The 57,671-nt window shown below is 33.3% G+C and carries 47 protein-coding genes (1 of these 47 running past the window's edge); 12 read left to right on the top strand and 35 right to left on the bottom strand.

Features of this window, described 5'->3' with window-relative positions:
* The 6 genes from ribB to tpx form a co-directional block, all read right to left on the bottom strand.
* Positions 1-288 carry the 5' portion of a 3,4-dihydroxy-2-butanone-4-phosphate synthase gene (gene ribB / locus R6X41_RS13825; RefSeq protein ID WP_412176269.1) on the bottom strand. It extends 870 nt beyond the left edge of the window, so the window shows 288 of its 1,158 coding nt (coding positions 1-288); its start codon is at positions 286-288; its stop codon lies off the left edge, out of view.
* 18 nt (positions 289-306) lie between these two features.
* Positions 307-2,292, bottom strand: a complete 1,986-nt coding sequence (locus R6X41_RS13820) for an LptF/LptG family permease (RefSeq protein WP_318500932.1) — start codon at positions 2,290-2,292, stop codon at positions 307-309.
* 7 nt (positions 2,293-2,299) lie between these two features.
* Positions 2,300-2,941, bottom strand: a complete 642-nt coding sequence (lolA1, locus tag R6X41_RS13815) for an outer membrane lipoprotein periplasmic chaperone LolA1 (RefSeq protein WP_318500931.1) — start codon at positions 2,939-2,941, stop codon at positions 2,300-2,302.
* A 1-nt stretch (position 2,942) separates the two neighbouring features.
* Positions 2,943-5,405 (bottom strand): DNA translocase FtsK, encoded by a 2,463-nt coding sequence (locus R6X41_RS13810; protein ID WP_318500930.1) that lies wholly within the window; start codon positions 5,403-5,405, stop codon positions 2,943-2,945.
* 65 nt (positions 5,406-5,470) lie between these two features.
* Complete coding sequence (locus R6X41_RS13805; protein ID WP_318500929.1) at positions 5,471-5,839, bottom strand: diacylglycerol kinase family protein; 369 nt, start codon at positions 5,837-5,839, stop codon at positions 5,471-5,473.
* Complete coding sequence (tpx, locus tag R6X41_RS13800) at positions 5,832-6,338, bottom strand: thiol peroxidase (RefSeq protein ID WP_318500928.1); 507 nt, start codon at positions 6,336-6,338, stop codon at positions 5,832-5,834. The genes R6X41_RS13805 and tpx overlap by 8 nt, the downstream gene beginning before the upstream one ends.
* 230 nt (positions 6,339-6,568) lie before the next feature.
* Here tpx and R6X41_RS13795 point away from each other — a divergent pair, with 230 nt between their 5' ends.
* On the top strand, positions 6,569-7,147 hold the full coding sequence (locus R6X41_RS13795; protein ID WP_318500927.1) for a fasciclin domain-containing protein: 579 nt from the start codon (positions 6,569-6,571) through the stop codon (positions 7,145-7,147).
* Positions 7,148-7,340: 193 nt separating this feature from the next.
* Here R6X41_RS13795 and katG read toward each other — a convergent pair whose 3' ends face one another.
* From katG to R6X41_RS13765, 6 genes are all read right to left on the bottom strand, one after another.
* Positions 7,341-9,641 (bottom strand): catalase/peroxidase HPI, encoded by a 2,301-nt coding sequence (gene katG / locus R6X41_RS13790; RefSeq protein WP_318500926.1) that lies wholly within the window; start codon positions 9,639-9,641, stop codon positions 7,341-7,343.
* A 1,295-nt stretch (positions 9,642-10,936) separates the two neighbouring features.
* Positions 10,937-11,194, bottom strand: a complete 258-nt coding sequence (locus tag R6X41_RS13785) for a DUF6952 family protein (RefSeq protein ID WP_318500925.1) — start codon at positions 11,192-11,194, stop codon at positions 10,937-10,939.
* Positions 11,195-11,267: 73 nt separating this feature from the next.
* Positions 11,268-11,576, bottom strand: a complete 309-nt coding sequence (locus tag R6X41_RS13780) for a thioredoxin family protein (protein WP_318500924.1) — start codon at positions 11,574-11,576, stop codon at positions 11,268-11,270.
* Between the two features lie 68 nt (positions 11,577-11,644).
* Entirely contained in the window at positions 11,645-12,283 is a 639-nt protein-coding gene (locus R6X41_RS13775) for a peroxiredoxin (protein ID WP_318500923.1), read from the bottom strand.
* 140 nt (positions 12,284-12,423) lie between these two features.
* Positions 12,424-13,908, bottom strand: coding sequence for a Na+/H+ antiporter NhaC (nhaC, locus tag R6X41_RS13770; RefSeq protein ID WP_318500922.1), 1,485 nt, complete (start codon positions 13,906-13,908; stop codon positions 12,424-12,426).
* A 165-nt stretch (positions 13,909-14,073) separates the two neighbouring features.
* Entirely contained in the window at positions 14,074-15,276 is a 1,203-nt protein-coding gene (locus R6X41_RS13765; RefSeq protein WP_318500921.1) for an aminotransferase class I/II-fold pyridoxal phosphate-dependent enzyme, read from the bottom strand.
* Between the two features lie 158 nt (positions 15,277-15,434).
* Here R6X41_RS13765 and R6X41_RS13760 point away from each other — a divergent pair, with 158 nt between their 5' ends.
* On the top strand, positions 15,435-15,893 hold the full coding sequence (locus tag R6X41_RS13760) for an Lrp/AsnC family transcriptional regulator (RefSeq protein WP_318500920.1): 459 nt from the start codon (positions 15,435-15,437) through the stop codon (positions 15,891-15,893).
* 121 nt (positions 15,894-16,014) lie between these two features.
* Entirely contained in the window at positions 16,015-17,415 is a 1,401-nt protein-coding gene (gene lpdA, locus R6X41_RS13755) for a dihydrolipoyl dehydrogenase (protein WP_318500919.1), read from the top strand.
* 90 nt (positions 17,416-17,505) lie between these two features.
* Here lpdA and R6X41_RS13750 read toward each other — a convergent pair whose 3' ends face one another.
* Complete coding sequence (locus tag R6X41_RS13750; protein WP_318500918.1) at positions 17,506-18,222, bottom strand: LytR/AlgR family response regulator transcription factor; 717 nt, start codon at positions 18,220-18,222, stop codon at positions 17,506-17,508.
* Positions 18,209-19,279 carry a sensor histidine kinase gene (locus R6X41_RS13745; RefSeq protein WP_318500917.1) on the bottom strand — a complete coding sequence of 357 codons (1,071 nt, stop codon included), beginning with the start codon at positions 19,277-19,279 and terminating at the stop codon, positions 18,209-18,211. The genes R6X41_RS13750 and R6X41_RS13745 overlap by 14 nt, the downstream gene beginning before the upstream one ends.
* Before the next feature lie 189 nt (positions 19,280-19,468).
* On the opposite strand from R6X41_RS13745, the gene R6X41_RS13740 reads away from it, so the two are divergent.
* Complete coding sequence (locus tag R6X41_RS13740; RefSeq protein ID WP_318500916.1) at positions 19,469-19,870, top strand: MotA/TolQ/ExbB proton channel family protein; 402 nt, start codon at positions 19,469-19,471, stop codon at positions 19,868-19,870.
* A gap of 100 nt (positions 19,871-19,970) precedes the next feature.
* Here R6X41_RS13740 and R6X41_RS13735 read toward each other — a convergent pair whose 3' ends face one another.
* From R6X41_RS13735 to R6X41_RS13710, 6 genes are all read right to left on the bottom strand, one after another.
* Positions 19,971-20,459, bottom strand: a complete 489-nt coding sequence (locus R6X41_RS13735) for a threonine/serine exporter family protein (RefSeq protein ID WP_318500915.1) — start codon at positions 20,457-20,459, stop codon at positions 19,971-19,973.
* 2 nt (positions 20,460-20,461) lie between these two features.
* On the bottom strand, positions 20,462-21,229 hold the full coding sequence (locus R6X41_RS13730; RefSeq protein WP_318500914.1) for a threonine/serine exporter family protein: 768 nt from the start codon (positions 21,227-21,229) through the stop codon (positions 20,462-20,464).
* A gap of 93 nt (positions 21,230-21,322) precedes the next feature.
* Complete coding sequence (locus R6X41_RS13725; protein WP_318500913.1) at positions 21,323-21,745, bottom strand: hypothetical protein; 423 nt, start codon at positions 21,743-21,745, stop codon at positions 21,323-21,325.
* A gap of 293 nt (positions 21,746-22,038) precedes the next feature.
* The gene (locus R6X41_RS13720; RefSeq protein ID WP_318500912.1) at positions 22,039-22,830 is read right to left on the bottom strand and encodes a S1/P1 nuclease; all 792 of its coding nucleotides are present in this window, start codon (positions 22,828-22,830) and stop codon (positions 22,039-22,041) included.
* 16 nt (positions 22,831-22,846) lie between these two features.
* Complete coding sequence (locus tag R6X41_RS13715; RefSeq protein ID WP_318500911.1) at positions 22,847-24,202, bottom strand: DEAD/DEAH box helicase; 1,356 nt, start codon at positions 24,200-24,202, stop codon at positions 22,847-22,849.
* A 41-nt stretch (positions 24,203-24,243) separates the two neighbouring features.
* Positions 24,244-25,134, bottom strand: a complete 891-nt coding sequence (locus tag R6X41_RS13710; RefSeq protein ID WP_318500910.1) for an aldose 1-epimerase family protein — start codon at positions 25,132-25,134, stop codon at positions 24,244-24,246.
* Between the two features lie 83 nt (positions 25,135-25,217).
* On the opposite strand from R6X41_RS13710, the gene R6X41_RS13705 reads away from it, so the two are divergent.
* Positions 25,218-26,510, top strand: a complete 1,293-nt coding sequence (locus R6X41_RS13705) for an anthranilate synthase component I family protein (RefSeq protein ID WP_318500909.1) — start codon at positions 25,218-25,220, stop codon at positions 26,508-26,510.
* On the opposite strand, the gene R6X41_RS13700 is transcribed toward R6X41_RS13705, so the two are convergent.
* Positions 26,507-27,199: a hypothetical protein gene (locus tag R6X41_RS13700; RefSeq protein WP_318500908.1), complete on the bottom strand. Its 693-nt coding sequence runs from the start codon at positions 27,197-27,199 to the stop codon at positions 26,507-26,509. The two genes, R6X41_RS13705 and R6X41_RS13700, sit on opposite strands and share 4 nt — an antisense overlap.
* Before the next feature lie 122 nt (positions 27,200-27,321).
* Between R6X41_RS13700 and tilS the strand changes: the two genes are divergently transcribed.
* The 5 genes from tilS to R6X41_RS13675 all read left to right on the top strand — a co-directional run bounded on the left by tilS (position 27,322) and on the right by R6X41_RS13675 (position 32,345).
* Positions 27,322-28,638, top strand: coding sequence for a tRNA lysidine(34) synthetase TilS (tilS, locus tag R6X41_RS13695; protein ID WP_489670888.1), 1,317 nt, complete (start codon positions 27,322-27,324; stop codon positions 28,636-28,638).
* A gap of 109 nt (positions 28,639-28,747) precedes the next feature.
* Positions 28,748-30,286 (top strand): YifB family Mg chelatase-like AAA ATPase, encoded by a 1,539-nt coding sequence (locus R6X41_RS13690; protein ID WP_318500906.1) that lies wholly within the window; start codon positions 28,748-28,750, stop codon positions 30,284-30,286.
* 135 nt (positions 30,287-30,421) lie between these two features.
* Positions 30,422-30,850, top strand: a complete 429-nt coding sequence (locus R6X41_RS13685) for a hypothetical protein (protein WP_318500905.1) — start codon at positions 30,422-30,424, stop codon at positions 30,848-30,850.
* 11 nt (positions 30,851-30,861) lie between these two features.
* The gene (locus R6X41_RS13680; RefSeq protein WP_318500904.1) at positions 30,862-31,563 is read left to right on the top strand and encodes a hypothetical protein; all 702 of its coding nucleotides are present in this window, start codon (positions 30,862-30,864) and stop codon (positions 31,561-31,563) included.
* Positions 31,539-32,345 carry a sensor histidine kinase gene (locus R6X41_RS13675; protein ID WP_318500903.1) on the top strand — a complete coding sequence of 269 codons (807 nt, stop codon included), beginning with the start codon at positions 31,539-31,541 and terminating at the stop codon, positions 32,343-32,345. The genes R6X41_RS13680 and R6X41_RS13675 overlap by 25 nt, the downstream gene beginning before the upstream one ends.
* A 1-nt stretch (position 32,346) precedes the next feature.
* Here the strand turns inward: R6X41_RS13675 and R6X41_RS13670 are convergent, their stop codons facing one another.
* The 10 genes from R6X41_RS13670 to R6X41_RS13625 all read right to left on the bottom strand — a co-directional run bounded on the left by R6X41_RS13670 (position 32,347) and on the right by R6X41_RS13625 (position 48,173).
* Positions 32,347-33,045, bottom strand: coding sequence for an RluA family pseudouridine synthase (locus R6X41_RS13670; protein WP_318500902.1), 699 nt, complete (start codon positions 33,043-33,045; stop codon positions 32,347-32,349).
* Positions 33,046-33,119: 74 nt separating this feature from the next.
* Positions 33,120-33,938 (bottom strand): 3-methyl-2-oxobutanoate hydroxymethyltransferase, encoded by an 819-nt coding sequence (gene panB / locus R6X41_RS13665; RefSeq protein WP_318500901.1) that lies wholly within the window; start codon positions 33,936-33,938, stop codon positions 33,120-33,122.
* Positions 33,939-34,062: 124 nt separating this feature from the next.
* The gene (locus tag R6X41_RS13660) at positions 34,063-35,721 is read right to left on the bottom strand and encodes an MBOAT family O-acyltransferase (RefSeq protein WP_318500900.1); all 1,659 of its coding nucleotides are present in this window, start codon (positions 35,719-35,721) and stop codon (positions 34,063-34,065) included.
* Entirely contained in the window at positions 35,714-37,009 is a 1,296-nt protein-coding gene (locus tag R6X41_RS13655; RefSeq protein WP_318500899.1) for a GDSL-type esterase/lipase family protein, read from the bottom strand. Before R6X41_RS13655 ends, R6X41_RS13660 begins: the two co-directional genes overlap by 8 nt.
* Positions 37,009-38,427 (bottom strand): SGNH/GDSL hydrolase family protein, encoded by a 1,419-nt coding sequence (locus R6X41_RS13650; RefSeq protein WP_318500898.1) that lies wholly within the window; start codon positions 38,425-38,427, stop codon positions 37,009-37,011. Before R6X41_RS13650 ends, R6X41_RS13655 begins: the two co-directional genes overlap by 1 nt.
* Positions 38,428-38,585: 158 nt before the next feature.
* Positions 38,586-40,010 carry an L-serine ammonia-lyase gene (locus R6X41_RS13645; RefSeq protein ID WP_318500897.1) on the bottom strand — a complete coding sequence of 475 codons (1,425 nt, stop codon included), beginning with the start codon at positions 40,008-40,010 and terminating at the stop codon, positions 38,586-38,588.
* A gap of 155 nt (positions 40,011-40,165) precedes the next feature.
* Positions 40,166-42,787: an MGH1-like glycoside hydrolase domain-containing protein gene (locus tag R6X41_RS13640; protein WP_318500896.1), complete on the bottom strand. Its 2,622-nt coding sequence runs from the start codon at positions 42,785-42,787 to the stop codon at positions 40,166-40,168.
* 301 nt (positions 42,788-43,088) lie between these two features.
* Positions 43,089-44,168, bottom strand: coding sequence for a BamA/TamA family outer membrane protein (locus R6X41_RS13635; RefSeq protein WP_318500895.1), 1,080 nt, complete (start codon positions 44,166-44,168; stop codon positions 43,089-43,091).
* 43 nt (positions 44,169-44,211) lie between these two features.
* Positions 44,212-44,415 (bottom strand): hypothetical protein, encoded by a 204-nt coding sequence (locus R6X41_RS13630; RefSeq protein ID WP_318500893.1) that lies wholly within the window; start codon positions 44,413-44,415, stop codon positions 44,212-44,214.
* 191 nt (positions 44,416-44,606) lie between these two features.
* A complete protein-coding gene (locus R6X41_RS13625; protein WP_318500892.1) occupies positions 44,607-48,173 on the bottom strand; it encodes a choice-of-anchor I family protein in 3,567 nt (1,188 codons plus the stop codon).
* A gap of 233 nt (positions 48,174-48,406) precedes the next feature.
* On the opposite strand from R6X41_RS13625, the gene dnaK reads away from it, so the two are divergent.
* Positions 48,407-50,311 (top strand): molecular chaperone DnaK, encoded by a 1,905-nt coding sequence (dnaK, locus tag R6X41_RS13620; protein WP_318500891.1) that lies wholly within the window; start codon positions 48,407-48,409, stop codon positions 50,309-50,311.
* 1,371 nt (positions 50,312-51,682) lie between these two features.
* Here the strand turns inward: dnaK and rplT are convergent.
* From rplT to thrS, 4 genes are all read right to left on the bottom strand, one after another.
* Entirely contained in the window at positions 51,683-52,027 is a 345-nt protein-coding gene (rplT, locus tag R6X41_RS13615; protein WP_159021242.1) for a 50S ribosomal protein L20, read from the bottom strand.
* Between the two features lie 103 nt (positions 52,028-52,130).
* Entirely contained in the window at positions 52,131-52,328 is a 198-nt protein-coding gene (gene rpmI / locus R6X41_RS13610) for a 50S ribosomal protein L35 (RefSeq protein ID WP_271560311.1), read from the bottom strand.
* A gap of 58 nt (positions 52,329-52,386) precedes the next feature.
* Positions 52,387-52,935, bottom strand: coding sequence for a translation initiation factor IF-3 (infC, locus tag R6X41_RS13605; RefSeq protein ID WP_318500967.1), 549 nt, complete (start codon positions 52,933-52,935; stop codon positions 52,387-52,389).
* Between the two features lie 32 nt (positions 52,936-52,967).
* On the bottom strand, positions 52,968-54,902 hold the full coding sequence (gene thrS / locus R6X41_RS13600; protein ID WP_318500890.1) for a threonine--tRNA ligase: 1,935 nt from the start codon (positions 54,900-54,902) through the stop codon (positions 52,968-52,970).
* A 617-nt stretch (positions 54,903-55,519) separates the two neighbouring features.
* Here thrS and R6X41_RS13595 point away from each other — a divergent pair.
* On the top strand, positions 55,520-56,428 hold the full coding sequence (locus tag R6X41_RS13595) for a hypothetical protein (protein WP_318500889.1): 909 nt from the start codon (positions 55,520-55,522) through the stop codon (positions 56,426-56,428).
* Positions 56,429-57,671 lie beyond the last annotated feature (1,243 nt).

Here is a 57,671-nt window from a genome sequence, read left to right as displayed (position 1 = left end):
AGCAGTTTCCATATGGTCTGTGTTGTTGGTTACCATCATGTGTAAATCGAGTGCTTTACAACGGCTCTCTGTAAGTGGAGCACAAATTAATCCGCGGCCATGAGTCGCCATAAAATTTACCATTTCTGGTGTTGCTTTCGATGCTGCGGCAACAAAGTCGCCTTCGTTTTCACGATCTTCATCATCTACAACTATAATTACTTTACCATTTCTAATATCGTCAATGGCTTCTTTAATACTATGTAGTTTAAAAGAAGAAGGTGTCTTTTCTTTTGTATCTGTCATCATGTTACAAAGATATTGCTTTTAGTTTAAATGTAGTATAGCATCCTGGCTTAAGTCTGCTTTTACTTTGTGCCTTAAGAATACACAAGCGATAGGATAAATAAATAAGCCTAGTATGAAAAGTGGAATGTTAGAGTTTTTATTTTTCTGTTGTAACTGCTTTGTAAGACTTACTAAACTGAATTGTTGTGCGATATAATAAATGATAAAAACCACCAGACAAATAATACTTAATTGTATAGATGTTGCTGCTAATTCTGGCATTTTATTATTTTTTAGAATGAAAAATAGCAGAAGTAAAATAACTCCAGTCAGGTAAGAAATTAAACTGAATTTAGAATATATATTAAATAAGTTAGCAAGGTGTTTCGAGGTTTCGAATTTAGGATCGATATGAATACCTTTCAACCTAATTGCTTCTAAACTTAAATTACGTTCTTCTAATGTATATAAGGCATCGATTTTACCTGATTTATGGTAACTGAAAGCTGTAGGGTCTTTAATAAGTTCAAGCAGTTTATCTTCTTTATAGCGTTTAAAATCGCTAAAATCTCTGCTTAATCCGTCAGGGAATTTGTCCTTGGAATTATCCTTAAAGGGTAATAATTTTTTAAGTGGAATTAAAATATGGTCAAATTCAAATAAGCCTTTATCGGCAGTAGCTCGACGTGTTAAAAACACACCTAGTGGAAACATAATTAATGTTGAAAACCAAGTTGCTAAAATTGGACTGAAAGTACCATCTTTAGCACTGTTTTTTGCGAAGATACCAATAAAGTGATATGTTAAAAACAGCAGAATAGCAATAATCATTGGTAAACCTAAACCTCCTTTTCTAATTAAAGCACCTAACGGAGCCCCAACAAAGAAGAGAATGACACAGGCAAAACCTAACGATAATTTTTCATGTAAAGCAATAACATGTTTGTTTAACCAAGCTGATTTTGCTTTAAACGATTTTTCATTTGTATTAATAATTTGTTCAGTACTCGAAGTGTTGTTAATTGCGAGTTCTATAATTTGAAGTCGTTTGGCGTTATTAAATAGACTTAAAAGGTTACCGTTAAAAATGGTGTCTTTTACAGTCTCACTTCCAGATTCAAGATTCTTAATACTATACCGATTATAAATATTTTTAGAGAACTTTAGATAATCATCTTGACGTTCTAAAGCAAGAGAATCTATAGTGTAATTTAAATCCGAAATATTTAACATGTTGTATTTATCGGTCACATTTTTGTCCTCTAAATCTACGTCGTTTAATTGCGATAAATCCGTGTTAATGGTATAGGTATCGAAAGCACTTTTTGTTGCTGGACGTCGGCGTCTTTCTTTTGCTTTTTTAGGCGGAGTATCGTCGTAATAATAGCCGTCTTTCAAAATTAATTTCAAAATATCAGAATCTTCCTGACCGACAAATTCTCCTTCTTTGGCTACGATTGTGGTGTAGTTTCCTAAACCATTATCAGCTTTTTTATGAATAATAACATCATGTAAAAACTGACCATTATCGCCCGTTTTTTTAGTAACTTTTATATTAATAGTACCAACATCGTTAAACTGTCCTTCGGCGATTACCATGGCCGGTTTTAATTTAGCGATATTTTTCCTGAGGTTGTACGAATTATACTCTCCCCAAGGAATAACATTGTTAGAAAAGAAAAACGTAACAACACCTAAGATTATAATAAAAATACTAAGACCTGCCATAGCACGTTGCAAAGAAATCCCAGTAGATTTCATGGCAGCAAATTCGTAATTCTCAGCAAAATTTCCAAATACCATAATAGATGAAAGTAAAATGGTAAGCGGTAAAACTAAAGGGATTAATTTTGGTGAATAATACAGTAAAAATTTGAGAATAACCGTTACGTCTAAATCTTTACCCGCAAGCTCTTTAATAAAAAGCCAAATGGTTTGTAAGACAAAAATCATCATGAGTATCACAAAGACACTAATAAATGTTTTTAGGTATGTAGTTAGAATATAGCGGTCTAAAATTTTCAAGTAAAGCCTAGTTTAGTTTATTGATATAATAGTTTTTGTATTTGTTTTTATCGAATGAGAATGAGGCTTTAGATAAAATTTGATTAGTTTCAAACGCGGTCACTGTAAGTGTTGTTTGTGTACTGTTTTGCCCAACTTCAATTAAATTATAAATATGTTTAGTTTGAGGGTCTATACCCAAAAGTACATGTTTTATTTCTGAATTTGAATCGATAGGCGTTAATTTTACATACTGGATTTTACGTCCTTTTATGTTTTTTTCTTCTCCCATTTTATAGGTGTAACCTTTTGTGTAGAAGGATAACATTTTACCAGGAGTAATGCTGCTTTCGTCGTTAGGGTCTTCAGAAGAAATAGTAACTTCTTCATCTTCAGGATTGATGCTATATAAAGTCTTACCGTCGAAAATTCTGGTTATTCCCAAAATATTCAATACATATTTATCACCTTCCATAACAACATCTCCACGAGTTTCTTGGTTGATGTTTTCTGCAGTATTTTGAAGTACATATTTAAAATCTAATGAAATATTATCGTAAGATTTTACCTTTTGTGAAACTTGATCTAAAAGTGATTTTGCTTTAGCATCGTTTTGGCTAAAGCCTAAAAGGCTGAAGCATAATGTAAGTGAAAGTAAAAATGTTTTCATTCTAGTTATTCTTTTCATTTTGTAATAATTGTTCTAACGCAACAAAATCGGGAACTAATACTTGTCTGGCTTTGCTACCTTCAAAAGGTCCAACAATTCCGGCTGCTTCTAATTGGTCGATTAATCGTCCAGCACGATTGTATCCTAATTTTAATTTACGTTGTAATAATGATGCAGATCCTTGTTGAGCTGTAACAATAACTTCGGCTGCATCTTTAAATAATTTATCTCTGTCGGAGATATCAATATCAAGATTTGTGCCACCTTCTTCACCAACATATTCCGGAAGTAAATGCGCGTCTGGATATGCCTTTTGTGCACCAATAAAATCGACTACACGTTCCACTTCTGGAGTATCTACAAAAGCACATTGTATACGCACCAATTCGTTCCCTTGAGTGAAAAGCATATCTCCACGACCAATAAGTTGATCTGCTCCAGAACTGTCTAAAATGGTACGTGAATCAATTTTAGATGTTACTCTAAACGCAATTCTGGCAGGGAAGTTGGCTTTAATAATACCCGTAATAACATTCACTGACGGACGCTGAGTTGCGATAATTAAGTGAATACCAATAGCACGGGCTAACTGAGCTAAACGTGCTACAGGAGTTTCAACTTCTTTACCAGCCGTCATAATTAAATCGGCAAACTCATCTACAACCAAAACAATATAAGGTAAATAGGCATGTCCGTCGTTAGGATTTAATTTTCGTGCTTTAAATTTTGTGTTATATTCTACAATGTTACGACATAATGCGTTTTTAAGCATTTCGTAACGATTATCCATCTCTATACACAAAGAATTAAGTGTATTAATTACTTTGGTATTGTCGGTAATAATCGCTTCAGCACTATCTGGTAATTTCGCTAAATAATGACGTTCAATTTTATTGAATAGCGTTAATTCAACCTTCTTTGGATCGACTAATACAAACTTAACTTCGGCAGGATGTTTCTTATATAATAAAGACGTTAATACTGCATTTAATCCAACCGATTTACCTTGACCTGTAGCTCCTGCCATTAGTAAGTGAGGCATTTTCGCCAAGTCTACAACAAACGTTTCATTACTAATAGTTTTTCCGAAAGCGATAGGCAATTCCATTTCTGATTTCTGAAATTTCTGAGAGGCAATTACAGATCGCATAGAAACGATAGTAGAATTTTTATTAGGAACTTCTATACCTATAGTCCCTTTTCCTGGAATAGGCGCGATAATACGGATACCTAATGCAGACAGCGATAATGCGATATCGTCTTCTAAGTTTTTAATTTTAGAAATACGAACTCCTGCTTCTGGTACAATTTCATATAATGTAACTGTTGGACCAATAGTCGCTTTAATACTCGCAATACCAATTTTATAATTGTTTAAGGTTTCTACAATTCTATTTTTGTTGCCTTCAAGTTCTTCTTGGTTAATAGAAATGCCTTCGTTATCGTATTTTTTTAATAAATCCAATGGAGGAAATTGATATTTTGCAAGCTCTAAAGTTGGATCAAACAAGCCAAAATCTGCAACTAATTTATTTGATAAATTATCAGTTTCAGAAAGTTCTTCTTGGATAGTTTCGACTTCAATACTTAATTCTTCATCTTCAATAGTTTCTTCTTTTGGAGCTTCAACCTCAAATGTGCTTTTTGGAATATCTTTGACGGGTTTTGTTACTAAAGGCTCAAATTCAACTACAGGTGTTGGTTCCGGCTTAGGTATTACAGTTTTTGGTTTTACAGGAGCAACTGGTTGTGTTGGTTTTTCTGCAATACTTGCTTGATGCGCAGATTTAATAGCTTCTGCTTCATCACTTAAATTATTATCGAAGGGAACATGTGCTTCTTTATTTGATTTTAATTCATCTGAAATATCCTTTTTAGCCGATTTAAAGAGCGCAATAAAACTGTGAATTGTAATATTAAATCGTGTTGCTAGATATACTATAAGTCCGAAGAATAGAAGTAATGCTACGCCTAAAATACCAATATAATCTTGTAAAAAAGTATTGGTTTCATAACCAACAGTACCACCTAAAATGGCATGTTTTTCTCCAAAAAATCCGAAGAAAATTGAAATCCATACAATAAGGTACATTCCCCAAAACCAAAAACGTCTTAATTTGGCGTGATTTACATCTAAAAATACATGTAATCCAGAGCGAATAAGAAGGCCTGAAAAGATAAAAGCTGCGATTCCAAAACCGCGATATACAAAGATATCACTTAGCATGGCACCTAATTTTTTCACCCAGTTTTCTGCCTCTTCCTCACGTAAATAAAATTCGTTTAAAATGCTTTGATCGGCTTTCCCCGTAAAGAAGTAAGATAAAAAGGAGATTCCTAAAATAACACCAAAAATGATAAGTAAACTACCAAAAATTAGCTTTTGTTGGTTCGTTAATTTCAGACTTGGTTTCTTAAATTTAGGAGTACTCGTTTGTTTAGTTTGGGGTTTCTTTTTAGCCATCAACGCGCGGTTGTTAATTTGAACAAAAATACAAATTACTAACGTTTATCCTAAGGGTATAGTATTTAAAATAGTTTTGGAAGATAAATAATAAAACCAATAATTATTGCAGCTATAGCAGCAATGAAAACAGCCCCGGCAGAGATGTCTTTTATAAACCCGATTTTGGTATGGTGTTCTGGATGAATAAAATCGGCAATAGCTTCAACGGCAGTATTTAAGCCTTCAGCGGTCATAATGATTCCAATGGCTAAAATTTGAAACATCCATTCTGTTGCCGAAATAGTATAGTAAAATCCAGCGAAGGTCATGCATAGTGCAATTACAAACTGGATTTTTATACTTGATTCTGTCTTTAAAAGTAGGATAGCGCCTTTAAACGCATATCCTACACTTTTAATTCTATTAACTAGAAAGGATTCCTTTTTAGGCATTTTGTAGAGCCTCTAAAGCGGCTTTATAATTTGGTTCGTCTACAGTTTCTGAAACTTGTTCTGTATATTTTACGTTTCCTTTTTGGTCTAAAACGACTACACTACGAGAAAGTAATGCCTCTAAAGGTCCAGTTGTGAAATTTAAACCGTAAGCTTTTCCAAAACTACCATCTTTATAATCTGATAAAGAAATAACATTTTCTAATCCTTCTGCACCGCAAAAACGAGCTTGAGCAAATGGTAAATCGTGAGAAATACAAAGTACTTTTGTGTTTTCTAATGCACTAGCTTCTTTGTTAAATTGTCTTACAGATTGTGCACATGTTCCGGTGTCTACACTTGGAAAAATGTTTAAAATAACATTGCTTCCTTCAAAATCTTTTAATGATTTAGAACCTAAATCTGTTGTTGTTAATGTGAAATCTGGAGCTTTTGTTCCTACTTTAGGTAGTTCGCCAGAAGTTTGTATTGCGTTTCCTTTTAAGGTTACTGTTGCCATAATTATGATTTTTTTATTACAAGGTTTAAAAATAAGAATAATTAGATGCTTAAACTATTTGTTTTTTTTGATTTTTTAATTTCTGTTTAAGATTCTGAAAATTAGATAATTATTGCTGTTGTTCAGTTAATGAATTGTTAAAGATTATATTTTTTAAAAACCGACATACTTTAAATTTCGTTAGTAGGATGTGAACACTAAAAATAACAAAAATTAAAAACATCAAAATTATGAAAACATTAAATGTATTAAAATCAGTATTATTTTCTATCGCCATTTTCTCTTCTATTAGTGTCTTTGCTCAAGACAATATGAAGACTGAAAAAACAGTAATGGTAGGTGGTGCCAAAATGTATCCAAGTAAAAATATAGTCGAAAATGCAGTAAACTCTAAAGACCACACCACTTTGGTTGCAGCCGTAACAGCAGCAGAATTAGTAGATGTGTTATCTAGCGAAGGTCCTTTTACCGTATTCGCGCCAACAAATGAAGCATTTGCTAAATTGCCTAAAGGAACTGTTGAAACATTACTAATGCCTGAAAACAAAATGCAACTACAAACCATATTAAAATATCATGTTGTTGCTGGTAAATGGACCGCTACTGATCTTTTAAAGATGATTAAAGATGGAAAAGGAAAAGCAGAAATTACAACCGTAAGTGGAGACGTGATTACGGCTTGGTTAAAAGGGAAAAATATTTATGTAACAGATGAAAATGGAAATTCAGCACAAGTAACGATTGCAGATGTGAACCAATCTAATGGGGTGATTCATGTGATTGACACTGTGTTGTTACCAAAATCTTAATTTTTTAAGAGATTTATTAAGGTTGATTTTAAGAGTCGCTTCATTTTGGAGCGGCTCTTTAACTATCTAAGTATTTGAGAATTTCTTCCAGCTTCAGCAAAGTGCTTTGGCTAATTAGGAGTAATACATAAATATAATAGCGGTTTCAATATAAAATTGAAACCGCTATTATGGTTACTCAAGAATTTATTATTTATTTCAAATCGAAACGATCTGCATTCATCACTTTAGTCCACGCATTTACAAAGTCTTTTACAAATTTTTCTTTGTTATCGTCTTGTGCATACACTTCAGAATACGAACGTAAAATAGAATTAGACCCAAATACTAAGTCCATACGTGTCGCTGTCCATTTAACAACTCCTGTTTTACGGTCTCTAATTTCATAAAGACCTTTTTCTATTGGTTTCCAAGTGTTGCCCATATCTGTTAGGTTTACAAAGAAATCGTTCGTTAAAGCTCCAACTTTATCTGTAAACACACCATGGTTTGTATTATAGTAATTCGTTCCTAGCATTCTCATACCACCAACAAGTACTGTCATTTCTGGCGCTGTTAATCCCATTAATTGGGTGCGGTCAAGCAATAACTCTTCAGGACTTACTATATATTCCTTTTTAGTATAATTTCTGTATCCATCAGCTAATGGTTCTAAAGGAGTAAAAGAATCTGCATCAGTCATCTCGTCTGTCGCATCTCCTCGTCCTGGTGAGAAAGGCACAGCAATATCTAATCCGCCAGCTTTTATAGCTTCTTCAACTCCAACATTACCTGCCAAAACAATAGTATCTGCAATGCTAATTCCGAATTCAGCGGCAATAGGTTCTAATACTGATAAAACATATGCTAATCGTTGAGGCTCATTTCCTTCCCAATCTTTTTGAGGTGCCAAGCGGATACGTGCTCCATTTGCTCCACCACGTTTATCTGATCCACGGAATGTACGTGCGCTATCCCAAGCCGTATTTACCATTTCAGGAATGGATAATCCAGAAGCGGTGATTTTGTTTTTTACTGCATCAACATCATAATCCGTTGCTCCTTTTGGAATAGGATCTTGCCAAATTAAATCTTCTTGAGGGACGTCTGTACCAATATAGTTGGCTTTTGGTCCCATATCTCTATGTGTTAATTTGAACCAAGCACGAGCAAAAGTTTCTGAGAAATATTCTTGGTCGTTCATGAATTTTAATGAGATTTCCTTGTAAATAGGATCCATTTTCATAGCCATATCTGCATCAGTCATCATCGGGTTAAGACGCGTAGTATTATCCTCTACGTCTACAGGTTTGTCTTCTTCTTTAATACTTACAGGTTCCCATTGCAAAGCGCCAGCAGGACTTTTTACAGATTCCCATTCGTGGTTGAATAACATTTCAAAAAATCCACCATCCCATTTCGTAGGGTTAGTTGTCCATGCACCTTCAAGTCCACTAGTTACGGCATATCTACCTTTTCCGGATTTTGTTGGATTACTCCAACCCATACCTTGTTCTTCTACATTTGCAGCTTCAGGTTCTGGGCCTAAAATGCTAGCATCTCCATTACCGTGTGTTTTTCCTACGGTATGTCCACCGGCTGTTAACGCTACAGTTTCTTCATCGTTCATGGCCATACGAGCAAAGGTTTCACGGATGTGAAGTGCTGTTTTTAACGGATCTTGTTTTCCGTTAACACCTTCTGGGTTTACGTATATTAATCCCATCTGAACTGCTGCTAATGGATTTTCCATTGTTTCAGGATGATCTACATTCCTATATCGTTCGTCACTTGGTGCCAACCATTCTTTCTCGGCTCCCCAATAAGTATCTGTTTCAGGGTTCCAAATATCTTTACGTCCAAAAGCAAAACCATATGTTTTTAATCCCATATCTGCATAGGCAATAGTTCCTGCAAGCACTATTAAATCTGCCCAACTTACTTTATTTCCATATTTTTTCTTGATAGGCCAAAGTAATCTTCTTGCCTTGTCTAAACTCACGTTGTCTGGCCAAGAGTTTAAAGGGGCAAAACGTTGGTTTCCTGTTCCTCCACCACCGCGGCCATCAGAAATTCTGTAGGTTCCAGCAGAGTGCCATGATAAACGGATAAACAATCCTCCATAATGTCCCCAATCTGCAGGCCACCAATCTTGACTATCCGTCATTAAAGCATGCATATCTTTTTTTAAGGCCTCTATATCTAATTTTTTAAGTTCTTCATGATAATCGAAATCTTGTCCTAAAGGATTCGTTTTCGTATCATGCTGATGTAAAATATCAAGATTTAGCGCATTCGGCCACCATTCCATTACAGTTGATTTAGTAGATGTGTTTCCTCCGTGCATTACAGGACATTTTCCTGATGATGTACCATGTCCACTTGAATGTTCCTTATTCTCTTCTGAAATAGGATCAGCATCGTCTTGGCGTTGTTGCTGTTGTTGCTGCTGTTGTTGGTGATGTGGGCATTGACTAATATCGTCTGATGCTTTTGAGTTTTTATCGTTTTCCATATCTAAAAGGTTTAGGGATTTTTGTATTTGCAATAGATCAAATATACCCTAGTTATTATTTGTAATTTGAAAGATTTAATTTTCATATTCTATTCAATTATAAGTATAATTGATTGAAGTTTGTTTTATTATAATTTATTGTTATGATTAGTTGGTTTCCTCTAAAATTAAAATAAAAACATAAGAAATTTAAATATTTAGGTTAAATAATTGGTAATATGATAATTTAAGATCGTTTTGACTTCTTAGGATTTAAGATTCCATCATAATTTTAATGGTTTCGAACACCTAAGTCGAGGAAATATTTCTAGCCTTTCAGAAAATGACTAGTACCGAATTGTTCTAAATACTTAGTTAGAGGTAAACAATTTTAAGAGTCTGTGTTTTGAGAAATGAAGGAGAGTAGGGGAGCTTGGACTGTTTTTAGATCTTTCAATTTATTTTTTTTTGATCATTCCTAATTGTTGTGTTTTTACATTTATGTAGTTAATCGGAGAAGAAAAAATTACACCGTTTTATGTTCTCGACTACGCTCGAACACCATATAAAAACATGTATTGTGGTGTTTTACATGCAATCTAGAAGACTCGTTAAAAAATTGTACAATGAGAACTTAAACGATATTCGAGCGGAGTTGAGAATCCCTATGATAAACTATAAACAATTTGCCATTGCTATTATTTAATAGTGTGATTCGTGATTGTAAAATGTTTTACATGTGACTTTGGTACTAATAACTTCAGAAGGGCTATTTACAAAATCAATGCTTTTCTATTTCATAAATATCAAATTAATAGCGTCCTAAACGATTAATCACTTTTTTAAAAAAGATATACCGACGTTGACTTTATAGAATTATTTGTATTGAGAGAGGTACTTTTTTTATATAAGTTGAATTTTGTTTTTTTGCAGGCCTATCGAAAATTTATCGTAAAATTTGAAGTGAAAGTATCGTAAAATTTAAAGCTGTTTGAGCTAAACGAATGTCTCTATTTTATTGAGTTTTAGTAGCGAGTTCTTTAAATTTAGATAGTGAACGAAAAATTTAGATAAAAGTTCGTAAGCCTAGATTTTTTTGGCTTGGTTTATCCAGAGCGAAGTCGAAGGATCTTTTTAGCAATGAAAAAAATGAACATTTAATAATATTTAGGACACGATTGATATCAAATACAGCTTTGGAGAATGATTTTTTGTTTGTGGTTCTGTTTGAATAATAATATTCTGAGTTTAGGGTATAAAAAAATCCCCTCTTCCAAATGAGAAAAGGGGATTTTAAATTTTATAAGAGGTTGTTCTTATTTGTCTATAGAACCTAAAACACGTTTCATAAAACTGTTTAAAGCTTCTTTTTGTGGGGTACCATTTTTAATCATGGTATTTACCTCAAGTGCTCCGTACATATTAGAGATTAATTCACCAATAACATCTAGTTCCTCATCTTTTAATGATGATACTTCAGTTAATGCTTCAAGTGTTTCTATTGTTTCGTTTACGTAATCTTCGTCGTTTTCCTCAATAAATTGAGTGAGGTGTTTAATTACTGGTAATTTCATTCCTTTCTTCCGTCTTCCCAAAGGGAAGAAACTAAATTAATGGTTATTATTTTGTTTCCGTAAAGGCGAAACTTTACACTACTTCGTTAACAAGTTCTTTTAAAACGTCAAACTTATTAGTTTGTACTTGGTTAACAAATTCACCTTTTTTAAAGGTTGCAAAAGTAGGTAAGTTGTCTACGTTTGCTAATTTTCTTGATTCTGTAAATTTTTCAGCATCAACAATTACGAATGTTACGTTTTCGTTTTCGGTTGCTAATTTTTTGAATTTTGGTTTCATAATTCTGCAATTACCACACCAAGTTGCTGAGAATTGTACGATAACTGTATCATTACCAGATACAATTTCACTTAAATTGTCTTGTTCTAATTCTTGTACCATGACAGATAAATTTTTAGTTTACCATCCTTTAACGAAAAAGGATGGTAGATTTTGAAAGTGTTGTGTGCTTAGTTTTTTGCTAAATATGCAGCAGTACCTTTTGCATTGGCTTGCATTGCATCTTTACCTTCTTCCCAGTTTGCTGGACAAACTTCACCATTTTTTTGTACGTGAGTTAACGCATCTACAATACGTAAATATTCATTAACATTTCTTCCTAATGGCATGTTGTTAATGCTTTCGTGTTGTACAACACCGTCTTCATCAATAATATAAGTCGCTCTGTAAGTTACGTTATCACCTTCTACAGTTACATTTCCAGTTTCTTCGTTATACGTTTCATTAGTGATATCTAAAATACCTAAAGTAGACGCTAGGTTTCTATTCGTATCAGCTAAAATTGGGTAAGTAACACCTTCAATTCCTCCGTTGTCTTTTGCAGTGTTTAACCAAGCAAAGTGTACTTCTGGTGTGTCGCAAGATGCACCGATTACAATTGTATTTCTTTTTTCAAATTCAGCTGCAGCAGCTTGAAATGCGTGTAATTCTGTTGGGCAAACAAATGTGAAATCTTTTGGGTACCAAAATAAAACTACTTTTTTCTTATTGTTAATCGCTTCTTCTAAAACGTTTACTTTAAAAGTATCGCCCATTTCATTCATTGCGTCAACGTTTAAATCTGGGAATTTTTTTCCTACAAATGCCATAATATCTATATTTTTAAAATTGTTAATTTTCTTGATGCAAATATAGTGCTCTATGTCGATTTAAACTGTGAAGAAAATTCTAATTTTTTATAGTGCTATAAGTTTTAGTTATGCTTAATTATGAAAATGATAGTTTTTTATTATTTATCGGATAATTGTTTGATTTTAATCTTGAAGGCAGCGAAAATTAAAGTTGTAAACGGACTTAAATAATTGAAGAAAGCATAACCTGCATAATTCCAAGTGTCTACACCTAAAACACTACTTTGGTAAGCTCCACATGTATTCCAAGGAATCAATACAGAGGTTACTGTACCTGCATCTTCAAGGGTTCTACTTAAGTTTTCGGGTGCTAAACCTTTATCCTCAAAAGCTTTTTTATACATTCTACCAGGAATAACAATTGCTAGATATTGATCGCTGGCAATGGCGTTTAACCCAATACAACTAATTACTGTACTGGCAAATAATCCAAATACTGAATCGAATAAATTTAGAACAGATTTACTAATTCTAGCTAAGGCACCAATAGCATCCATAATACCTCCAAAAACCATGGCACATATAATTAACCAAATGGTTCCTAACATACCATACATTCCGCCTGAGGTAAATAAATCGTTTAATTCTTTACTGTCTGTAGCAACAGAGGTGTCTACGGTTATAGCAGTCATTATACCTTTATATGCTGACAGAAAATTAAGTTCTGCCGCTCCTGTAATTGACTTAACGATTTCAGGTTGAAATATAAGTGCAAACACACCTCCTAATAATGTACCTACTAATAATGCTGGAAGTGGGGGCGTTTTTTTTATAATTAAGAATATAACTATTGAAGGCGCTAGAAATAACCAAGGCGATATATTAAATGCACTATCTATCGAGGCAAGCATTGCTGAAGTGTCTGTAGTTCCATGAACATCTAGACTTAGTCCAAGTATAATAAATAGTATAAGTGTAACGATTAGTGTTGGAACAGTGGTGTATGTCATATACTTAATGTGCGAGAATAATTCACCACCAGCCATAGCAGGAGCAAGGTTTGTGGTGTCGCTTAAAGGAGACATTTTATCTCCGAAATAAGCTCCGGAAATTACGGCTCCAGCAGTCATTCCGTGATCAATTCCTAAGGCATTTCCAATACCAACTAGAGCGATACCAACTGTAGCAGATGTAGTCCAGCTACTTCCTGTTGCAATAGAAATAATGGCACAAATAATAACACATGCTGGTAAGAAAATCGTCGGATTTAGAATCTGTAATCCATAATAAATCATGGATGGAATAATACCGCTAATAAGCCAAGTTCCTGCTAAGGATCCTACAAATAAAAGGATAAGCAATGCGCCTGTAGTCGATTTAATATTTTCGGCAACTTCTTCTAGCATTTGGTCGTAAGATACCTTGTTAAAAAAACCTACAATGGCCGCAACTGCTGCACCAAGAAGTAAAATAAACTGATTACTTCCACTTAAAGCGTCATCACCAAAGGCATATTTTACATTGTAAAACAACATAATTACTAATGCTAAAACGGGAATTAAAGCTTCCCAAATACTTAGTTCTCTGTTTTCTACAATTGGGTCGTCTTTTGGTGTTGTAGGCTTTATGTCTTGGCTTTCCATGCGTAAATGTTAAGGTTGAAATAAGAAATGTATCGTTTTGTAATGTTACGATTTTACACGCTTATGTGCAAATACGGTTACAGATTAACATATTCCACAAAAAAAAAGATAAAAAAAAACACTTCTTATAATAGAAGTGTTTGTAGAAATAGGATAGATGATATATTATTTTAAAATGTGTAATTCTGTCATGCAATCATGCATCATCTTATAGGTACGTTCTATATCTGCATCTAATCCGATAGAGAATCTAATTAATCCGTCGCTTAAACCCATTTCTTTTTGTTCGTCTTCAGGAATTTCTGAAGAAGTAGAACTTCCAGGAGTAGAGAATAACGTTTTGTAAAATCCTAAACTCACTGCTAAATACCCTAAGTTTTTAGCTTGCATGAGTTCCATAAGCACATTCGCTTTCTCAAGTGAACCAACATCAATGGTTAGCATGCCTCCAAAACCATATTGAGCATTCATCATGCTTTTAAATAATTCGTGAGATGGATGAGATGCCAATCCTGGATACACGGTTTTTAACCCGTTGGTTTCAAATTTTTCAGCTAAATACAGTCCGTTTTTACTATGTTGTTGCATACGAATATGAAGCGTTCTTAGGTTTTTTAAAACTGAAGCAGAACGCATACTATCCATAGTAGATCCTAAAAGCATGGCGGCACCATTATTTACATCTCGCAATTGATTTATAAAATCTTGTGTGCCACAAACAACACCTCCAACCGTATCACTACTTCCGTTAATGAATTTTGTTAAACTATGAATTACTACATCTGCCCCTAATTTTGCAGGAGAGATACTTAAAGGCGAGAACGTATTATCGACAACCAATTGTAACTTATGTTTTTTAGCCAGTTTGGCTAAGCCTTTAATATCTGCAACTTCTAATAAGGGATTGCTAACACACTCACAATATATCATTTTAGTATGCGGTGTGATGGCAGCCTCAACAACGTCTAATTTTGTAATATCTGTAAACGATGTTTTAATATTAAACCGAGGTGTGAAATTTTTCAGAAAGGCATAAGTTCCGCCATAGATGGTTCTGCTTGAAACAATATGGTCGCCAGCATTACAGTTTTGTAAAATAACAGAGGTAATTGCTCCCATTCCTGAAGCGTAAACATTTGCAGTTTCAGTACCTTCCATAGCAGCTAAGGCTTCACCTAAATATAAGTTCGAAGGAGATGAATGTCGGGAATATAAATAGCAACCATCTGCATTACCTTCAAAAGTATCGAACATTGTTTTAGCCGATATAAAGGTGTAAGTAGAGGAGTCTGATATGGATGGATTTACACCTCCAAATTCTCCGAAATATTGTAAATCTTGTATGTTGTTTGCGGGTTTAAAAGCCATAAGTGTGTTTTTTAGATGTTAATCAAAAATGATTAATTTTAGAGTAATAATCAATAGTTGTTAAATTATTTAGATTTTTAAACTGATTTAAATTGAAATAATAGTTTTAAATTTGTTTTTAATCTGAATTTATTCAATTTAATAGATAATCTTTCAATATGACTTTTGATGCTATAGACAGACAACTCATCCAACTCCTACAAACAGATAGTAAACAGACCAATAAAGCGCTGTCTACTAAACTCCATTTATCGGTTACAGCTGTTTACGAACGGATTAAAAAATTAGAAAATCAAGGTGTGATTAATCGCTATGTGGCTTTGGTGAATAAAGACCAAGTTCAGAAATCTTTTGTTGCCTATTGTCATATAAAATTAGAAAAACACAGTCAGGATTATGTGGTTCAATTTGAAAAGGAGGTTGCTAATTTAGAAGAGGTCATGGAGTGTTATCACATAAGTGGCGATTACGATTATTTATTAAAAGTGATGGTGAAAGACATGGTTGCATTCCGAGAATTTATGGTGAACAAGCTCACTACAATTAATCATATAGGTAGTACACACAGCATGTTTGTAATTAATGAAGTGAAACACAGTACAGTAATTCCTGTTTAAAGAATAATTGAGATTGATGTATTCTTAAAAAAAAGCTTAAAATTTTAATAATCTTAACTGATTTAAGCTTTCTAAATTTGTATTTTTGTTATCCATTTAAAAAAGAATCAAAATAAACTTTATGAATTCATACGATGTAGCCATTATTGGTTCAGGACCTGGAGGATATGTAGCAGCGATACGTTGCGCACAACTAGGCATGAAAACTGCAATTATAGAAAAATATTCAACACTTGGGGGAACCTGCTTAAATGTAGGATGTATTCCTAGTAAAGCCTTACTAGATTCGTCTCATCATTACGAAGATGCGATTAAGCATTTTGAAGAACATGGAATAGAAATTCCTGGTGAAGTAAAAGTAAATCTTGAAAAAATGATTGCGCGTAAGCAGTCTGTTGTAGACCAAACTACTGGAGGGATCGACTTTTTAATGAAGAAAAATAACATTGATGTTTATCAAGGTTTAGGAGCATTTAAAGATGCAACGCATATCACTATTTCAGGAGAAGAAACTACCGAAATTGAAGCAAAAAACACAATTATTGCAACAGGAAGTAAGCCATCAAACTTACCGTTTATCAATTTAGATAAGGAACGTGTTATTACATCTACTGAAGCTTTAAAGCTTAAAGAAATTCCGAAACACTTAATCGTAATTGGTGGTGGTGTTATTGGTTTAGAACTTGGTCAAGTGTATAAGCGTCTTGGTTCAGAAGTATCTGTAATAGAATTTATGGATCGTATTATCCCAACTATGGATGCTGGATTATCTAAAGAACTTAATAAAGTTTTAAAGAAACAAAAATTCAAAATTAATATCTCTCACAAAGTAAAATCTGTAGAGCGTGTTGGTGATGAAGTTATTGTTAAAGCAGACAACAAAAAAGGAGAAGAAGTTGAATTTAGAGGGGACTATTGTTTAGTTTCTGTTGGACGTCGTCCGTATACAGATGGTTTAAACGCTGAAGCTGCTGGAGTGAAACTTACAGACCGCGGACAAGTTGAAGTTAACGACCATTTACAAACTAGTGCTTCTAATATTTACGCTATTGGTGATGTTGTTAAAGGTGCAATGTTAGCTCATAAAGCTGAAGAAGAAGGTGTTTTTGTTGCTGAAACTTTAGCTGGACAAAAACCACATATCGATTATAACTTAATTCCTGGTGTGGTTTACACATGGCCAGAAGTTGCAACTGTTGGTAAAACAGAAGAGCAATTAAAAGAAGCAGGAGTGGAGTATAAAGTTGGATCTTTCCCAATGCGTGCTTTAGGTAGAAGTAGAGCAAGTATGGATTTAGACGGATTTGTAAAAATTCTTGCAGATAAAACGACTGATGAAATTTTAGGAGTACATATGGTTGGTGCTCGTGCTGCCGATATGATTGCTGAAGCAGTTGTAGCGATGGAATACAGAGCGAGTGCAGAAGACGTGTCTAGAATGTCTCATGCGCATCCTACATTTACAGAAGCGATTAAAGAAGCGGCTTTAGCTGCGACAGGAGATCGCGCTTTACATATTTAAGAAGCAAATTTTATATATTATAAAAGCGACCCAATTGGGTCGCTTTTTTTATGGGTTTTAATGAAGGTTGTAGTCGTTAAAATCTGAATTTTAATAATGCTCTAACTGCTCTAAAACCTCTTTTTTATAACTCCGACTTATCGGTAGCGCATGGTTTAAAATGGTAATATGTTCATTGGTGAACGATGTGATGCTTTTAATTGAAATAATATAAGAGCGATGTATTCTTAAAAACTGCTTTGGTGGAAGTTTAGCTTCTATGGCACTAATGGTTTCTCTAGTGACAATAGAGGAATTCTGGAAGTGGATTTTTATATAATCACTATAGCTTTCTATATAAATGATGGCATTAAAATCGATTTTTATCATTTTACGGTCTGATCGTACAAACATAAAATCTGAAACTTCAGGAATAGTTATGCTACTGTTTTGTGACTCTGTGTAGACTTCAAAATAATTATTTATAGCTTTTAAAAGACGTTCGAACGAGATGGGTTTTAATAAGTAATCTACAGCTTGGAGCTCAAATCCTTCTACAGCATAATCACGATACGCTGTGGTGAAAATTATTTTAATGCTGGAGTTGATAGATTTTGCAAACGAAATTCCTGAGATTTCTGGCATATTTATATCCAGAAACACCAAGTCAATTTTATGATTACTAATGTGGTTAAACGCTTCAATGGCATTACTACAACTCGCAATAACAGTAATGTTTCTAATTTTGGATAGGTGTGTTGCAATCACTTCTCTTGCAATTAATTCATCATCTACAATAAGGCACGATATGTTTTTATTGGTTTGCAAAAGCGTCTTCAGTTTTTAAGGTTAAATGAACTTTAAATGTGCTATCACTATTCAGAATAGAAAGAGTATAAGCCTCTTTATAAAGCATGTCTAATCGTTTTTTAATGTTTTCTAGGCCAATACCTGATTTGATATCAGAATTTAAACCGCTTGAGTTTTCAATATAAAAATAAATAGTGTGGTCTTTAAAAGATAAATCAATTTTAATATGGAGTACACCTTGTTTTAAAATGCCATGTTTAAAGCTGTTTTCTATAAATGGAAGAAAGAGCATAGGCGCAATTTTTGTGTTCTCGGAGATATTTTCAATATTGAATTTTATATCCAGAGTCTTGTTAAATCGAAGTGATTCTAAGGCAATATAATCTTGAATGTGATTAATTTCGTCTGTCAATAACACAAACGGTTTATCTATTTGGTAGAGTAGGTAATCTAATAAATTAGAGAGTTTTAAAATCATTTCAGGCGTTTCATCTGCTTTTTTTAGTGAAAATCCATACATAGTATTTAAGGTGTTAAATAGAAAGTGTGGATGAATCTGCATTTTTAGATACTGTAATTCTTGTTCTTTCAACTTTAGTTGCGTTTCAAGAATTTTGTGCTCTAATTTGCTGGTGTTTTCAACCTGTTTTAAATTCAACTTTAGTAATTTAAAAGCACTAACTATGGTGGTTACCAAATACACACCAATCATAACAAACAATAAATTCTGACTTACAGGTGCCATATTATTGTATTCAAAATGCGATAAATAGATTAAACCGTAAAAAATGGAGAGTATAATAAGGTAAGACGAAATGATAAAAGTGTACAAACTATACAAGCCGAATAAGACATACTTTTTAAGCATTAAATATTCGGGTATGAGTTTGTAAATAAAAACGTAAGTTGTCGCAATGGTGATGGGCATTAAAAAAAGAGAGAAGGAGAGTACGTAGCTCATGTCGTTACTTCCTGATCCAAAAAAATAAGTATAAAACAGCAAAACACCACACCAAAAAAGGATGTGTAAACAAAGTCGACCTAGTTGTTTTATGATAAAATGTGGTGTACTCATAATTTCAATGCTATACAATAATAACATATTTTTGAAACGATGTGATGTTTTATAGACGAATTACAGAATTAGCAACCGATTTAACATGTGAGTTAAAAAAAGACCTAAATTGGTTAACTGTCGCATTTAAATTAAGGAAGTGCTATTTGCTTGTAGTTTTGAAGTCTACTAACAATAAAATTTTATACTATGCATGTTTTAATTATTCAACAACAAGGATTTTTCACCCAATTGTCTAACCGTTTTAGTGAAGGTGGGGCTTTATTTATGTCATTAATTTTAATCTGTTTAATACTGTCTCTATTCTTTTTAATCAGTGGATTTTATCAAGCGAATAGAAATGAAGTGAAGTCTAGAAAAATGATAAGTCTAGTTAGCGATTCCAGCTTATTAGGATTGGTCATTGGTTTTTTAGGTTCAATAATTGGGCTCATCAGCGCTTTTGATGCCATTGAAGGTATGAATTCTATTTCTTCGGGAATGCTTGCTGGCGGACTAAAAGTGTCTTTTTTAACCACACTGTTTGGAACATTAGTGTTTGTGATTTCTAGAATTGGAATCTTAATCTATAAGTGGATGTATAAAATTTAGACATTCAGCTTGAATCTAAATATGATAAAACAAAGAAGGCTCAATTCATAAAATTGAGCCTTCTTTGTTTTTATAAAAGTTAAAATAATTTTATAGAATGCTAGGATTCTATCTTTTTTACCGTGTTTTTTCGTAATAATAATAACGGTAGAGAGATCCCAATAGCGATAGATATTAATATAAATACCATAGTAAATCCATTTGAAAAGATATCGCTAATTAGTTCCGCTTTTTTTATGGGATCCGTTTCAATAAATAGGAAATTCATAATAGCGAGTATGGTTTCGTAAGCAAAATAACCAGGAATCATGGGGATGGCTGGCGGGATACAAAATACGACTGGTGGATGATGAATTCTATGCGCAATAGGCATGCCTACCAAGGCAACAAAAAGGATTCCCAAAAATGTGGCTAGAATAATATTTACACCAAAATTAATACTCGTAAATTTAATAAGTCCAGCAAAAAATCCCAAAGTGAATACCGTAATTATGGTCGATTTAGGGATGTTAAATAAAATTCCGAACCCAACAGCTGCAATTCCAGACCAAACAGAAACCTCGATAAGTTTTAAAAGTATGTCAGTCATAATTATTGTAAATTAAAAATTAACATGGATACAAATAAACCTAGAGCGATTGCAAGAACTATCATAGATCCTGTAGTAAACCGAACCAATCCGTTTATAATATTGTTGTCTAGAAAATCTGTAAAGGAATTTATTAAAGGCACGCCAGGCACTAGATATAAAACAGAGGTTGCCAATGCAGTCGCAGGTTTTGCGCCAATATTTAGTTTAACTCCGATAGCAGCAATTGATGAGGCTATTAGCGAACCTATAAAAATCCGAATATATACGTTGTATTCTTTTTTATGTGTCCATTGTAAAACAAGTAAACCTATAAATGTGCTTACAAAAGAGACTAACATATTTAAGTAATCTCCTTTGAAAATATTACAAAAACCAGCTCCTGCCAAACTCACAGCAACGATAACTACGAATTTAGGATATCTTTTTATCTGTTTTATTTCTGCTATTTTGTCGGATATTTGGTCGTGGCTCCAATTGTTTTCTAAGGCTTTCCAACTGGTTTTGCTCACTGCAGAAATGGCAGAAAAATTAAGGGCTAGTCCAGGGATATTTATTACACGCGTGCAACTTTCTGAAGAATCTTCCTTATACAACGTCATAATTAAACTTTTCTGACTGATAAAGAATGATGCATTATAGCCAAGGCTATCTGCGAATCGTTTTACGTTTAAATTAACTCGAATAGTATTGGCTCCAGAAACCATTAAAAATGATGCGATTTCCAAAAGAAGATTAGTTGCTTTTATTAATTCTTTAGAAGAATCCATATAGTGTAAGTATGCAATTATACTTACGAATTTAATCTTTTGTGCGAAATATATTAAGCATTTACTTGAATAAATAAACAAGATAGATTTGGTCTAAATACGTTTTGTATGAATCAAATTTACCTTTTTTGATAGCTTCTTTTTTTTGTGTTGTTTTACGGTGTAATTAGCCCAAGTTTTTGCTTCAGAAATAATTTCGAAAGTCTCGTAATATTTCTCTGAGAACAAGCTCTCTATTTTAGCATTGCTAATTGCAGATCGTATGTTTGAAACTATGGCAAAACCAACCAAGTTTTTGATTTTTGAGGTTTCTATATATATAGCAGGGTCTACAGAGTAGGAAAATTTCCGATCTGAAATGTAAGCAAAAGGTTCTCCTTTGTAATGTTCATCCGCAATTTTTACAAGTATTCTACTTGCTTCTACAGGAATTGTTACACCCTCATTAATCTGTGCCAAAATATAATTTTCGTACAGTTTTAAAGTCCCAAATTCAAATGTAAGTAAACGTTTCATTCTTATTTAAATAAAAATCAGGATTTCTAAAGAAGTAAAACCCTTATGCAAAGATATTAAGGTTTGGATTAATATAATAGCGTAACACCTTATAATTGTTCATTTTACGAATTAAACGTTAAACAGTCATTTTTTTTGATAATGTTGAGAAATAGTAATTAATTAACCGTTAAAATTCGTATTTTGACTTACTTAGAACACTCGTTATTATTAAATTTTTGAAGGTTTTGGAAATAAAAAAGTCGATGTAAATAATTACACCGACTTTAATTAATTTAAAAAGATATGTTGTTTTAATAAATATCGTTTAGAAGTTTAGCTAAACGAATACCTCCTTTTTGAAGCTGTGTACGTACCGTTGTAAAATTATCGTATATATATTTATAACCTAAATTGTCATTTGCTTTTACGCCTTTAGAGATCGAATTAGCTAAAATATGAGATTCGTTTACCCAATCGGTAATTGTCCCAGATGCAATAGCTTCAATTTGGTCTTTCGACAAATCATCTGTGTTTAAAGCTAATTCGGTATAGCTCATATCATAATAATTAATCATATCGCTATCCCAAAGGCGGTGTAAATTAGTGTCTTTTCCCATCCATTCAACTTTAATATCGTTACCTCCTTTATCACCGGCAACTCCAGCATGAAGTGGCTGATGGATATCTCCAATTAAATGAACTAATAATTTTAGATAAAATGTTTTATCATCTTCACTTGCATTTTCGTCTTTTAAAACGGCAACACAATATTCTGAACCTGAAACCACATCTCCATATTTACTTTTTGTAGAAGCTTCGTAAGTCTGATTCTCATCCATATTGACATAATGCCAAGCAGAAAATTTCTTGTAACGGTCGTCAGATTTTATTTCATCACCAAAAGTAGATACAAAAGCTAATGAATGCCCTTTTAATAATTTTCGAACAGCACGTTTTGTACTTCCTTTTAAATAAGGTTGAGCAATTTGACCAACCGTACGGTGTCCTGTAGCTCCCCATTCTGGAGCAGGTTTTACATTTGCTTGTGTAGGTGTTAAGATTAAAAGCGCAAAGAATAGTAGAGCAATATATTTCAGTTTCATAGCTGTGAAATCTAAATTATTTTTTGAATTTATTATTTTTGTTGTAATTTTTATCGCCTCTTGTTTTAGGCTTTTTATATTTTTTAGCTATTTCACGACGGTAAGAACCTCCTAAGTTTTCTTTACTGTTCTTTTCACTTTTGTCGTGAAATGCAGGTCCTGGAGCATCTTCATCTTTACGTTTTGTAGGGTTATTACGTTCTTTTATCTTTACGCGTTCCTCTTCCAGTAATTCTGTAGAAATCTCAATGTCTTCAGGTATTTCGGTAACAGCAATCGTCATTTGCATTAAAGCTTCAATACGTTCTAAAGCGTCTTGATCTTTTTCTGTCGAAAATAAAATAGCATGTCCTTCGCGTTCTGCACGACCAGTTCTTCCAATTCTATGAATATAGTTTTCAGGGTAATCTGGCGTATCAAAATTAATAACGTGTGTAATATTATCAATATCTAAACCACGCGCCATAACATCTGTAGCCACCAAAATACGATTGTCTCCATTTCTGAATTGCTCTATACTTCGTAAACGATAATTTTGAGTTTTGTTAGAGTGAATCACACAGCTTTCTTCGCTAAATGTTTCGTCTAAAGCTTCAAAAAGTCTGTCTGCCATTTTCTTAAATCCAACAAAAATCAACACTTTATTAAAAGCCTCTTTATCTTGAAGAATAGCATTTAGCAAATTAACTTTAGTATAAAAGTTAGGTACGCTGTAACGTTCTTGTGCAATATTTTCTAAAGGTGTTCCTGAAATAGCTATAGATACACGTTCTGGAGTAATAAAGAAATCGTCGATTAAATAGTCTACATCTTGCGTCATCGTAGCCGAAAACATAATGTTCTGGCGGCGTTCTGGAAGAATATCAAAAATATTAATTAACTGATGTCTAAACCCTAAATCAAGCATCACATCAACTTCATCAATCACCAATTTCTGAATCGATTTTAATTGTAACACACGACTCAAAGCCAAATCGTAAAGACGTCCTGGTGTTGCAACCAAAATATCAACTCCTGAAGCAATTTGCTTTTTTTGAGTATTAATGTTTGTTCCACCATACACACCTAAAACCCGTGTGTTGATGTATTTTGAAAGTTTTTCAATTTCGTCAACTACTTGAACCACTAATTCACGTGTAGGAACTAGAACCAAAATTCTAGGGTTTTCCTGCTGAGAAAATTTAAGGTCCTTTAGAATAGGAAGCATGTAGGCAAAGGTTTTTCCTGTACCAGTTTGTGCAATACCAACTACATCTCTTCCCGAACTTACTACGCTAAAAGCTTCAGCTTGTATGGGAGTTGGTGTAGAAAAGCCTAGATCGTCTAGAGCGTTGTAAAGAGGGGTATTTAAATTTAAATCTTGAAAAGTCACTTATTGTAATTTAGGCTGCAAAGTTAGGGCTATTATTCCTTTTAAACTAGATGCTTTTTGTCTATTTCTATAGTATAAGTGGCTTTAAACGTTTGTTTTGAGGCTAAACTTTGTATCCCTTCTTTCGTTTTAAAGTCCTGATTATGATTTTCCTGATCTGCAATTCCCAACCAAGGTTCTATACAAACATAATTAGCATGTGGTTTTGCCCAAATTCCTAGATATGGAAATCCTGGATATTCGACTGTTAGAATAGTACCATTTATTTTGCTTTTTAATGCGACTTTTCTAGATTTTAAATCTTTAAAAATCAAGGCATCTTCATTAAATAAATCGTAATGTAAGGGAATGGTACTTTCGTTAGAGATTACAGGAAACGTTTTGTCTGTAACCAAACCTAAATCCATATTTAAAGCATAAGACTCTGATGTTTCTTTCTTATCAAACTCTAAATAATAATCGGTGTAATCTTCATTTTCGTAGACAGGACATTTAAAAGCAGGATGTCCTCCAACAGAAAAGTATAATGTTTTATCGTCTAAATTTTCAACAATATGCGTAACGTTTAATTTGTTTTCAATCAGTTCAAATTGCATTGTAAACTTGAACTTAAACGGATACTTTTTTAATGATGCTTCACTGTAAAGTAATGAAAATACAAGTTTTGTAGGCGTTTGTTCTTCCAGTTTAATATCTGGATTGTGTCTTATAAAACCGTGTTTAGTCATATTATAAGCTTCACCTTCAAAAATCATGGTGTCATCTTTTAACGAACCAATTATTGGAAATAGGTTGGGCGCAAAGTTTTCCCAAATATCAGGATTCGCATCCCACATAAACTGATTGGTGTTGTTTATAGCGCTAATTTCGCAAAGTTCGGCTCCTGCCTGTTTTACTGCGATTTTTAATATTTTGTTTTGTAAGGTATACATGGAAAAAAAAGATTTAAACAAAAATACAAATCTCATTCTATTTTAAAGAAACTAACTAACTTTACACTGAAATTTTTTACAATTTGCGCCATATAACTTCTAGAAATATTCCCGATATTGTTGTGTTTAAACAACAGCTTTTGCATTGGAGTCAGCAATTCGACGATGTAGTTTGGATGGATTCCAATCAATACACTGCGTCCTATTCTAGTTATGATGCCATTCTTGCTGTAGATGGGTTTAGAAGTATTCAGACCGATTATTTTGAAGCTTTCGATAAGTTGAAAGAGTTTCAAGAATCTACGAAAGATTGGATTTTTGGATACTTAACTTACGATGTGAAAAATGGAATGGAACATTTGAAATCTAATAATTTCGATGGGTTAGAATTTTCTGATATTTTCTTTTTTCAACCTAAAAAGTTATTCTTAATTAAAGGAAATCAGGTTGAGATTCAATATTTAAACATGGTTGATGATGAGGTAGAATCTGATTTTGAAACCATTTGTGAATTTAAAAACGACAAAACAGTTTCCGATTCTAGTGCTATAAAAATAAAACTACGGATTCATAAAGACGATTATTTCAAAAAAGTGAATACGATGTTAGCGCATATACATCGTGGCGATATTTACGAAGCTAATTTTTGTCAGGAGTTTTATGCTGAAGATGCTAAAATCAATCCGTTAGAAACGTACTTAAAACTAAACACGTTATCTAAACCACCATTTGCTACATTTTTAAAACAATACGATAAATTTTTAATGTCTGCTTCACCAGAGCGTTATATTAAAAAGGAGGGAAATATTATTATTTCGCAACCTATAAAAGGAACTTCTAAACGTTCGGAAAATGTTTTAGAAGATGAAAGATTAAAATGTGATTTAGAACATAACGAAAAAGAGCGAAGTGAAAATATTATGATTGTAGATTTGGTTCGTAACGACTTATCTAAAACTGCAATTAAGGGATCTGTAACTGTAAAAGAGTTGTGTAAAGTGTATACTTTTCCGCAAGTACACCAAATGATTTCTACGGTAACGTCTGAAATTTCTGAAAACACAAAACCTGTAGATGTACTAAAAACAACTTTTCCAATGGGAAGTATGACAGGGGCTCCAAAGCTTTCGGCAATGAAAATTATTGAAGCCTTAGAAGAAACAAAACGCGGTCTATATTCTGGAACTGTTGGTTATTTTACGCCCGAAGGTGATTTCGATTTTAATGTTATCATCCGAAGTATTTTGTATAATCAGCGTAAAAAATATGTTTCATATTCTGTAGGTAGTGCCATTACATCTAAAAGCAACCCCGTAAGTGAATACGAGGAGTGTTTGGTAAAAGCGAAAGCGATGCGCCAAGTTTTAGAAGGTTAGTTTAAATGCTTCCTGAAACTTTTTTTAACATTCAATAAAATATTCTCAATGCGCTTTACTTCAATCTTTTTAATTCTAGAAATATCTTCGAATGGTAAATTTGCAAACACATATAAATCCACGACATTCGAAATTCTGATAGGCAACCAACCATAAAATTTGCTTACAATTTTTCGGTTTGTAGATGCTTGATGACCTCCTAAATCTAAAGCATTAATAATTTTCTGATTATTTTCGTCATATAAAAACACCTCTTTTTCGTGCCTATGTTGTTTGTACGAGATATCATCCAAATCTTCCAGCATTACAAAGTCCATATCGCCATCGATAGAATAAGGTTCTTCTAAACGACTTAATTCTTCTTCTAAATAGGTGTTTGTGCTAATCGTATCTAAGTTTTGCCTTTCTTTTAAAAGAAGTTCTTCTAAATAAATATCTACAATTCTAAAAAGCTTAATTTTTAAATCGTGAGACGACATATCTATATCGTAACCTTTTTCGTAAAGTCGGATAATACAATCGTCTATTAGACCATTAGAATGGTATAAGTTTTTACGTAAAATACCGACAGATTCGGCAATATACAGTCTGTGTTTTACATAAGGTTGTAAACTAGATGTAATGGATAATATCTTTTTATTAAAGGCTTTTTGGGACGTTTCTGTGTTAATTTGTTCTTGTGTTTTCATGCCTAAATCTTTAATGTGGTTGTTTTAAAGTTACTAAAATTAAGTATATGAAAATGTTAAGAGATTGATTTAATTCGGTTGTAAATCAAAAATTCGTTTTTTTTAAAGTGTATCTTTGTGTTATGGTGAATACATTTAAAAAGCATATAAAAGACAGACTTTCGTTTCTGAAAAACAAAAAATTGATACTTACTATTTCTGGCGGAATTGATAGTGTTGTCTTAGCACATTTATGTCATGATTTAGGTCTGAATATCGCGTTAGCACATTGTAATTTTAATTTAAGAGGAGAGGAAAGTGATGCAGATGAAGCCTTTCTTGTAAAGTTAGCAGACGACTTAGATTTAGAAATTTTTATTGAAAGTTTCGATACTGCTCAATATGCCGAAGATGCCAAATTATCCATTCAAATGGCAGCGCGAGAGTTACGCTACCGTTGGTTTGAAGAGTTGGTAGATTTACTTCACTACGATTATGTGTTAACAGCGCATCACGCCGACGATAATTTAGAAACTTTTTTAATTAATTTATCACGCGGAACAGGCATAGAAGGCTTAACCGGAATTCCTGAAATTAACGATTATATAGTAAGACCGTTGTTGCCATTTTCTAGAAACGAAATTCAAGATTATGCAAAAACTAACCATATAAAATGGAGAGAGGATAGCAGTAATAGTTCAACTAAATATTTACGAAATAAATTAAGACACGATGTTGTTCCGGTGTTAAAAGAGATTAATCCGCAATGGCTTCAAAATTTTAAAATGACGCAAGATCATTTACATGATTCTAAAGTATTAATAGACGATTATATGACGCAAGTGTATATAGATGTTGTAGCTTTTGAAGCAGAAACAATAAAACTTAGTGTTCCTAAATTATTAAAATATCCAAATCCTAAGCCCTATTTATACGAGCTTTTGAAAGCATATAAATTTACAGCTTGGAACGATATTTATAATTTGTTAGAAGCTCAATCCGGAAAACAAGTCTTCTCTGAAACACATAGATTGCTAAAGAATCGTGATTTTTTAATTTTAAGTCTTAAGGGAACTGAAGATGAAATTTCAGAAAAAGAACATGAGATTTCCGAAGATTTTAATCCCATAGAAACTGCTTTTGGAACACTTTATTTTGAAACCGTTTCAGAACTGAGAGCAAGTACAAACTCAACAATTTTTGTAGATAAAGATTTGCTGAAGTTTCCATTAACCATTAGAAAATGGGAGCGAGGAGATTTCTTTTTTCCATTAGGTATGCGAGGAAAAAAGAAACTTAGTAAATATTTTAAAGATGAAAAATTATCGCTTTTAGAAAAAGAACAAGTTTGGGTGCTATGCTCTAACAGTCAAATTGTTTGGATTATAAACAGACGTAGTGATAATCAATTTAAAGTTACTTCAGAAACAAAACAGATTTTAAAAATATCGTGTAAGTAAGATTTTTAGTTTCTAATCTGAGTTTTAATTTAATATAGATATAATTTTAATTTGTTTTAATTCAGATAGTTAGTTCGTTTTTAGTACTTTTAAGTAAACGAACTATTTTATGCTAAAAAAAGTATTTGGAAGCGCCGTCTTCGGAGTAGATGCAACAACCATTACCGTCGAGGTGAATGTCGATAGTGGCATAGGTTATCATTTAGTAGGGCTTCCGGATAATGCCATAAAAGAAAGTAATTTTAGAATTGCTGCTGCTCTACAAAACAACGGATACAAAATTCCAGGGAAGAAAATAATAATAAATATGTCGCCTGCCGATTTACGTAAGGAAGGCTCTGCATACGATTTAACGTTGGCTTTAGGGATTTTGGCAGCTACAAAACAAATTCCAGCAGAAGGTTTAGACCATTATATTATAATGGGCGAACTATCTTTAGACGGAACTTTACAACCCATAAGAGGAGCATTGCCAATAGCACTTCAGGCTAGAAAAGAAGGTTTTAAAGGTTTTATTTTACCTTCTCAGAATGCCAAAGAAGCCGCCATTGTAAACGACTTAAAAGTGTATGGCGTAGAGTCTATTAAAGAAGTTATCGATTTTTTTAAAGACGGAAAACCTCTAGAAGAAACCATAATAAACACCAGAGAAGAGTTTTATAAAAATTTAGATTTTCCTGAATTTGATTTTGCCGATGTAAAAGGTCAAGAAAGTATAAAACGTTGTATGGAAATCGCCGCTGCTGGCGGACATAATATTATTTTAATCGGGCCACCGGGTTCTGGAAAAACGATGTTAGCAAAGCGTTTACCTTCTATTTTACCTCCAATGACGTTGCATGAGGCTTTAGAAACGACTAAAATACATTCGGTTGGTGGTCGTGTAAAAGCACATTTAGGATTAATGTCTCAACGTCCTTTTAGAAGCCCTCATCACACGATCTCGAATGTTGCCCTCGTAGGTGGCGGAAGTTATCCACAGCCAGGAGAAATTTCGTTATCACATAATGGTGTGTTGTTTTTAGATGAATTACCAGAATTCAAACGAGATGTTTTAGAAGTGATGCGCCAGCCGTTAGAAGATCGAGAAGTTACCATTTCTAGAGCAAAATTTACCGTTACTTATCCAAGTAGTTTTATGTTGGTAGCAAGTATGAATCCTAGTCCGAGTGGTTATTTTAACGATCCTAGTGCACCTGTCACATCATCGGCATCGGAAATGCAACGGTATTTAGGAAAAGTCTCAGGACCATTATTAGATCGTATAGATATTCATATTGAAGTCACCCCAGTACCTTTCGAAAAATTGTCTGAAGAACGTAAAGGTGAATCTTCTGTTGTTATTCGAGAACGTGTAACAAAGGCGAGATCTCATCAAACAGAACGTTTTACTGCTATTGAAAACGTACATTATAATGCTCAAATGAATACCAATCACATTCGTACTTATTGTAAATTAGAAGACACATCTAAGCTTCTATTAAAAACAGCTATGGAACGTTTAAATCTATCTGCTCGTGCCTACGACAGGATTTTAAAAGTAGCAAGAACAATAGCAGATTTAGAAGATTCTGAAGACGTATTAGGAGCACACATTAGCGAAGCGATTCAGTATAGAAGTTTGGATAGAGATGGTTGGCTTGGATAATATATTTGTAAATTTTTTAAAATTATGTCCTAAATCTTTGATTCTTATAGTTGGAAGGGGAACAATCAAATAAAATTAGTATTTTTAAATTTTATATCCCCGTTATGACTTGCCTACACCATAAAACCAATTAAAATGAGTGAAAAAACAAATAAAAAGGAAGCTCCACGCGGATTGATAACACCAGAACAAGCTAAAACCTTAGATCAAGCTTATAATTGTAGGCATAAATTAATTAGTAGTTCCATTTTGGAGAGACCCGATAACCGCTCTACTTGGTTCTCTATAGAAGAGCTAGAAAAATTCTTGGCTTATGCTAAAAGTGAAGCTACCGAATTAGGATATACTTTGGATGGGATACGTCTTTATGAAGGAGCCTATCCTGAAGAAAAAGGACAATTAGGATATACAACTATGTTTCTAATTCCTACAGGGAGTACTCCCGATAATATAAAAACAAAATCTTTAAAAGTTATGTCTCCGGGTAGTGGAGATATTCCAGGAGGAAGCGGACTTAACATGGGACAAGGAGGTACACCCCCACAGGCAAATTATCCTCAATAGTTTATAATATTATGCAGGAATTCTTTAAGGACTACTATTGGCTTTTAACCTTTTCTGTAGAAGCAATAGCAGCTGTAACGGCCTTACTTTGTTATAAAAAGTATAAGCATACAGTTGCTAAATACTTTATTTACTTTTTGGTATATGTGTTTGTCTGCGAAACGATAGCTTTATATACATTTCAAGTCGAAGATGGTGTTTTTAATTTTTTAAAAGGAACTGTTTTTGAAAGGAACCTCTGGTGGACCACTTTGTTTTGGTGTGTAGGAAGTCCTTTGTTTTATACGTTTTTCTATTTGAAATTAATTGAATCTTCTAAAGTCAAAAAGTTTATCAAGTTGCTTCTTTTTCTTTTTTTAGTTTTTTCTGTAGGTACTATTGCATTTAATTTTGATGATTTCTTTACCAAATATTTCACGTCTATCTTGATTTTTGGAGAATTTATTATTTTATTTCTGGTTAGCATTTATTTTTACGAGATGTTGCAGTCAGATAAAATTATTAATTTTTATAGATCCATTTATTTTTACATTAGCGCAACCATTTTCATTTGGCTGTTAATTACAACTCCTCTAATATTTTATGATATATATTATACAGTTGCCGACTGGAGTTTTGTTATTTTAAAGTGGCAAATTTACTTTTTTGCCAACATGTTTATGTATTTAACCTTTACCTTTGCTTTATTATGGTGCAAACCGGACAAACATTAGTAAGCACTTCTGCCGAAAGATATTTATTGGTTTACATGATTGGTGTACTGCTTATAGTCTGTACATTAATCATTGTATTCTTTGTTGTGTTTCAAAAACGAAAAAATAAATTGTTGTTAGATAAAATAATACAGCAACAAATTTTTGAAGAAGAGATATCTAAAACACAAATTGAAATTCAGGAGCAAACTTTAAAGAATATTGGTCAGGATTTGCACGATAATGTAGGGCAGTTGTTATCGGTCGCGAATATGCAACTTAGTATGTTAGCCAAACAAGTTGGGCCAGAATTACAATCGTCGTTTTCAGAAAGTAAAGATTTAGTAAAGGAAAGTCTCCAAGAATTGCGTTCACTTTCAAAATCATTGAATAGCGATGTTATTGCATATCGTGGTTTTCAAGAATCTGTTAATACAGATATTGAGCGTTTTAATAAACTAGAAATAATTAATGCAGAATTAATTGTTGAAGGTGATTCTAATCACTTTAAAAAAGGAAAAGATAGTATCATATTATTTAGAATATTTCAGGAGTTTTTCTCAAATACAATAAAATATTCTGAAGCTTCTCACCTAAAAGTACACATTAATTATACACCTGATTTTGTGATTATTAATGCATCAGATGATGGTGTGGGATTTGATAAAAATGAAATTAATAAAGGTTCAGGTTTAATAAATATGAAAAGTAGGGCAGAACTAATTCATGCAGATTTTAAAATGACCTCTAAAAAGAAAGAAGGGGTGAATCTTAAAATAAAATACTCTTACCGTTCTAACTAAACTATAAACAGGCATCCCAAAGCGGATCTTTAGGAAGAGATGCTGAAACATTAATACTTTCTTTTGTTACCGGATGTATAAACTCAATATGTCTGGCGTGTAAATGGATGCTGGCATCTTTATTACTACGGTCTGCACCATATTTTAAATCACCTTTAATAATACAACCAATATTAGCAAGTTGACATCTTATTTGATGATGGCGACCTGTTTCTAATTCAATTTCCAGCAATACATAGCGATCTAATTTCTTAAGTACACTATAATGTAGAATGGCTTTTTTACTATCTGTTATCTCTTTAATATAGGCCGTAGATTTGTTGTTTTTTGGGTTTTTTTTCAACCAGTTAATTAAGGTATCGTTTTGTTTAGGAGGCATATTATATACAAGTGCCCAATACGTTTTATTTACTTCTTTACTAACAAACATGGCATTTAATCTGGTTAATGCTTTACTTGTTTTTGCAAAAATAACCAAACCCGTTGTAGGCCGATCTAAACGATGTACAACACCTAAATACACATTTCCAGGTTTGTTGTATTTGTCTTTTATATATTCTTTTACAACGTCGCTTAAAGGTTTGTCTCCAGTTTTATCCCCTTGAACAATATCTCCAGCACGTTTGTTGATTAAAATAATATGATTGTCTTCAAATAGAATTTGAAGGTTGGATTTATTAGATAGGATTTTTTCTGTCACGTATTAACGTATATTAAATTTGTTATTTTTATTTATTCTTCCCAGAATTTACAACTATTCAATTTGTCTTAAATCTAATACTGCTCCTTATCATTAGGGAAGTCAACTGCTTTTACATCTGTTACATATTGAGAAATAGCAGTTGTCATGTCTTCATATAAATTTAAATAGCGACGTAAAAATCTAGGATGAAATTCTTTAGTCATACCAATCATATCATGAAGCACCAATACTTGGCCATCAACACCATTCCCAGCTCCAATTCCGATAACAGGAATTGTTAAACTCTCGGCAACTTCCTTAGCTAATTTTGCTGGTACTTTTTCCAAAACAATAGCAAAGCAACCTGCTTTTTCAAGCAATAAAGCATCTGCTTTTAATTTTTCAGCTTCTTCTTCTTCCTTGGCACGAACGCTAAACGTTCCGAATTTATATATAGATTGAGGTGTTAAACCCAAATGTCCCATTACAGGAATACCTGCATTTAAAATGCGTTTAATAGATTCTTTAATTTCTTTTCCTCCTTCAACTTTTATAGAATGTGCTCCACTTTCTTTCATAATTCTAATTGCAGAACGCAAGGCTTCTTTTGGGTCACTTTGGTAACTACCAAAAGGTAAATCGACCACAATTAAGGCACGAGCTACACCACGAACAACAGAGGATGCATGATAAATCATTTGATCTAAAGTAATAGGTAAAGTCGTTTGATAACCTGCCATTACATTACTAGCAGAATCACCCACAAGAATAACGTCTATGCCTGCACCGTCTACAATTGTAGCCATGGTATAATCGTATGCTGTTAACATCGATATTTTTTCCCCATTGGCTTTCATATCGCTTAATGTTTTAACAGTGATTTTTTTGTAATCATTTTGTGCTACAGACATATGTTTTTGAATTTTAGAATGTAAAAATACTGAGTTTTTAAAAACTAATGAAGAATATCTCTATTAATTCCTTAAAACTTCTTAAAAAAATTAGGGTAAAATAATGAATAATTGAATCGTATAATTAGAATTGGAAATATATAAAAGGTTGAAAATCACTAGAAAATGCTTGGTAGCAAATTATTCCTGTAAACACAGCAAGTGTGATTTTTATAAATACCGGACTTTTAGAATACAGTGCTTCAATGTTGTCTTTCAGTCTTTCCGGAATCCAATGCGTAACATATCCAATTAGCATTATCCAAAAAACAGACTGATAATGGACTAATACATCTACAGCATGTGTCCAATCCATATTATTGGCAACTTGTGAATACCAACGTGAAATATGCCCCATACTTTCTCCGCGGAAATAGATACGTGTAAATGTGATAAAAATAAATGTGATTAAAATTTTCCAAGCTCTAACATACCATTGAGTATTGAATTCGTACGGACTTATCTTTCTCCAGAATTTGTAAACCACAATTCCTAAACCGTTTAAGCCACCCCAAATCACGAATTTCCATGAGGCTCCATGCCATAATCCTCCAATTAACATGGTAAGCATTAAGTTGATATTGGTGTTTATTTGGTAGCGAATTTTACTATTATAAATAGAAAGAATAAACAATAGGAGTGATGTTAAAAGCACAATTCCTACGATATACATATTTCTAAAAGCCACCATAATACCGAATAAAATAACACCAAAAATAATGTATGACGCTATGCTTCCTTTTCTGTTTCCACCTAATGGTATGTATAAATAATCACGCAACCATGTGGATAAAGAAATGTGCCAACGCTTCCAGAAGTCGCCAGCATTGGTTGCTTTATAAGGGGAATTAAAGTTAACGGGTAGCTCGAACCCCATAAGTAAGGCTAGTCCGATGGCTATGTCTGTATATCCTGAAAAGTCACCATAAATTTGAAGCGAATACCCAATCATTGCCATAATGTTGGCAAAGCCAGAAAACATTTCGGGAGTATCGAAAACACGGTCTAGAAAATGCATCGCAATAAAATCGGCGAACAACATTTTTTTAATGAGACCTTTTAGAATTAGATAGGTTCCTGCATTAAAATTATGCTTTGTAAGTATGGTAGGTTTCGAAATCTGAGGCACAAAACTTTCAGCTCTAACTATAGGTCCAGCTACTAATTGCGGAAAAAAGCTAACGTAAAAACCGAAGTCGAAAATAGAGGCTAGAGGTTTCAGTCTTTTTCTGTAAATATCTACACTATAACTAATAGTCTGAAAGGTGTAAAACGAAATTCCAACAGGAAGAATAATTTTATCTATGGTGAAATAATTCTGATTACTAAAGTTATTTCCCCATTGTGCTAAGACATTTAAAACTTCGTATTTTGTATTGAAAAGTGTGTTGAAAGCATCCGTAAAAAAGTAGGCGTATTTAAAATAGCACAGTACAAGTAAGTTAATACAAATACTCAATGTAACCAATGCCAGACGTTTGCTTTTGTGGTCGCTTTTATAAATTGAACGGCCGATAAAAAAATCGACTAGCGTGCTGAAAATTAAAATTCCAATAAATAATCCACTGGTTTTATAATAGAAAAACAACGAAATTAGGAACAAATAAGAATTACGAAGCCGTATTTTTTTATAAACTAAAGCGAATATAAAATAGGCAACAAGAAAGAAGATCCAAAAGCTAGCTTGGGTAAAAATTAACGGATAATCTTCCGTAAAGGAAAAAATGTCGTAAAACCTATTCATCCAAATTTTTAAAATGCGTTAGTAAAACCCTTTTGTCTTGATTTGTAGATATGGCCCAAGCATCTACCATTGCTTTTATAAATAAATCTGCTTTTATGCTATAACCTAAAGTTGTAAAATGAATACGGTCGCGAGGCATTAATTTGGCTTTGTACCATGCGTTAGACGATCCTAAACCACCCATTATACTATATAAATCCCAGGCAGCCATTTTGTATTTCTGAGTTAATTCTAAAATAATTTTTTGCTGAACTGCTGTATTTGGATTTGGAATTTTTTTCTGATAATAATCATCATTGGGGACTGTTAGAAGAATAGCACATTCCGGATTTGCACGTTGAATCATTTGAATGAAACCTTCGTAATGTGACCTGAATTTATCAGCATCAAAGCTTTCTTCAGGCACATAGGCATCATTTGTCCCTACCGAAATAATGAACATATCTGGCTTGTAAAGTTGTAATTGTCTCTCAAAATAGACAGAACGTTCATAATACGCAAAACTAGCACCGTTTACTCCAATACTAGTGTATTCAATACCGGAATCGTCATTCATAAATTCCATTCCCATTAATAAAAATTCGGGAGATACGCAGGTTGTATCTCTAATTTTAAGATTTAGAGAGACAGAATCCACCGTTCTATTAAAACGGTATTCTTTATACATACCATCATAATTTGTAGTGTCCGAAATCACTAATGTTTCGTCTGAAATATTTAAATCGTAGTCTTCCATCCAGGTGTTATAAAACACACGCAGTTTGTTAAAAGTATATGGTTTTTTAGTGTAATTTTTATAATTCGATTTTACGAAAATTTCATCCTCGGTTCCTCTAAAAGCAGCGCTTACACCAGATAATCCCCAAGTTACACTGTCTTTAGAAACGGAACAGCGATACCCTTGCCACTGACTTTTATCTGCTTCTATTCTGTAATTAGTAGGATTATTTGTGTGTGCCAAATGGTATGGAAATACAAAACCACGTTGAGCTAAGGACACATCGTTCATGTTTTGAAGATAGGTTCTAATTTTATTCGAATAAATGTCTGCTTGAATATGAGAACCTCCAATATGAAAAATATGAAGCTTCTTATTTTTACCAGCATAAATACTATCAAGATTGGCAAAGAAGTTTTTAAAATAAGGAGATTCTGAAGCATACATAAGGGTGTTCGCTTCAAAATTTATTAAATATCCGTACTTTGGGGTAATACTATCCAAAACATAATCCTGCGCAAAAATGGGCATTGATAATAAGAGAGAAAGCACTAAAATTTTAATTTTCATTATTTGTTTATTAAATCCATATATAAAGAGAGAAAAAATAATTCTGAAATTATTCGTGTTCCCGAAAGTGAAAAGTGAGTGTAATCGCTTGCAGCTAAATCTTGATCTACCCAATGTTGCATAGAGTTTTCTCCACCCATAGCATTAAAAGTACTCCAATATGCGATATTATTATCGTAACACATTTGGCGTAATCTATTAATTAAATAGGGTAGTAGCGGATAGGTTTTCATCTGTCCGTTTTCTGTTGTTGTCATATCTGCAGGGCCTATATAAATAACACTAGCGTTGTTGGTTTTACGTCTTACCCAATTTATATGATTCTTTAAATAGCCAACATATTGTTCAACTTCTAAAGAATCTTTTACATAAGGTACCGAGTTTCCTCCATATTGAAAAATCAATACTTTTGGATTTAAACCGTTATACATTTGTGTAAAATTCTCACTGTTTAATCCTGCAAAAACAGTTCCTGCAGAACCTCGCATAGCAACATTGTCAAGAGAAATTCCTTCATTTCCATCTAAAGTTAATCCGTAAACATCGGGACTCATTTTTCCTTCCAGTTTAAAAGTAAGTTCGGTAGGCGCTTCTGCTAATTTTATTCTGAGATCGTGATAATTTCCATCCGCAATCAAGTTTGTCTCTTTAATAAGGGAACCATCTGCGAATACCTTGACAGAAACAGGAAGTTGTGAGTTCCCATAATGAAAGCCAATATTTGTGTAGTTTCGCATACGGCTATAAGTTTTTGTTGAAGGCTGAATAGTAATCGTTGCTTTCACAAGTTTTAATGTGTCTGTATGGATACTATCGGCAATAATGTTGTAATAAGGTGTAAATCTTGAAAGCGTAGTATAAGCTCCATACTTTTTATGTTCAAAACGTTTTGCTGAAGGATCGAAAGCGGCGTGTCGTGTCCAGTTTTTAGATGTCGTTACAACGGCACTTATGTTTTCGTACACTTGAGACACAGGAGTAAAACCAGGACCGTTTCCTCCGTATAAATCCTGAATTTTATTTCTAATGTAAGAAGATATTCGGTCGCCCTCAATTTGAGAATCTCCATAATGCACAATACGGCATTGTGAAGATGTAAGTTGCTCCTTTAGATGCGCAATAAATTCAGCTTTATTTTTAGGATATGAAATACGTTCAACTTTAGACGTATCAATTTTTGAAAGGTTAGGGATTTTAGGAACAAATGCCTCTTTTTTTGTGCTAACAGGAGTTTCTTCGATATCAGAATCTATTAATACTTCTATATTATTTACAATGCTATCTACAGATTTTATTTTGTCTTTAGAATTGGTTTTAATCATCCAAAATGATGCTGCAGTTGGGTATTTTATAGTTGTTCCTAAAAGCGAAAAACCGTCTTGTGATTTTCCATTCGGTAATGTGTGAGCTGTGCTCAAATAAGTGATCCCTAATAGAATTAATAGTGTGATGCAGATGCTAAAACATATTTTTAGGGGACTATAATTCATAAGGACTTTAAACAGGTCGTTTTATAACAACAAATTACGCTGTAAATATATTGTGTCCTATAAATATAATCAAACTTATGCATAGTTTAACAATCGGATAAATGTACACCAACAGCCAATCCGCCAGTCGATGTTTCTTTATATTTAGAATTCATGTCTTTTGCTGTTTCCCACATGGTAGATACCACTTTGTCTAAAGGTACTTTTACATTTTTAGGATCGGTTTCTAAGGCGAGTTCTGCAGCGTTAATAGCTTTAATAGCTCCCATAGAATTACGTTCTATACAAGGGATTTGAACTAAACCTCCAATTGGGTCGCAGGTTAATCCTAAATGATGTTCCATTGCAATTTCGGCAGCAACTAAAACCTGTTCTGGTGTTCCTCCCAAAAGTTCGGTTAAAGCCCCAGCAGCCATTGCCGACGATACTCCAATTTCGGCCTGACATCCACCCATAGCGGCAGAAATGGTAGCTCCTTTTTTGAAAATGCTTCCGATTTCTCCAGCAACTAATAAGAATTTTTTAATGTGTTCAAAATCTGCTTCGTGGTTTTCAATCACTAAATAATACATAAGTACTGCAGGAATTACACCTGCACTTCCGTTTGTGGGTGCTGTAACTACACGACCTAAAGCGGCATTAACTTCGTTTACAGCCAAAGCAAAACAACTTACCCATTTAAGAATTTGACGAAATTTTACTTCCGTTTGGCGAATAGATTCTAACCATTCTTGAGGCGAGTTATAAACGGTGTCATTATGTAGTTTCTTATGCATATCGAACGCACGTCTGCGTACGTTTAATCCACCAGGTAAGTTACCTTCTGTATGGCAGCCAATATACATGCATTCTAGCATAGTATTCCAAACCCGTTTTAATTCAAAATCGATAACATCAGGTTTGCGTAACGATTTTTCATTTTCAAGAACGACACCAGAAATTGGTAAATTAAGCTGATTACAAAACTCTAATAGTTTCACACCAGAATCTATCGGGTAGGGCAGTGTACATTGAAAAATGATTTTATTGGCTTTAGCATTTTTTCGTTCTTCTTTTACTACAAAACCACCACCAATAGAGTAGAATGTAGATTTATACTTTCGTCCATTTATTAAAGCGGAGAACGTTAATCCGTTAGAGTGAAAAGGAAGAAATTTTCTGTTGAAAATAATATCTGTTTTAAAATCGAAAGGAATATCCATTTCCGAATTTAAAGCCAGTGAATTTGTATTTTTTATTGAATTGATAATATCGTGAATAGAATCTGTAGGAATACGTTCCGGATCGGCACCGCTTAAACCTAACATTAAAGCAAAGTCTGTGGCGTGTCCTTTTCCTGTTAAAGATAAAGATCCGTACAAGTCGATTGTTACCTTTTCGACCTTATTAAATTTTCCAGAATCTTTAAGTTCTTGAATCCAACGTTCGGCAGCACGCCAAGGTCCTAAAGTGTGAGAACTAGAAGGGCCTACGCCAATTTTTAACATGTCAAATACTGAAATAATCTCCATTCACGAAAACGTTTTAAATAGTTGTAAATATACAAGAATTTTCTGTTGAATGTGAAGCTTAAAGCGGAGGAAATACTAAATATACGTTATAAAAAAAGCTTGACAAAATACCATAAATTAATATGAATTCTGTCAAGCTTTTAAAGTGTGTTATACTATTTGTTTTCTTCCATTTCCATGATTAAATTCGCAATTAAAGCGGTCCATCCAGTTTGATGAGACGCTCCAAGACCTCTACCATTATCACCATCAAAAAATTCATAAAATAGATGTTGATCTTTAAAGTGTTCATCTTTAGTAAATAGCTTGTCCTCATCATCTGTATGATACTGGTATTTACCGTCTTTATTCGGTTCAAAAAGCTTCACTAATCGCTTTGTAATCTCGTTAGCAATTTGATTAAGATTAAGCTTTTTACCAGATCCAGTTGGGAATTCATAAGTGTATTCATCACCATAGTACGTATGATATTTTCTTAGCGATTGAATAATCATATAATTTAAAGGCATCCAGATCGGTCCACGCCAGTTAGAGTTTCCTCCAAACATATTAGAGCGACTTTCTCCAGGTTCGTACTGAATTTGGTGATGCCCATGATATTCAAAAACAAAAGGATGTTTTTCGTGGTATTTTGAGAGTGATCGAATTCCGTAATCAGATAAAAATTCTTCTTCGTCTAATAATCGTTTTAATAAATGTTCTAATCTGAAACCACGCATAATCGAGAAAAGATAATTCCCATCCTTATTAGCGGCTTCTATTCTAGATATTAAAGATGCTAAATCTGGACGTGTTCTTACAATTTCGGCAGCTTTATTTTTAAATACTTTAAGAGAGTCGAAAAGGTCTTTGTTAATTATTTCTACAGCGAACATCGGTATAATACCAACTAGAGAGCGTACTTTTAAACGGTCTGTAATTCCTGAAGACATTTCGACAACATCGTAATAAAAACTATCTTCATTATCCCATAACGAAATATCTTTTTTACCAATATGATGCATTGCCCAAGCAATGTTTAAAAAGTGTCTGAAAAATTTAGCAGCAAAGTCTTCGTAACTTTTATTGGTTTTAGCCAGTTCTAAAGACATGCGTAGTAAATTTAGAGTAAACATAGCCATCCAACTAGTTGCATCTGCCTGTTGCATTCGCGTGATACCTTCCGGCATATGGTTGCGGTCGAAAACACCAATGTTATCTAATCCTAGAAATCCACCTTCAAAAAGGTCTGTGCCATTTTTATCTTTTTGGTTTACCCACCACGTAAAATTTATAAGTAATTTTTGGAAAGATTTTTCTAAAAACACCGTATCTCCTTCGCCGGTTCGTTCTTTATCTTTTTCGTAAACATTCCAAACAGCCCAAGAATGCACAGGTGGGTTTACGTCGCTAAAGTTCCATTCGTATGCAGGAATTTGACCATTTGGATGCATATAGTTTTCTTGTAAAACCATAAGCAATTGTTCTTTAGCGAAATAAGGGTCTATTTCTACAAAAGAAGCCATGTGAAACGCGAGATCCCAAGCAGCATACCATGGATATTCCCACTTGTCGGGCATTGAGATTACATGACGGTTTGTTAAATGTTGCCAGTTGTAATTTCTTGCATCTGCACGGTAGCTAGGTTTTTCGCCAGGGCCACCAAACAGCCACTTAAAGACATCGTAATAATAAAATTGTTTGGTCCATAACAACCCAGAAAATGCTTTTCTAGCAATATGTTGATGTTCTTTTGGTAAATCTTTATTTATTATTTCGCTGTAAAATGCTTCGCATTCTTCAACTCTTTTATCGAATATCTCGTTAAATTCTGTCCAAGGCTTTGTAACGGGTTTTTTACTAAGACGTATTCTTACTATTTTTTCTTCGCCAGCCTTCAACTTAAATTTATGCCAAATGGCCATTCTTGAACCCGTTTTTTTAGGATTCACAGTGGGTTTAGAGTCTACAACGTGATCGTTTATTCCGTCCTTGACATAGTCTACTTCATTAGGAACATTGTAAATACGTTGGTTATTTGTTTCGTTCTCGCAAAAAAGTTGTTCTCCCTTTTCGTGATATAAAAAGTATCTACCGTTTCTTCCGCTTTTAGTTGCTACGCAATCATCTGATACAGAATCTATACTTGGTCGTGTAAAACGTTTATTGTGTTTCCAAAAATTTCGGTACCATAGGTGAGGAAGAACATGAATTTCTGCTTCTTTAGCTCCCCTGTTTACTATGGTCACTTTCATTAAAATATCATCTATATCTGCTTTTGCATATTCAATAAAGCAATCAAAATAGGCATTATCTTTAAAGCAACCTGTATCCAATAATTCGTATTCAGTTTCTTCGCGACTACGTTTAGTGTTTGCTAAATCGGCGTAAGGAAACTCGTTATGTGGATATTTATATAAATATTTGCAGTAGGAATGGGTTGGCGATGATACTTGATGGAAGTAAAGTTCTTTTACATCTTCACCATGATTACCTTGATTGTTTGTTAAACCAAACAAGCGTTCTTTTAAAATAGGGTCTTTACCGTTCCAAAACGAAGGTGCTAAACATAATATTTCTCTAGAATCACAAAACCCACCAATTCCTTCTTCACCCCATCTGTAGGCATTACTACGTGCTTTTTCATGATTTATAAAATCCCAAGCATTTCCATGTTCACTATAATCTTCACGAACAGTTCCCCATTGTCTTTCGGCAAGATATGGTCCCCATTTTTTCCAATTTTTATAAGCGTCAGAAACGGCTAATCTTTCTGCTTCCGGAGTTTTATTGCTCATATATTATTCATTTATGTGTTGGAATTAAAATTTTAAACCTATTATACGAATAGGTATCGGGTAAAAATAAGATTTATTTATACATGAGATTAAGCATTACGGAAGTATTATTTATTTGATATTCTAATTAGAGATTCATTTTGTATTTCGCAAAAAGGAATATAATAATTTAGTGAACTGATATCAAATAATTAATTGAAAAAGTTAAATGTATGTGAAACCGTAGAAAACAAGCTGAATATGCCCAGGAAATATCTGTAAAAGAATACTTCAATTTATATTTTTAATTATGGATAAAATCTTAAAATGATTCACCAATTCTAAAATACACACCCCAATCGCCTTTACCTACAGCTGCGTCTAAACCAATATTAAACTTTACGGCTTTAAAAGCGCGATATCTATAACCAACACCTACGCCAGGATAGGCTTTCCAGTCAAAATCTGGAGTTTCGGAACCATAAATCGTAGCAAGGCCGGCAAAGCCTACAAGTCCCATTTTATCGGCAAAATTATAACGGTATTCTGCTTGTAAAGACACTAAACCATCTCCTCTATATTTTCCTTCAGAATATCCACGGATATCTTTTCCTCCAATAGTAACTTGTTGTTGAAATGCAATATCTCCCAATCCGAATTGTCCCGAAAATCGAGCAGCAATTACGTCTTTTCTATTTTTTACTTGGAAATAGGTATTGTATTCTGATAGAATTTTTTGAGCTTTAACATCATTTCCAAACCAAGTCGGGTACGCTTGATAACGTATTTGTGACTTAATTCCTGAAGTCGGGTAATAGATGTCGTTTCTCGAGTCTAATAATCCATTTAATTCAATAGCATTAGTTTGTGTAACATTTTGAGGTTGTACATCGTCTTGATAATTTGTGTCGTAATGAGCATACGTATAGGTTAGGCCACCATATAAATTATTTATGATTTTTCTTTGCGCTCCGATACTTGCAATTGTGGCTTTTGTTCCGTAACCGTAGAATCCTGGCATTTCAATATCGCTCATGTAAAACTGCGAATTATAATCACCGGTAAATACAAATAACCGTCCTCTCCACGTGTCTTCTTTATAATGCCATTTATTAAAAAACGAAATAAAATAAGAGCCGTTTGTTGTATATACGGCAGTCATTCCAGATAGTGATTTTGGAGAAATTTCGTCTTCAGGATCTAATTTATACATAAGCATAGGGATGGCTCCAAACATGAATTCTAAGTTTCGGTTGTAGCTTAAAAATGGCATGACTGTAAAATTGAATCTTTTCTGTTTTAAAGTATCTACTGTCTTTATACTATCTTTTTGCAACTGCTGAGAAAAACCATCGGTGTTACAAAAAAAAATAAGTAAGGCAATGAGTATGTATTTATGCATATTTTGAAGTGTTAGGATATAGGAAGCAAATATACCATGATTTTTAGTACTTCGGAAAGTTCTTAGGTTTTACAAAGACCATAAACCCTTGTTGAATGTTCGTGCTTGCTTCTAAATTTCTACCTAAAGAAATTGAATTTGAAACCTCATTACTTTCAACCTTTAAAAACTGAACAGAAACAGAATCATCTTTGGGTTGGTCTTCTTGTTTAGATTTACAACCAGAAAATATTAGAAGTACTGACATTAGGTAGAATGTAAATACTGTATTGGATTTTTATATCGCATGATGGTAATACATTAATGGAATATTAAAAACACAATATTCTTATAAGAATGGAGGGTTAACAGCATTTTGATTACGGCAAGAATGTATACAAAAAAAAGCGCCTTCATAAAATGAAAGCGCTTTGATAGAAATTGACATTAATAAACTAACTATTTAACAACGATTTTTAAGGTTTTTCCTAAGCTTGTTTTTGCTAAGTACGTTCCGCTATTTACATTTGGAACAGTAAATGTTCTCGTGTTTTTTTCTGTTGAAATCATTCTTCCTTGAATATCAAACAATGTAATATCTAATGTTTGATTGAAATAGATAGTCTGGTTAGATTGTACAGGGTTTGGATAGAATTTAAGAGTATTAGCTTCTTTTTGAATATCTCCAACACTTAAAGTAATATTATCTAAACCGTAAACGCTAATTGTAGAACTTACTTCGTTAGATATTACAACTAAACCAGTACCTAAAGTATTGTCTTCTGCTGCGATGTAGATAATACCTTCTGGAGCTAAATCTCCACCTTCATCATCTCCTAAAGTACGATTATTCATGTATTTAATGAATGTCGGATTTGTAGGATCTGTAACATCGTAAGTCATAAAGCCACCAACGCGTTCTAGTGTAATAAACGCATAAAACTTATCTCCAATTTCAGCAACTGTTACACCTTCTGGTTCAGGTCCTTTATTATCACTTCTGTTTTTAAAATTATTGTTACTATTACTTACATTAAATAATTCGCCGTAAGTAGGATCTGCTGCAGTGATACGTTCAAAATCATCGCCACTATCGTAAACTAAAGCGCCTGTTGTAGCATTTCTAATACTGAAAGAACGTGTCCCATACATGTGGATTTCATCGAAATCTCCATCATTATCTGTATCTCCAGTAGTATTAGCTACAGCTAAACGACCAATGTTTTGTTCTAGTTTTAATAAATCGGCGCTTGGAAAAGTAATCGGGTCTAATATATAGTCGTCATCTCCAACTTTAGCTTCATCTACAAAAGTATCATATTCTCTAGCATCACCTTCGTTTGCAGTAATTACATAGCCAACTCCATTAAGTTCGTAGTATGCAATAGCATCTGGCATGTACATTCCTTTTACTGGCCAATTTGCCATAAAGATAAAGTCTGTTTTATCTGAAGCATCGAAAGTGTTTCCCGCTAAACTGAAATCTTTTAATCCTAAAGGAAGTATATCTGTAATTGTATTAGATTCTAAATCGATAACCGCTAAAGCATTATTCTCTTGTAAACTTACCCATGCTTTTTTAGAATTGTCTGAATAGGTAATATATTCTGGTTCTAAATCTTGAGATACTGATGCATTTGGACCAGTTATTCTAACTCCACTAGCTTTTAATTCGTTTAGTTGCGCATCGAAAGCATTAAAGTTTAACGACATTACATCGGCCTGAGTAATGTTTCCTAAACCAGCTGTTGCATTAATTACAGAAATAGTTCCTTCTGGGTCTGTGCTATAATCGGCATTTGGTTGACCTTCGTTAGCAGTAAGAATTTTTGTTCCATCGGGAGTAAAACTTACGTTGTCAGGTAAATTCCCAACAGTTACCATAGAAATATTGTCACCATTAGTATCCATAAATAAAACGACACCATCTTTTTCTGGACCATTAGAAACAGAAGCAGTAACTAAACCATTGTAAACAGCAACGCTCGTTGGACCTTCAGTTCCGTAAGCAGATAAGTCAATTGTTTTTATTGCTGTAATACTTTCTGGATTAGAGAAATTTAAAATTTCGATAGTTTTTCCAATAGAGTTTAAAACGAATAAACGTTTTGTTTCCGCATCGTAAGCACTAATTTCTGCAGAACCAGCAGTATCTACAACATAACTTGTCTTAAAAGTAATATTTAATGGATCGTTAGGTATATCTAAAACGTGGTCGTTGTCTATAATATAAACACCAGTTGTTTCGTAAGCGCCTAAAGTAGCATGTGTCGGGTTTGAAATTTCTAAAATGAAAAGTTCATCAGTTTCAACTTCAGAATCATCTGAAAGTGGAATTGTCAATTCAAAAACCGTTGTGTTGGCAGGAATTGTCACTGACTGATTTTTAAAAGTAAAATCTGTACTAGGAGATGCTGTAATTAATTCACTAACTAAGTTTAAATCAAAAGTAACATCTGAAGTAGAAGCTGTAGATAGTTCTAATACAATTTTAACTTCGGTAGCATCTTCAGATACATTATATGTAGTTGTTGTAAATGAAAGTTGAGGTGTTACATTCGTAACTGCATTAAATGTACCTGGTGAAGCATATACCATTTCACCTATAGACTCAGCGACTGCATTAGAAGCTGCAACCCAGTTTGTACCTTCGTTAAAAGGGCCTTCAGGATTTAAAAGTTCTAAAGATGGACCACTCCCATCGGCAGCTGTTGGCCAAGGTGCATCGTCGCTATATTCCATTGTGAAAATAGTTTCACCTTGCGTATTTAAAATTTCTAAAACTTCGCCACCATTTCCTAAAGCATTAGAAATACCTTGTGGCATATCTAAAAAAGTAACACCATAAAAAGCATCTGCCGTAGTTTTGTCTGTCGCTAATAACACTGTCGTTTTTGAAGCGACACTCATTTCAGGGAATGTAAAGATAAAGTTACCTTCATCTTTTACTTGTATACCACCTAAAGTAATGTCTTTGTTTGTTGTGTTATAAATTTCTAAAAATTCTAATGCATCAGAATCATCTGAAGGTGCATTATACATAATTTCGGTAATAATTAAACCTTCTGAAGTTGTGTTATAATATAAGGACTCACTTGTGTAATCTGAAATTTGAATGTTTCCTTCTAAATCTTCAACATTACCAACAGTTAATGTATACTCAATTCCTTTTTCTAAACCTTCGTGAGTTATAGTTGCTGTGTTTGAAGTCGCATTGTAAGAGACACTAGATAAACTAATAGCAGGAGTGAAGCTGTAATTTGATAACGTTTCTGCAGTTGCTTTTGTAATGTCTTCAGAAAAAATAATATTAATTGTCGTTTCATCTACATTCTTAACATGTACAACAGAAGGCGCAGTAACGTCTTCTGTAGATACTACAAATGCAGTAATGTTAAAAGGAACATCTGGAGAAATACCATCATTATGGTCATCTTCGTCAGTATCCTGAATGTCATAATTAGACATATCGTTAAGTGCTATTAAATAGCCATTAATATCTAATCCTGATTTTGGTCCGTTATACACTGCAATATCTGCACCATCTGGACTGTAAGTTATAGCCGTTAAACCAGGTGTTAATCCGGTGTTTGTTAAATCACCAAAAGAACCTGCAGCATTTGCGACAGCGGCAATAAACGTTGTTGGCGTTTCTACGTTTGCTCCTAAATAGGCAAAAATGGCTTCACCTCCAGAAGATAAACCTCCCGGTTCGCCATCGATAGTTCCGAAGTTTACAGCAGGAACATCGCTAATGGTATTAAAGGTAATTACAGAACCAGCTGTAATAAGTGTTTGTCCACTTATCCAAGAATATGCTGCTTCACCAGAGTTAAATTCTGTTCCTGTCCATTCTTTGTCGGCAAAATGAATGGTTGTGTTTGCAGGAATGTCTACAAAAGTGACTAAAGCAAAATCGTCGTCGCCATCGGCATTCATGCCAATAAAGGCCATGTCGCCTGTTTTAATTTGTGCATTAAGGTAGCTTCCTATACATAAAGCTAAAATAAGTAATGGTTTTTTCATTGTATGATTTTTTTGTTGCACAAATGTAATCGGGGTATGTACCGAAAGTGTCACTTAAAGATTACGAAACTTTAAAGCTAATGTTAGGCATGTTAAATAAAGGTTGTCTGGGTTTTAAATACGATAAAATGAATATCTGACACCTTGTCAGTGAGAAAAGAGTTGGCACAATGATTGAAATAAGCAAAGGGAAATAAGAATAAATTCAACAACATTTAAAATATATAGTAATTATGAGTAAAATTATTGGAATCGATTTAGGAACTACAAACTCTTGTGTATCTGTAATGGAAGGTAATGAGCCTGTAGTAATTCCTAACGCAGAAGGTAAACGTACAACTCCATCGGTAATTGCTTTTGTAGAAGGCGGTGAGATTAAAGTTGGTGACCCAGCAAAAAGACAAGCAGTAACAAACCCAACAAAAACAGTTTATTCTATTAAACGTTTTATGGGGAATAAATTTTCTGAATCTTCTAAAGAAGCAGGACGTGTACCTTACAAAGTAGTAAAAGGAGAAAATGATACTCCAAGAGTAGATATTGATGGTCGTTTATATACGCCACAAGAATTATCGGCTATGATTCTTCAAAAAATGAAGAAAACTGCTGAAGATTATTTAGGAACTACAGTTACTGAAGCGGTTATTACAGTACCAGCTTACTTTAACGATAGTCAACGTCAAGCAACAAAAGAAGCAGGAGAAATTGCAGGTTTAAAAGTTCGTAGAATTATTAACGAACCAACTGCAGCAGCTTTAGCTTATGGAATGGACAAAAAAGGTATTGACCAGAAAATAGTTGTTTTTGATTTTGGTGGTGGAACTCATGATGTATCTATCCTTGAATTAGGAGATGGTGTATTTGAAGTATTATCTACAGACGGTGACACACACTTAGGTGGTGACGACGTAGATGAAAAAATTATTAACTGGTTAGCAGATGAGTTTAAATCTGAAGAAGATATAGACTTACGTAAAGACCCAATGGCTTTACAACGTTTAAAAGAAGCTTCAGAAAAAGCGAAGATTGAATTGTCATCTTCAGCTCAAACTGAAATCAATTTACCATATGTTACAGCAACAGCTAGCGGACCTAAGCATTTAGTTCGTACTTTAACTAGAGCTAAATTCGAACAATTAATCGACGATTTAGTAAAACGTACTATCGAGCCTTGTAAAACTGCATTAAAAGCTGCTGGATTATCTATCGGTGATATCGATGAGGTTATTTTAGTAGGTGGTTCTACACGTATTCCAGCTGTACAATCTGCAGTAGAGAAATTCTTCGGAAAATCTCCAAGTAAAGGTGTTAACCCAGATGAGGTTGTATCTTTAGGAGCAGGTATCCAAGGTGGTGTATTAACTGGAGATGTAAAAGACGTATTATTATTAGATGTTACGCCTTTATCTTTAGGAATCGAAACTATGGGTAATGTAATGACTAAGCTTATTGAAGCGAATACAACGATTCCTACTAAGAAATCTCAAGTATTCTCTACAGCAGCAGATAATCAGCCATCAGTAGAAATTCACGTATTACAAGGTGAGCGTGCAATGGCTGCAGATAACAATACAATTGGACGTTTTCACTTAAGTGATATTCCACCAGCAAGAAGAGGTACTCCACAAATTGAAGTAACTTTCGATATCGATGCAAATGGAATTATCCATGTAACTGCAGGTGATAAAGCGACTGGTAAAACTCAAGATATTCGTATTGAAGCATCTTCAGGATTAACAGAAGAAGAAATCCAAAAAATGAAAGCTGATGCTGAAGCTAACGCTGAATCTGATAAAATAGCAAAAGAAAAAGCAGATAAATTAAATGCTGCTGATGCTATGATTTTCCAAACTGAAACTCAACTTTCTGAATTTGGTGATAAATTATCGGCTGATAAAAAACAACCTATCGAAGAAGCTTTAGCTGAACTTAAAGTGGCTTTTGAAACTAAAGATATCGCAGTAATTGATCCAGCTTTAGAAAAAATTAATGAAGCTTGGAAAGTAGCTAGTGAAGAAATGTACAAAGCACAAGCAGATGGACAAGGTGGTGCACAACCAGGACCAGATGCAGGTAGCGAAGGACAAGCTAACGAAAGTAGCGATGTAGAAGATGTAGACTTCGAAGAAGTTAAGTAATCTCAAACACATTATATAGTATTAAAAGCAACCCAAACGGGTTGCTTTTTTTGTTTGCTCGAGTTTCCAAAATAGAAAGCTTAATTATTTGCTGATTTTTTGATTATCATTGGTGGTTCTCGACTTCGCTCGAAAACCTTTCGAATACAGTTTAATTTCTTAATGTTTAATTTTTTACCTTCCTTTTAGATCATATGTAAAATCGTAAAAGTCCCATGTTATAATAGGGTGTTCGAGCGCAGTCGAGAACATAAACAAGAAAAAACTCTTCTTAGCTTTTTGCTAAGCCAAATCTGTTTATTAGAACGTGTAATTAGCGCTATGTAAAACGATTTAAATAACGAAATAGGAATTATATGCCTAGAAGTGTGTGAGGATGATAAATTGCTTGTTGATTTGTAGGTTATCATAGGTGATTCTCGACTCCGCTCCAAAACCTTTCTAATACTTTTTTAAGTTCTAGAATTTTAAACTTTTACTTTCTCTTTTAGATTATATGTAAAATAGTGAAAATCCATGTTATTATAGGGTGTTCGAGCGCAGTCGAGAACATAAACAAGAAGAACCCTTCTTAATCTTTTGCTGAGCCATGTCTATTTATTAGAACGTGTAATTAGCGATATGTAAAACGATCTAAATAACGAAATAGGAATTGTATCTAGGAGTATGTGTGGATGATAAATTGTTTTTTGATTTGTACGTTATCATAGGTGATTCTCGACTCCGCTCGAAAACCTTTTGAATGCCGTTTAAATTCTGAGTTGTCAATCTCTTAACCGTTCTTCTAGATTGGTATATAAAATAGTGAAACCCGATGTTCTTTTAGGGTGTTCGAGCGCAGTCGAGAACATAAACAAGAAAAAACTCTTCTTATCTTTTGCTGAGCCAAATCTGTTTGTTAGAACGGTGTAATTAGCGCTATGTAAAAGGATCTAAATAACGAAATAGGAATTATGTCTCGGAGTGTGTGAGGATATTAAATTATTTATTGATTTTTAGATTATCATAGGTGGTTCTCCACTTCGCTCGAAAACCTTTCGAATACTGTTTAAATTCTCAATATTTAATCTTTCACTTTCTCTTTTAGATCATATGTGAAATCGTAAAAGTCCCATGTTATTATAGGGTGTTCGAGCGTAGTCGAGAACATAAAAACAAAGTAAAAATCTTTCATCTTCAATTAACCACATAAATGTAAAACATAATAATTAGGAATAATCTGAAGCGAAAAGGAGTAGGTGAGTGCTTTTATTCGTTTACTCTTATTATACGAGTGTGGAAAATAGTTTAAATAGAAGGCATAAAAAAACCGACTCTTTTCAGAATCGGTTTAATTTTATAAGCGAAATGTTATACAATTAGGCTAACGCCTTATTTTACTTTATCTACTATTGCTTTGAAAGCTTCAGGGTTGTTCATAGCTAAATCAGCTAAAACCTTACGGTTTAATTCGATTTGGTTAGCTTTTACTTTACCCATGAATTGAGAATAAGATAATCCGTATTGTCTAGCTCCAGCGTTAATACGCGTGATCCATAGTGCACGGAATGTTCTCTTTTTATTTCTACGGTCTCTGTATGAATAAAGCATTGCTTTATCAACCGCGTTTTTTGCTACTGTCCAAACGTTTTTACGACGTCCGAAGTAACCTTTTGCTTGCTTAAGAACCTTTTTTCTTCTGGCTCTTTTTGCTACTGAGTTTACTGATCTTGGCATTCTTTTAAATGTGTTTTTGTAGTAGGCGATCAAATTAAATTGACTCTTTCTATTTTGGCCTAACTCCAGGGTTATTAAATTGTTTTAACCAATTAAAACGTTATTACTTTAAACGTAACATGGTTTTAATATTGCTCTCATCTGCTTTATGTACTAAACCATCATGAGTCAATTTTAGCTTACGTTTTTTAGATTTTTTTGTCAATATGTGACTCTTAAAAGCGTGCTTTCTTTTAATCTTACCAGTACCTGTTAACTTGAAACGTTTTTTGGCACTAGATTTTGTTTTCATTTTAGGCATCTTGTTCTCCTAGTTTTAAATTATTTCGCTTATTATTTTAAACCTGATTTAGCAGGATTTATTTTGATTTCTTTGGTGCAATAAACATAGTCATACGTTTACCTTCCAATCTTGGCATTTGTTCTACTTTACCGTATTCCTCAAGATCTTGTGCTAAACGCAACAATAAAATCTGACCTTGTTCTTTAAATACAATAGAACGTCCTTTAAAAAATACAAAGGCTTTCAACTTAGCACCTTCTTTTAAGAACTTTTCTGCATGTTTCTTTTTAAATTCATAATCATGATCATCGGTTTGAGGACCAAAACGAATTTCTTTAACTATAACTTTAGTAGCCTTGGATTTTAAAGCTTTATCACGTTTCTTTTGTTCATAAAGAAACTTCTTATAATCCATAATCTTACAAACAGGCGGAATTGCCTTAGGTGAAATTTCTACAAGATCTAACTCTTGCTCTTCGGCAAAGGCTAAGGCTTGTTTAATTGGATACACTCCAACTTCTATATTATCACCTACTAATCTAACTTCTTCAACTCTAATCTTAGAGTTAATTCTGTGCTGATCTTCTTTTTCAACCCTTCTCGGGGCTTGTTTTTTTCTACGTATTGCTATGGCTGTAAAATTTTAGTTAAACTTATTTAAAATTGTTTTAATGTCTTATTTGTTTCTGTTTCTACAATTTTGGCGAATTCTTCAATGGTAATACTACCTAAATCTTCTCCACCGTGTTGACGTACAGATATTTTGTTTTCTTGCTCTTCGTTCTCTCCTATAATGATCATATATGGGATCTTTTTCATCTCCGCTTCACGGATCTTTTTCCCAATTGTCTCATTTCTATTATCTACAAGGGCGCGAATTTCGTGATTTTCTAGCACATTTAAAACTTTTTCAGCGTATTTTTCATATTTCTCGCTAATAGATAATATTATAACCTGATCTGGCATCAACCAAAGTGGGAAATTACCACCTGTATGTTCCAGCAATATAGCGATAAATCGCTCCATACTACCAAAAGGAGCACGGTGAATCATTACCGGACGATGCATTTCATTATCACTTCCTTTATATGTTAATTCAAAACGCTCTGGTAAGTTATAATCTACCTGAATCGTCCCTAATTGCCATTGTCTACCTAAGGCATCCTTTACCATGAAATCTAGCTTAGGACCATAGAAAGCGGCTTCTCCTGTCTCGACAACGTAATCTAATCCTTTTTCAATAGTGGCATTTAATATTGCTTTTTCAGCTTTATCCCAATTTTCATCACTACCAATATATTTTTCTGGATTGTTTGGATCTCTTAATGAAACTTGTGCTGTAAAGTTTTCGAAACCTAATGAACCAAATACATATAATACTAAATCGATTACTTTCTTAAATTCTTCATCTAGTTGATCTGGCGTACAGAAAATATGCGCGTCATCTTGAGTAAATCCTCTTACACGAGTTAAACCATGAAGTTCTCCACTTTGTTCGTAACGATACACTGTTCCAAATTCTGCAAATCGCTTTGGTAAATCTTTATAAGACCATTGTGAGCTGTTATAAATCTCGCAGTGATGCGGGCAGTTCATAGGTTTTAATAAAAACTCTTCACCTTCTTTAGGTGTTTTAATTGGTTGGAAACTGTCTTCACCATATTTAGCATAATGTCCAGAAGTTACATAAAGTTCTTTCTGTCCAATATGTGGAGTGACTACCATTTCGTAACCTTGCTTCTTTTGAGCTTTCTTTAAAAAGTTTTCTAAACGTTCTCTTAGTTCTGCTCCTTTTGGTAGCCATAAAGGTAAACCTTGACCAACTTTAGCAGAGAATGTGAATAATTCTAATTCTTTACCTAGTTTTCTGTGATCGCGTTTTTTTGCTTCTTCTAATAAATGAAGATATTCTGTTAACTCCTTTTGTTTAGGAAATGAAATTCCATAAACACGAGTTAATTGTTTGTTTTTTTCATCTCCTCTCCAATAAGCACCGGCAACAGATAAAACTTTTACAGCTTTAATTATGCCTGTATTTGGAATATGACCTCCACGACATAAATCGGTGAATGTAGCGTGGTCGCAAAATGTAATCGTACCATCTTCTAAGTTTTCTATTAACTCAGTTTTATAAGGATTACTTTTATAGGTCTCTAATGCTTCAGACTTAGAAATTGCTCTCAAACTAAAGTCGTGTTTTCCACGAGCAATCTCAAGCATTTTGTTTTCAATAGTTTTAAAGTCTTTATTTGAGACGATTTGGTCTCCAAAATCTACATCGTAATAAAATCCATTATCAATGGCAGGTCCAATAGTAAGTTTGGCGCCTGGATATAGTTCTTCTAAAGCTTGTGCAAGCACGTGAGCCGAAGAATGCCAGAACGCTTTTTTACCTTGATCATTATTCCATGTATATAATACTAAAGATCCATCGGTGGTTAAAGGTGTCACAGTTTCAACGGTTGTACCATTATAACTTGCTGAAATAACGTTTCTAGCTAACCCTTCGCTAATGCTTTTAGCGACATCCATTGGCGTTACGTTTTCTTCAAACGCTTTAATACTACCATCAGGTAATGTAATCTGTATCATATTATAAATTGAAATTGAATCAACAAAGATAACAGTATATAAATACAGATACAATATATATATGCGTAAAATTAGAGATTAGTGTTTTATTGAAATTTTTTAGTGCAATTCTTATAAGTAGTTTTTTTTCTTTTGTGCTGAATGACTTTAGGTTACATGCTTGAATTTAAGTAGAACTGATTTCTGGTTTTTAAATATGTGCTATTTATTTCAATGGATTTCGGCTAAAAAAAGGAAGAGTTGACTAGGTTTTTTAAAGATGTTTAATTTGATTTTCGTTTTATATCTATAGTGAATGACTGAAAATCTCCTTTTTATTATCACACAAATTACGAGGATGTTTAATATGCTTCCATGTTCATTTAAATAATGGCAAATATAATCTATGATTAGATTTTAATGGTAATAAAATTGTTTAAACGTCATATATACGGTATTTATCAATGATATTTCTGTTATTTATATTTAATAAAATCAATGTTTTTATTCTTATGTACTGAATATCCATATGTTAAACCTCAAAATAATCAAGTTTAATGAATTTAATTATAATATATTTGAATTATAAACGTAATAATGACGTTTATAAAACAGACTAATTATCAAATAATAAAACCATGACAACCAAAAGAAAATTATCAAGTATCGTTTCTGTTTCCGCACTGAAAAATGAAATGCATCTAAGAATAGAAAGGAGTAAGAGGACGTGTTATATGTTTGTAGCGTTATTAATGTTATTTAGCTTTAATTTTGTTTCAGCTCAGGATGAAGAAGATATTAAAGATGAAATATTTATTGAAGATTCTAAACCATTTAGTATAGGAGCACATTTAGAAAACATGCACCTATGGCATGGGTTTATAGTGTTCCCAGGAGTAGTTATAGGAACAAATCTTGAATATAATTCTAGAAACAGTAAGTTTACTTTTGGTTTTTGGGGTGGTGCCAGTTTTTCGGGATCAGATGTTTATAATCCAAATACAGGAAAAAACGTAAGTGCATACTATAAAGAGTTTTCTATATACACGAAATATCGAGTGTCTGAAAAATTCTTTATAGAAGCGGTATCTCATAATAATTATACAGGAGTAGAGGAGCGGGGAGACGAATTGCATTACTGGAGTTACGATAAAACACAGGGATATAATTTTGTAGATGTCAATTTAGGCTATTATATAACTCCAAAAACATTATTGTATTTAGCGACTATAGTAGGAGGTGGGTCTGGAGATTATGAAATACAAGCCGATGGATCATTAAAAGATTCATGGACACAATATTTTGAAGTTAATAGTACGGTTTGGAGTAATAAAAATTCTAATCTGTCACTTTTTGTTGGTGGTGCTTGGTCCTTATTTACAGATAAAACGTTTTACACAGAAGGCGCTGGGAATATAGTTAATGTCGGAGCAACTTTTAGTAGAGATTTTACTGTTGTAAAATATAAAATTCCTGTAGCCGTTACAGCTATGTGGAATCCAGAACAAGAGATCACTGTATTGCAACTCGATATTGCATTGTTTTAATAATAAGAATGACTACTGATGTTTAGCGGGTAGCATTGATATTTTAACACATGCACTTTTCTAGTTTTTAAAATAAACCCATAAGTGTATACGTACGAAATTAGTTTTAAATTATTAGGTTAGCTTAAACTAAGATATTTGTTTGGATATTCAATTTTATGCTTTACTCTAACAGTAAATTGGATCAGTACCTCTACTTCAAGAATTACTGAGTCAAGTAGATTCGATTACATTGAATGATGGTTAGCCGTCTTGAAATACATGCGGAGTTAAATTGAAATAAGGAAACTGTAGATAGTAATATTTTATAATTGAGTTACATTTAAATAAAGAAGCTATTGGTGGTGATTGAATCTTTTAAGTGAGCATAATTTTACACTATATATAGGACAGTAGTAAACTTTTAAATAAGGGGTAATCTTAATTACAAGCGATATTGTTTGTTTAGAAGGAGGTTTTAGTTGAATTCCATAATATATAAGGAGTAGTTTACTTACTATTATTAAGAAGCTTACTTTCTTAGGAAGAAAATATAATGTTGGTAACAAGTATGACAGTGGGGTGAGCAAGCTGGTATGGCTATGGGTTTTGATATTTTTAAAGGTTCTTAGTTTATATATAGTGTATAACTAGACCTTCATATAACAGGAGAATCTTTTATTCAAACATTCCTACCTTATATATAGTATAAAAAGGAATCGATTTTAGTCAATCACATATCATTTACAATTATTCCCCACACATAACCATCTAGTAACAGTCTCTTTACATATTATTTCAAAATAAACTTATAAAACATTAGATTACTAATAAGAAAAGGGTGTATATTTGCACCCGCTTAGCGAGGCAACTACGGTAGTTAGCAAGGCAAGCTGTTCATTAACAAAGCATTATTTAACTAATTTGATTTAAGATTAAAAAAGAGAAATAAAAGCATGTTATTAAACAAAAAGGTTGTAAGTTTGCAGCCGCTAAAAACGGCAACGTTTTTAGGATAAAAAGTTCTTTGAGTGTTGATTTGGTTTGGATGAGAAAGCTTGCAAAAGCGGTCTCAAAAAAAATCAAATAAACATTGCGAGATTAAAAAAAGGGTTTTATATTTGCACCCGCTTAACGAGGAAACGAGTTAAGATAAAAAAAGAAAACTCATTATTACCTTACCCTTCGGGGAAGATGTTCGAGAGAGCAGATGGGGATAAGTTCATTAACATATTGAATTGACAGCGTAGATATTAACTGGAAA

The organism is Formosa sejongensis, from assembly GCF_033447105.1.
In the GTDB taxonomy this organism is placed as follows: Bacteria; Bacteroidota; Bacteroidia; order Flavobacteriales; family Flavobacteriaceae; genus Formosa.
This window is presented reverse-complemented; position numbering and strand designations above follow the sequence as displayed.

Excerpts from the sequence above, each read along its gene's own strand:
- lolA1 (WP_318500931.1), bottom strand. The coding sequence starts at position 2,941 with ATGAAAACATTTTTACTTTCACTTACATTATGCTTCAGCCTTTTAGGC.
- R6X41_RS13810 (WP_318500930.1), bottom strand. The coding sequence starts at position 5,405 with ATGGCTAAAAAGAAACCCCAAACTAAACAAACGAGTACTCCTAAATTT.
- R6X41_RS13805 (WP_318500929.1), bottom strand. The coding sequence starts at position 5,839 with ATGCCTAAAAAGGAATCCTTTCTAGTTAATAGAATTAAAAGTGTAGGA.
- tpx (WP_318500928.1), bottom strand. The coding sequence starts at position 6,338 with ATGGCAACAGTAACCTTAAAAGGAAACGCAATACAAACTTCTGGCGAA.
- R6X41_RS13795 (WP_318500927.1), top strand. The coding sequence starts at position 6,569 with ATGAAAACATTAAATGTATTAAAATCAGTATTATTTTCTATCGCCATT.
- katG (WP_318500926.1), bottom strand. The coding sequence starts at position 9,641 with ATGGAAAACGATAAAAACTCAAAAGCATCAGACGATATTAGTCAATGC.
- R6X41_RS13785 (WP_318500925.1), bottom strand. The coding sequence starts at position 11,194 with ATGAAATTACCAGTAATTAAACACCTCACTCAATTTATTGAGGAAAAC.
- R6X41_RS13780 (WP_318500924.1), bottom strand. The coding sequence starts at position 11,576 with ATGGTACAAGAATTAGAACAAGACAATTTAAGTGAAATTGTATCTGGT.
- R6X41_RS13775 (WP_318500923.1), bottom strand. The coding sequence starts at position 12,283 with ATGGCATTTGTAGGAAAAAAATTCCCAGATTTAAACGTTGACGCAATG.
- nhaC (WP_318500922.1), bottom strand. The coding sequence starts at position 13,908 with ATGGAAAGCCAAGACATAAAGCCTACAACACCAAAAGACGACCCAATT.
- R6X41_RS13765 (WP_318500921.1), bottom strand. The coding sequence starts at position 15,276 with ATGGCTTTTAAACCCGCAAACAACATACAAGATTTACAATATTTCGGA.
- R6X41_RS13760 (WP_318500920.1), top strand. The coding sequence starts at position 15,435 with ATGACTTTTGATGCTATAGACAGACAACTCATCCAACTCCTACAAACA.
- lpdA (WP_318500919.1), top strand. The coding sequence starts at position 16,015 with ATGAATTCATACGATGTAGCCATTATTGGTTCAGGACCTGGAGGATAT.
- R6X41_RS13745 (WP_318500917.1), bottom strand. The coding sequence starts at position 19,279 with ATGAGTACACCACATTTTATCATAAAACAACTAGGTCGACTTTGTTTA.
- R6X41_RS13740 (WP_318500916.1), top strand. The coding sequence starts at position 19,469 with ATGCATGTTTTAATTATTCAACAACAAGGATTTTTCACCCAATTGTCT.
- R6X41_RS13735 (WP_318500915.1), bottom strand. The coding sequence starts at position 20,459 with ATGACTGACATACTTTTAAAACTTATCGAGGTTTCTGTTTGGTCTGGA.
- R6X41_RS13730 (WP_318500914.1), bottom strand. The coding sequence starts at position 21,229 with ATGGATTCTTCTAAAGAATTAATAAAAGCAACTAATCTTCTTTTGGAA.
- R6X41_RS13725 (WP_318500913.1), bottom strand. The coding sequence starts at position 21,745 with ATGAAACGTTTACTTACATTTGAATTTGGGACTTTAAAACTGTACGAA.
- R6X41_RS13720 (WP_318500912.1), bottom strand. The coding sequence starts at position 22,830 with ATGAAACTGAAATATATTGCTCTACTATTCTTTGCGCTTTTAATCTTA.
- R6X41_RS13710 (WP_318500910.1), bottom strand. The coding sequence starts at position 25,134 with ATGTATACCTTACAAAACAAAATATTAAAAATCGCAGTAAAACAGGCA.
- R6X41_RS13700 (WP_318500908.1), bottom strand. The coding sequence starts at position 27,199 with ATGAAAACACAAGAACAAATTAACACAGAAACGTCCCAAAAAGCCTTT.
- tilS (WP_489670888.1), top strand. The coding sequence starts at position 27,322 with ATGGTGAATACATTTAAAAAGCATATAAAAGACAGACTTTCGTTTCTG.
- R6X41_RS13690 (WP_318500906.1), top strand. The coding sequence starts at position 28,748 with ATGCTAAAAAAAGTATTTGGAAGCGCCGTCTTCGGAGTAGATGCAACA.
- R6X41_RS13685 (WP_318500905.1), top strand. The coding sequence starts at position 30,422 with ATGAGTGAAAAAACAAATAAAAAGGAAGCTCCACGCGGATTGATAACA.
- R6X41_RS13680 (WP_318500904.1), top strand. The coding sequence starts at position 30,862 with ATGCAGGAATTCTTTAAGGACTACTATTGGCTTTTAACCTTTTCTGTA.
- R6X41_RS13675 (WP_318500903.1), top strand. The coding sequence starts at position 31,539 with ATGGTGCAAACCGGACAAACATTAGTAAGCACTTCTGCCGAAAGATAT.
- panB (WP_318500901.1), bottom strand. The coding sequence starts at position 33,938 with ATGTCTGTAGCACAAAATGATTACAAAAAAATCACTGTTAAAACATTA.
- R6X41_RS13660 (WP_318500900.1), bottom strand. The coding sequence starts at position 35,721 with ATGAATAGGTTTTACGACATTTTTTCCTTTACGGAAGATTATCCGTTA.
- R6X41_RS13655 (WP_318500899.1), bottom strand. The coding sequence starts at position 37,009 with ATGAAAATTAAAATTTTAGTGCTTTCTCTCTTATTATCAATGCCCATT.
- R6X41_RS13645 (WP_318500897.1), bottom strand. The coding sequence starts at position 40,010 with ATGGAGATTATTTCAGTATTTGACATGTTAAAAATTGGCGTAGGCCCT.
- R6X41_RS13640 (WP_318500896.1), bottom strand. The coding sequence starts at position 42,787 with ATGAGCAATAAAACTCCGGAAGCAGAAAGATTAGCCGTTTCTGACGCT.
- R6X41_RS13635 (WP_318500895.1), bottom strand. The coding sequence starts at position 44,168 with ATGCATAAATACATACTCATTGCCTTACTTATTTTTTTTTGTAACACC.
- R6X41_RS13630 (WP_318500893.1), bottom strand. The coding sequence starts at position 44,415 with ATGTCAGTACTTCTAATATTTTCTGGTTGTAAATCTAAACAAGAAGAC.
- R6X41_RS13625 (WP_318500892.1), bottom strand. The coding sequence starts at position 48,173 with ATGAAAAAACCATTACTTATTTTAGCTTTATGTATAGGAAGCTACCTT.
- dnaK (WP_318500891.1), top strand. The coding sequence starts at position 48,407 with ATGAGTAAAATTATTGGAATCGATTTAGGAACTACAAACTCTTGTGTA.
- rplT (WP_159021242.1), bottom strand. The coding sequence starts at position 52,027 with ATGCCAAGATCAGTAAACTCAGTAGCAAAAAGAGCCAGAAGAAAAAAG.
- rpmI (WP_271560311.1), bottom strand. The coding sequence starts at position 52,328 with ATGCCTAAAATGAAAACAAAATCTAGTGCCAAAAAACGTTTCAAGTTA.
- thrS (WP_318500890.1), bottom strand. The coding sequence starts at position 54,902 with ATGATACAGATTACATTACCTGATGGTAGTATTAAAGCGTTTGAAGAA.
- R6X41_RS13595 (WP_318500889.1), top strand. The coding sequence starts at position 55,520 with ATGACAACCAAAAGAAAATTATCAAGTATCGTTTCTGTTTCCGCACTG.